This is a genomic window from Campylobacter concisus (genome assembly GCF_003048905.1).
Lineage (GTDB): Bacteria > Campylobacterota > Campylobacteria > Campylobacterales > Campylobacteraceae > Campylobacter_A > Campylobacter_A concisus_V.
In genome coordinates this window covers 460,051-517,721 of record NZ_PIRO01000001.1, presented here as the reverse complement: position 1 = coordinate 517,721, position 57,671 = coordinate 460,051, and the positions used below count along the sequence as shown (strand labels likewise).

Genomic DNA, 57,671 nt, shown 5'->3' with positions numbered 1-57,671 from the left:
TGCCAAGACGCTGTTTGCATACTTTTAAAAGATGCGATCAAGCCAAATTTATTTCAAACACTAGAGCACACACCTACACTCGTGCATGGCGGCCCATTTGCAAACATCGCACACGGCTGCAACTCGGTCATCGCAACAAAAACAGCTCTAAATTTAGCTGACTACGTCATCACTGAAGCTGGCTTTGGCTCAGAGCTTGGCGCGGAGAAATTTTTAGATATAAAATGCAGGGTTGCTGAGATTAAACCAAGCGCTGTGGTGCTTGTAAGCACGATCAGATCGCTAAAATATAACGGCGAAGCAAATAAAGACGAGATCACAAAACCAGATATGAATGCCCTTAAAAAAGGTATCGAAAATCTTGGCGGCCACATCGAAAATTTAAAAGTCAAATTTGGTCAAAACGTGGTTGTGGCGCTTAATAAATTTGGCTTTGACACCGATGAAGAGATAAATTTCGTAAAAGAGTATTGCCGTGAGCTTGGCGTAGAAGTGGCTGTTTGTGAGAATTTCTTAAAAGGTGGCAAAGGTGCGCTTGAGCTTGCCGAGCTAGTTTTAAAAGCGTGCGATAAGCCAAGCAAGATAAATTTCACATACGAGATGAGCGACGATACGAAAACTAAAATAGAAAAGGTCGCTAATGAAATTTATGGAGCTGGCGAGGTGGTCTTTGAAGAGGCCGCTCTTAAAAAGCTTGAAATGATAAAAGAGCTAAATTTGAGCCATTTACCAGTTTGTATCGCAAAAACTCAGTACTCGTTTAGCGACGATGCGAAGCTTTTGGGTAGAGCAAAGGGCTTTACATTTAGCGTAAAAGACCTTGACATTAGAACGGGAGCTGGCTTTATCGTTGCAGTCTGCGGTAAGATCATGTTAATGCCAGGACTTCCAAAAGTGCCAGCTGCGGTCAATATGAGGATAGACGCAGAGGGCAAGATCGACGGCTTATCGTAAATTTGGAGAAATATGAAATTTGTAAAAATACTCTTTTTAATAGTTTTAAGTGTTTTCTTCGTTGGATGTGGGGGAAGATATAAATATAATGTTGAGCCAACGCCGATACAAAAAGGCGTGGCTAAATATATTGTTAGTGATTTTAACCTAACATTGACGAGTCAACCAACTAGATACGAGCACAACACTAACTATAAAAATGAAAGCGAGCTTCGTGATGAGTTTGTGGAATTTATAAACAAACATCTAAAAGAGCAGGGTATTTTAGGGGACGAAAATAGCTTCAAGATAAAAATACAAATGGATTATGAAAGATGGTTTAACTGGGGTGGCAAGGCGTTAAACAAGCCACACTTTCGCTATAGCGTGAAAATTTATGATAACACTGATAGGCTTTTGGTCTCTTACGCTATACCAGTTTCTACAACGAAATATAGCTATTTTAAAGAGATCTCTGTTTTGGCAGAGATTGCTGCTTTTAGGTGGGACGCAGAGGATGAGCCGACCGATATCGACTTGATCTCAAAAACTCTTGTTGATGAGATAAAAGATATAGGAAAATAAATATAGTCTGCTAAGATGAACGACGAATTTTACATGGATCTTGCTTTAAGCGAGGCTTGGAAATTTCAAATATTAACCTATCCAAATCCAGCCGTTGGATGCCTTATCCTTGATGAAAATGGCAAAATTTTATCTTGCAAGGCTCATGAAAAGGCTGGATATTTGCACGCTGAGCTAACGGCGATACTCTTTGCACTTTGCAAAAAAAGTGAAAAATTTAAAGATGATTTTATAAAAGCATATAATGCTAAATTTGGCTCTAATATCAAAGAGGGCGAATTTGGCCTTTTAGAGCCAAAATTTACCTATGAATTTATACTAAAAAACCACTCAAATTTACTAAAAAATGCAAAAGCTTACGTCACACTTGAGCCTTGCTCGCATCATGGTAAAACGCCACCTTGCGCAAATTTGCTAAAAGAGCTTGGCTTTAGTGAGGTCATAATTGGCAGCTACGATGAAAATAAAATCGCAAGCGGTGGTGGTAATTTGCTTAAAAGCGCTGGTATAAAAGTTAAATTTGGCGTTTTAAAAGAGCGTTGTGATAAGCTACTTGAGCCATTTTTGGCCTATCAAAATGGTGGCTTTAGTTTTTTAAAAATCGCAATTAGTAAAAATGGCGTGGCAAGTGGCGGCATCATCACAAATGAGCTTAGCCGCACGCATGTCCATAAACTAAGAAGCGTCATAGATACGCTAGTGATCGGCGGCAACACAGTACGAGTTGATCGCCCAAAGCTTGATAGTAGGCTAGTAAGTGGCGGCAAAAATCCAGATGTCATAATCTACTCAAGAAGTGATAAATTTGATAAGACGATACCACTTTTTAGCGTTCCAGGTCGTAAAGTCAGCATTCAAAAAGAGCTTAGCTTAAAAGGACTTAGCATGTTTGAAGGCGCTGGTGAGTTTTTAAAACTTGCAAAAGATGGCAAGCTAGCAAACGTGAAATGGCTACTTATATATCAAAGTTCAAATTTCAAAAATGGTAAAAACTTGAGCCTTAATCTAAATTTAAAACCACTATTTAGTAGAAATTTTGGAGACGATAGCTACACCTGGTATGAAATTTTGGATTAAATATCTAAGCCAAAATAGTGCTTGACTAAAAAGCCAATACCAAATGAAATGACCGCAACACCAAAAGTTATTACACACATTTCAATCACTCTTGGCAAAAATTTAAGCTCTTTTGCCACGCTTATGTAAAAGTTGTAAGTGATAATGGCAACAAAGGCAAAGAAAAACATCGACAAGACAGCGTAAACACCACTTGAAAAGATGAAAAATGGAAGTATCAAAAACGCCGTTGTTATGATGTACGAACCACCTGTGTATAGCGAATAGGTAAGCGGTTTGATCTCGTCGCTTGGATTTTCTTTTGACTCGAGATAGGCTGACCCTGCCATGGAAAGTGCAGCTGCAATGCCCATGATAAGGCCCGTTGCACCAACTGATTTTGTATTTGAAAAAGCTAGAGCGATGCCACTTAGTGTGCCAGTTAACTCAACTAATGCGTCATTCATACCAAGAACAATGCCGCCGGCATTTACGAGCTTTGTGTCTTTTAGCATAGAGATTAAATTATTTTCATGATTTACTTCTTCATTATAAATATCTTTAGCTTCAGGATACTCATCAACGATATCAAGATAAAATTGCTCTGCGTCTTCTTCACGTGATTCCATAAATTTTAAAGTAAAAGATGTACCAAAAATTTTAACAAGTATCGTATAGAAGATGACTTTGAATAAATTTGCAGTTCTGCTCTCACCTGTTATCTTTTGGCAAAAAGCATAATGTCGTTTTTCTTCAGTGATTAATTTACGAAGTATTTTTTTATTTTCTTCATTTTTTTCACTAGCTTCAAGTAACGTATATATAGCGGTATCATCTGCTTCGTTTTGCAGCTGTTTTAAAGCACGTTTTTTATCTAGCATAAATTCCCCTTTTTAAATTTTGTAAGATTTTGGATTTTGAAGTATAAGATTAGATGGTGCGATCAGCGAGACTCGAACTCGCACACCTAGTGGCACTACCCCCTCAAGATAGCGTGTCTACCAATTCCACCATGATCGCAAAAAGAATAAAAGCCCCCAAAGAGGGGCTAAAATTAAGCTTTACGCTTAGCCAAGCATTGGGTTTGCGTAAAGAACGATAAGTGTAATAACAAGTGCGTAGATAACTTGTGCTTCGATCATCGCAAGAGCGATAAACATTGTAGTCATAAGTTTGCTACCAACGCCTGGGTTTCTAGCTGTTCCACTAATTGTTGCAGCAGCTGTGTTACCCATACCAATAGCGCCACCAAGAGCTGCAAGACCAAGGCCAATACCACCAGCTATAACTGAATATGATCTAATCATCTCACCGTCAGCGCCAAATGCGAACGCAGCAAGACCAAGAATTAAAAACACGATCTTTTTCATCGTTACTCCTTTAAAATTTTAAAGCTCTTTCGGATCTGTCCCCTACTTAAACTTTATGAACCGTAATATTACAAAAACAAAACTTTGTTTCAAATAAAAACACTAAAAATTTAAATTGCCCATAAAAAATTCTTGGCTTAGAAAAATAAAAGTTTTTTTATGTTATCTTTGAAAAAATTAATTTATTCTTAATCTCAGGCAATCAATGATAAATGAAAAATTTTCAAAAATAGGCTTTGTTCTTGCTATGGCAGGATCGGCTGTTGGACTTGGTAATGCATGGAAATTTCCAACAATGGTAGGAAACAATGGTGGCTCAGCGTTTATAATTTTATATTTACTTCTCACGTTTGCTATTGCTTTTGTAGCGTTTTTAGCGGAGCTTAGCATTGGTAAGCTTGGTGAGAGTGACGTTGTAAGCTCCATTTATAAACTTGCTCCAAAGCATAAAAAAATATGGTCTCTTTCAGGCTTTTTTATGATAGGAGCGATACTTATTGCTTCGTTTTATATGGTTGTCATTGGCTGGATATTAAAGTATATTTATCTTAGCTTTTCGCCACTTTTAAGCAATCAAGAAGAGGCAGTCCAGCAGTTTAATACACTTTTGGCAAATGATCTAACCAGTGCCGTGCTTTGCTTTAGTCTAGTCTTTTTAATGGTATTTTTTGCTGTTTCAAAAGGTGTGAAAAGTGGCATTGAAAAGCTAAATATCTGGATGATGCCGGGTCTTTTTATACTGCTTGTTTGTATACTTTTTTATGCAATTAGCATGGGTGATGGCTTTATTAAGGCGGCTAAATTTTTATTTGTACCAAATTTTAGCGCGATCACACCAGATGTGATTTTACAGGCTCTTGGACTTGCGTTTTTTTCGCTATCTATGGGCGTTGGCGTCATACCAACATATGCTGCAAATTTACCAGAGCGTACAAATTTAATAAAATCAACACTTTCTATCATTTTTATAAATATATTAATAGGCATTATGATGGGACTTGTGGTCTTTACATTTATATTTGCTTATGGAGCTGATAGTACGGCAAGTGGACCAGGGCTTATTTTTATCTCACTTGTTACGCTTTTTGCAAAGCTTGGGATAGTTGGCAATGTTATGGCTATCGCATTTTTTGTTTCACTTTTATTTGCTGGTGTTACAAGTGCTGTTTCGATGATAGAACCATTTGCTTATTATTTGGTTAGAAAATTTGAAATTTCACGCAAAATGGCTCTTGTTTATATTGGAATTTTTGTCTATATTTTAGGCCTTTTTTGTATTTTTTCATATTATGCGCAGACGGCTAATATCTTTAGTATATTTGGCAAGCCAGTCTTTGATGCGCTTGATTTTCTTACTTCAAATATAATGATGCCAATAGGTGCCATAATTTTTAGCTTTTTTGTAGGCTACAAGCTCAAAAAAGAGAGCCTATATCTACTCTTTGGCGAATTTATGGGAAAAGTATTTTTTGAAATTTGGTACTTTACTCTAAGATACATCGTGCCAATTGCAATTTGTGCCATCATGATCTATCAAATAGCAGGTAAATGATGGATAGATTTAGTAAAGTTGGTTTTGTTCTTTCTATCATTGGAGCGGCTATTGGCCTTGGTAATGCATGGAAATTTCCATATATGGTCGGTAGTAACGGCGGTTCAGCATTTATTCTTATATATCTATTTTTTGCTTTTGTCGTCGGCCTTAGTATATTTTTTGCTGAGATGGCAATGGGCAAAATTTCACGCCTTGATACGGTTGGGGCATTTAAGAATCTAGCTACAAAGGGGGCAAATTCTTGGAAATTTGCTGGTGTTGTGATGGTGACGGGTTTATTCATCGCATCTTTTTATACGCTCATTATCGGTTGGGTTTTAAAATACGTTATCTTAAGTCTTGGCGAGCTTCCAAAAGATATGGCAAGCTCAGAAGCACTTTTTGTAAATTTTACTTCAAAGGGCATAGAGGAGCAAATTTTATACTTTAGCATTGCTTTTTTTGCCTACTTTTTTATCTTGACAAAAGGTGTTAAAAGTGGCATAGAACGCATAAATGTCTATCTTATACCAGCTTTATTTATTCTGCTTTTACTGATGCTTGGCTACTCTTTTGGTATGAATGGTTTTGATGAGGCGGCTAAATTTTTACTAGTACCTGATTTTTCGAAGATAGATCAAGGCGCTATCTTAAATGCTCTTGGGTTAGCTTTTTTTACGATGTGTATTGGCATTGGCTGCATTTTAACTTACTCATCAAGCCTAGGCAATGATACAAATTTATTCACTTCATCACTTTATGTAGTCTTTGCAAATATAATTATTAGCGTAATTATAGGGCTTATAGTTTTTACATTCACCTATGAATTTGGCTCAGAGCCATCAAAGGGTGCAGGGTTAGCATTTATCTCGCTTCCAACGCTTTTTGCAAAGCTTGGTTTGCTTGGAAATTTCTTAGCTTTTGCATTTTTTACATCTTTATTTTTTGCTGGTATAACATCGGTTATTTCACTAGTTGAACCATTTATATTTTTCTTAAATAAAAGCTTGGGACTTAGTAGAAATAGATCAATTATTATTGTTGGTGCCGTAGTTTATCTTTTGGGAATTTTATGCGCATTAAGCGGTATTGGCGATTTTAAGGAGTCACTTACATTTTTTGGTAAGAGCTTTTTTGATTTGCTTGATTATATTAGCTCAAACATTATGCTACCACTTGGTGGCATTATATTTGCCCTTTTTGTTGGGTACTTTATGAAATTTGAGCTTTTAAAAGAGCTATTCTTGCCTTATATGGGTAAGGTTGTTTTTAAAATTTGGTATTTTTTAATAAGGTTTGTGGCACCAGTTTTAGTTTTTGTGGTGCTAGTAAGGGAGATTGCATAATGGCAAAAGAACAGTTTTCTAAAATAGGTTATGTTTTAGCAGTTGCAGGGTCAGCTGTTGGACTTGGCAATGCATGGAAATTTCCATATATGGTTGGTGAAAATGGTGGATCAGCATTTGTTATTTTATATCTTTTGATAACGTTTTTAGTTGGCATACCTATCTTTATGGCAGAGCTAAGTATTGGCAAACTTAGTGAGAGCGATAGTGTAAATGCCTTTAGAAAGTTGGCGAATAAAAATAAAAATTTATGGCAACTGGTTGGAATTTTAGCTATGGTAACCGCAGCTATAATCTCATCTTATTATATTGTGATCATCGGTTGGGTCTTTAAGTATTTCACCCTATCTTTTACCGGTCTTCCAAACGATATAGAAAGTTCAAAAGTAATATTTAACGAGCTTCTTACGCATGGTCTTGGCGAGCAGACGCTTTATTTTGTTATTGCATTTGTAGCTTGCTTTTTCATCCTTTCAAAAGGCGTGAAAAGTGGCATTGAAAAGCTAAATGTTTGGATGATGCCAAGCCTATTTATCATGGTTTTAATCATGCTTATCTTTTCTATGACGATGAATGGCTTTACAAAATCTGCTGAGTTTTTACTTGTTCCTGACTTTAGCAAAATTTCATTTAATTCGCTTTTGCTTGCCCTTGGACTTGCTTTTTGGACACTATCTCTTGGTATGGCAGCGATCATTACATATTCAGCTAGCTTAAGTGATGATACAAATTTAGCCACTTCTACGCTAAGTATCGTTTTTATAAACATCGTCTTAGCCATCATGATGGGTCTTGTTATCTTTACATTTATATTTGAATTTGGCGCAGAGCCGTCTCAAGGACCAGGACTTGTCTTTATCTCGCTTCCAACGCTCTTTGCTAAGCTTGGTGTGATAGGTCAAATTTTAGCTGTAGCATTTTTTGCTGCACTTATCTTTGCTGGCATTACTTCAGCTATCTCTATCGTAGAGCCGTTTGTATTTTTCTTGATCAGAGAGTATGGCATTAGCAGGATAAAAGCTCTTAGTATAGTTGGAGCTGGTGTTTTTGTTTTAGGATTTTTATGTCTTTTATCAAATATAGAAAATGTTGGCGACAAATTTATGCTCTTTGGTAAAAATTTCTTTGATTTTCTTGACTTTACCGCTTCAAATGTCCTGCTTCCAATTAGTGGCATTGGTGGAGCGATATTTGTTGGATATTTTATGAAAAGAGAGGCACTTTATGTGCTATTTAGTCCATATATGAGCGACTTTGTATTTAGTGCATGGTATTTTTTATTAAGATATGTGGCGCCAGTTTGCGTATTTATCATAATGATAAATAAATTGTTTTTTTAAGGGTTGTTTATGCAAAAAGTTGAGAAATTTTTTGATAAGGTCGGCGACATAGTCGGCTATATTTGCATGTTTATTATGGCTTTGATGATAATAGACGTCTTTTTTAACGTTGTGGCAAGATATTTTTTCTCTTATGGAAATGTCGCATTTCAGGAGCTTGAGTGGCATTTTTTTGCTGTAATATTTTTGCTTGGCATGAGCTATGCATTAAAAGAAGATGCGCACGTTAGAGTTGATATCTTTTATGCTAAATTTTCACCAAAAAATAAAGCTCTTGTAAATATGATAGGAACTGTTATTTTTGTAATTCCATTTGCACTTTTGGTTTCAAATTTATCGTTTGAATTTGTGAGTGATGCTTATACTTCAGCTGAAGCTAGTGCAGATCCAGGCGGTCTTACTCACAGATGGATCATAAAAGCACTTATTCCTTTTTCTTTTTATCTGCTTGTATTTTTTGCGATTGGCTTTTTTATAAGAAATTTTAATCTTTACAAAAAAGCTAAAAAGGGGGAATAATGGCTGGTTTGATAATGTTTATAGCCGCACTTTTGATGTTAGGTATTGGCTTTCCAGTAGCCTTTACCTTTGGTGCGGTTTCGATGATATTTGGCATGATTGGTAGTATTGTTGAGAGCATTGGAGACGGAGACGGACTACTTGGAAGCATCGAAGTTTTCAAAGATATGTTTAACTTCATGCCTTATAGAATTTTCTCTATCATGGAGAGTAGAATTTTTATAGCAGTTCCACTTTTTGTATTTATGGGTGTCGTGCTTCAAAAGTCAAAACTAGCCGAGAGGCTGCTTGAGAGCATGGGTATGCTTTTTGGAGAAATTCGCGGAGGTATTGCTATTAGTACTATCTTGGTTGGAGCACTTCTTGCAGCTTCAACCGGCGTTGTTGGTGCAAGTGTCGTTGCAATGGGCGTTATAAGCTTGCCTGTCATGCTAAAGTATAAATACGACCAAGCGCTAGGTTGTGGCACTATATGTGCCGCTGGTACGCTTGGACAGATCATTCCACCTTCTATCGTGCTGATTATTTTGGGTGATATATTTTCAGTGCCAGTTGGTGAGCTTTTTCATCAAGCCATCATCCCAGGATTCACGCTAGTAGCAGTTTATATCATTTATATTTTGATTGTTGCTTATTTGAAACCAGATACTGCACCGGTAGTAAAAGATGAGAGCGGTGTTAGTAAATTTAAGCAGATTATGAGAGCACTAATCGCTATCTTTCCACCGCTTTTACTTGTTATTTGTGTATTGGGCTCTATATTTGCAGGTATCGCTACACCAACTGAAAGTTCAGCTTTTGGCTGTGTTGGAGCCATTATTTTAGCTATTTTTTATAGGACATTTTCATTTTCTATGATAAAAGAGGCATTGGCAGAAAGCGTAAAAACTACAGCACTTGTCTTTGCCATACTTGTTGGTGCGACAGCCTTTTCTATGGTATTTAGTTATACTGGTGGAGATGAGATTGTTGAAAAATTTATGACAAATTTACCAGGCGAGAAGTGGGGCTTTATTATTTTTAGTATGGTTGTCATCTTTGTGCTTGGCTTTTTTATCGACTTTGTTGAAATTTCATATATCGTGCTTCCTATCTTGGTGCCAATAGCTGCAAAGCTTGGTATAAATCCAATTTATCTAGCAATCTTAGTTGCTATGAATTTACAAACTTCATTTTTGACGCCGCCATTTGGATTTAGCTTATTTTTCCTAAGATCAGTCGCACCAGCTGAGATAAAAACGACTGCTATTTATAAAGGTGTTGTGCCTTATATTTTTATTCAGCTTGCTGTACTTGTATTTTTCTGCGTCTTTCTAATGGAATTAAAGCCAATGCTTGATGCGAGCCACGGCGGATTATTAAACTTCTTACTCTCACTTTTTAAATGATATAAAAGTTTTTGGTTGTAAAATACCAAAAAACAAGCAAAATGGCTAATTTGAGTTTCTAACCAATTTAGCCATTTTCTATGAATTCTTTAAATAAATTTATAAAATTAATGAGGTGGGTGATGGCGAAGAAATTTATCGATGTTATGGATACGACTTTTAGAGATGGCTTTCAGTCAGTTTATGGCGCTAGGGTGCTTATGAACGACTTTTTGCCCGCGCTTGAAGCAGCCAAAGAGGCTGGTATAGAGCATTTTGAATTTGGTGGCGGAGCGAGATTTCAAAGCCTTTATTTTTACCTAAATGAAGACGCTTTTGCGATGATGGATAAATTTAGAAGCATCGTAGGACCAAAAGCAAATCTTCAAACCCTAAGCAGGGGCGTAAATACCGTCACACTTGATACTGGCAGCCGTGAGCTAATCGACCTTCACGCAAAGCTTTTCAAAAAACATGGAACCACCACCATCAGAAATTTTGACGCACTAAATGACGTTGAAAATTTAAAATATTCAGGCGAGAGGATCGCTCATCATGGCTTAAAACATGAAGTTGTTGTTACGATGATGGATCTGCCCAGTGGCTGTGTGGGAGCACATGATGTTAAATTTTATGAGAAAATTTTAAGAGAAATTTTAGATGCAAACATCCCTTATCACAGTGTTTGCTTTAAAGATGCAAGTGGCACAAGTAGCCCACAAAAGGTCTATGAAACCATAAAAATGGCTAGAAAATTATTGCCAGAAAAAACTCATATCAGACTTCATACACATGAAACAGCAGGCGTAAGTGTGGCTTGCTATCTTGCAGCGCTTGAAGCCGGCGTTGATGGAATAGATCTAGCCGCAAGCCCAGTAAGTGGTGGTACAAGTCAGCCAGATATCTTAACTATGCTTCACGCAGTAAAAGGCAAAAACTACGATCTTGGCGGACTTGACGTGGAGAAAATTTTAAAATATGAAAGCGTTTTGAATGATTGCTTAAAAGAGTATTTCTTGCCACCTGAGGCCGTACAAGTAAGCCCACTCATACCATTTTCACCGATGCCTGGTGGCGCGCTTACAGCAAATACCCAGATGATGAGAGATAACAACATCTTAGATAAATTTCCAGAGGTTATCCTTGCGATGCGTGAAGTGGTGCAAAAGGGTGGATACGGTACTTCAGTGACTCCTGTTAGCCAGTTTTACTTCCAACAAGCGTTTAATAATGTAATGTTTGGCAAGTGGAAAAAGATAGCTGAGGGATACGGTAAAATGGTGCTTGGCTACTTTGGCAAGACACCAGTTACGCCTGATAAAGAGATCATCAAGCTTGCAAGCGAGCAACTAGGCTTAAAACCAACTACAAAACACGCAGTTGATATAGCTGATAAAGATGAGAGTAAGTCGCTTGCTCACGTAAAAGAAATTCTAAAGCAAAACAATATAAAAACTACCGAAGAAAATATATTTATAGCAGCAGCTTGTAAAGAAAAGGGTATCGCATTCTTAAAAGGCGAAGCCAAAGTAAATGTTAGAAAGATCGACCCAAATGCTAAAGCAAACGAGGGCAGACAAACTCAAAGTGGCAGATATAGTGTCGTTGTAAATGGTAGCCGCTACAATGTCGAAGTAAGCGAAGGTTTTAACGATGGCATCCAAGTAAAATCAATCACCGGAGTTGAAGGCAAGAGCGTAAAAAATGCTAAAAGTGCAGCAGCAGGTGCAACTGAAAATGATATCGTTGCTAGCTTGCCGGGTGCTGTGCATAAAATTTTAGTAAGTCCTGGCGATCAAGTCAAAAAAGGGCAAGCTGTAGTCGTGCTTGAAGCAATGAAGATGGAGATAGAGGTCAAAGCCCCAAAAGATGGTGTGATAGGATCTATTGAAGTTAGCAAAGGTCAAAGCGTCGCGAACAATCAAGTGGTGGCTAAATTTAAATAAATTTGCCACTTTTAAAAAGATAGTGTTAAGCGAAATTTGATTAACATTTTGATGACTTTTAGGTCAGAAGTTATAAAGAAATGAAAATTTTAAAGGAAACAACATGATAAATAAATTAGACGAGCTAGGTCTAAAAGAGATCAAAAAGATAAATCACAATCTAAGCTACGACGAGCTTTTTGAGCTTGAAAAGACAAATAACGAGGGCAGGGTTTCAAGCAACGGCACGTTTATGGTAGATACGGGAATTTTTACTGGAAGAAGCCCAAAAGATAAGTACTTTGTCAAACAAGATCCAAGTCAGAAGTATATCGCTTGGGGCAAGATAAATCAGCCTATCACAAAAGAGCTTTTTGACAAGCTTCTTAAAAAAGCAAAAGAGCAGCTAAGCGGTAAAGAAATTTTTATCCAAGATGCATTTTGTGGGGCTAGCAAAAAGAGCCAAAAATCAGTCCGTTTTGTCACCGAAGTAGCGTGGCAAGCGCACTTTGTAAAAAATATGTTCATTCGTCCAAGTGAAGTGGAGCTAGCTAAATTTGAGCCTGATTTTGTAGTATATAACGCTTGTAAGACAAAAAATGAGGACTACAAGGCTGATGGGCTACACTCAGATGTCTTTGTTATCTTTAATGTCGAGGAAAATGTTGCAGTGATCGGTGGCACATGGTACGGCGGTGAGATGAAAAAGGGCATTTTTTCTATGATGAACTACTGGTTGCCACTTGAAGGAAAGCTAAGTATGCACTGCTCTGCAAACGTAGGCGAGAAGGGCGATACAGCGCTATTTTTTGGTCTATCTGGCACTGGTAAAACGACACTTTCAACTGATCCAAAACGCAAGTTAATAGGTGATGATGAGCACGGCTGGGACGATGATGGCGTGTTTAATTTTGAGGGCGGTTGCTACGCAAAATGTATCAACCTTGATCCAAGCAGCGAGCCAGAAATTTATGCAGCGATCAGACGTGATGCGTTACTTGAAAACGTTGTAGCTGACGAAAATGGCGTGGTTGATTACAAAGATGGCTCAAAGACTGAAAATACACGCGTGAGCTATCCGATCTATCACATCGACAACTATGAACCAAGCTCAAGTGCCGGCCATCCAAAAAATATCATCTTTTTAAGTGCTGATGCTTTTGGCGTGCTTCCCCCAGTTGCAAAGCTTACAAAAGAGCAGGCGATGTATTATTTCCTAAGTGGCTACACAGCAAAAGTTGCTGGCACAGAGCGCGGTATAACTGAACCTGTCGCTACTTTTAGTGCTTGCTTTGGTGAGCCATTTATGCCGCTTCACCCAACTGTCTATGCAAAACTACTTGGTGAGAAGATCGATAAGCACGGCGTTAATGTCTATCTTGTAAATACAGGCTGGAGCGGCGGTGCTTACGGCGTTGGCAAGCGTATGAGCATAAAAGCAACACGTGCTTGCATAAATGCGATCCTTGATGGCAGCATCACAAAATGCGAATTTGAAAATTTTGATAAATTTAACTTCGCTATCCCAAAAGAGCTTGATGGTGTCGAGACAAAACTGCTAAATCCTATAAACACATGGGCAAATCCAGCTCAGTATAACGCTTCACGCGATAAGCTAGCTAAAATGTTTGTTGAAAATTTCAAACGTTACGAAGATGTAAAAGAGGGCGTTGAGTACGCTAAAGCTGGTCCAAAAGCTTAATTTGTATAGCCTTGCAAAGCTTCTTGCAAGGCTAGTCTTTTTGGTTGATATTTTTGATATGACTAAATTTAAAGTATCTCTCTTCTAAATTCCAATCTCAAGTGTTACATTTGTAAATTTATTCTAGTAAGTAACAAAATATTAGATATTGCCAAATATATTAGTTACTAATAAAATTTTCCTATTATACTTAGCTTAGTTTTTCTTTTTGTATTTGAACCAGTTATCAAGTATCATTTATTACGATGCTGTTTTTAAAAATTTTTATAGGTTTGAGGAAGTAGATAGAGCGCATTAAATTTAGATAAAAAGAAAAAAATAAGGGCAAAGTTGCCCTTATAGTTATAAAGTTATATTATGAGTGAAAGTGAAATTCCTCTGGATGATCTAGTGCGTATCTAAATTTATCCATATCGACTTTTTTATCCCAGATAGATACGATCATGCAGCCAACAGCGTTACCGCAGAGATTACCAACAGCACGCATTTCTGACATAAATTTATCAACGCCAAGTAGCACGGCTACAGTGACGACTGGTATGCCAGTGCTTGGAAGTGCGCTTAGTGTTCCAGCAAGGACGACAAAGCCTGATCCTGTCACGCCAACAGCACCTTTGCTTGTGATCATTAGTACGATTAGTATACTTATTAGATGCTCAAAGCTTAGCGGGATGTTGAAAGCTTGAGCTAGGAAAATAACGCTTAAACTTAGATAGATGTTGGTGCAGTCAAGGTTAAATGAGTAGCCAGTTGGGATGATAAGTCCAACAGCGCCTCTATTTATACCAGCTGATTCTAGCTTTTGCATAAGCGGCGCAAGAGCTGTTTCGCTCGAGCTTGTTGCAAAGACTACCAATACCTCTTTTGAAATAAAACGCATAAATTTAAAGACATTGATTTTTGCAAAATAGCAAATAACGCCAAGCACTACAAAGATAAAAAAGCAGCTTGCAAGTGCCATAACAACCAAAAGCTCCATCATGCCAAGAAGCGTTCCGATACCAAATTTGCCGATTAGATAAGCCATAGCTGAAAATGCAGCCACTGGGCTAAAGAGCATAAGCCAGCTAAGAAGTTTTAAGACATAGTGCTGAATAAATTCAAGTGGCTTTAGGCAAGCTTGTTTTTTATCGTGAGCTAGCAGCGAAAGTACTATGGCAACGATAATAGCCATGAAAAGTACTTGAAGTGTGTTTGATTTTATAAATGGATCAAGTATATGCACGTAAGGGAAAATATCATCTACTGGCACAGCACCTCTTAAAAGATGAATTGTATGTGCTACAAACCCACTATTTGCGTCCATATTTGCAGCTTGAGATGTAAATTTAGCTACACTTGAGGCATCAAGCTGAGTGTAGTCAAGATTCATACCATGTCCTGGACGAAGTGTCTCACCAAAGATGATACCAACAGCAAGCGCAAGTGTGCTAACTATCTCAAAATAAATAAATGCCTTTAATCCAATAGACCCAAGATCTTTTAAACTCTCAAGCCCAACGATACCTGAAACGATCGTTAAAAAGATAATAGGGCCGATTAAAATTTTAAGTGCTTTTATAAAATAATCAATGCCTGGTTTGCTTGCTATACCAAGCTCAGGCGCGACCATGCCAACGACAACACCACCAACAATACCGATCACAACCCAAAAGGCAAGATTGGTAAATAATCTTACAGCAAGATTTCCTTGCTTTTTAGCATTATTCATAAATTTCCCCTTTATAGGCTTTCTCTGATCTTAGCAGAGATGATCTTATCGCCTTGTCTGATAGCATCAAGTACCTTTAGGCTCTCTTCATCAACGCATTTTCCAAAGACTGTATGCACGCCATCAAGATGAGGTTGTTTGCTATGACAGATGAAAAACTGCGATCCGCCAGTATCGCGTCCTGCGTGAGCCATGCTAAGGCTACCGCGCTCGTGTTTTACGTTTTGTTTATCGCATTCGCATTTTATTCTCCAGCCAGGACCGCCTGTGCCCGTGCCATTTGGGCAGCCACCTTGGATTACGAAATTTGGTATAACTCTGTGAAAATTTAGACCATTATAAAAGCCTGATTTTATCAAATGGATAAAATTTGCGACAGCTTGTGGAGCTTCTTCTGCAAAAAGTTCAAGTCTGATCTCGCCTTTGTCTGTCTCTAAAACTGCAAATTTATCTTTTTTAAGCTCGTCTAAATTTATATCATAAACTTTTAATTCATCAAAACGCATGTATATCCTTTTTATTCAATATTTGTATAAACTGCTTGAACGTCATCATCGTCTTCTAACTTATCAAGAAGTCTCTCAACCTCAAGCATTTGCTCTTCGCTTAGATTCACGGTTTGATTTGGTAAGTATTGAAGTGAAGCTTTTTTAACCACTAAATTTAGCTTTTCGATACCTTCATGAAGTGTGCCAAAATTTGCATAATCACCATAAACAAATAGCGTCTCATCGTCGGCCTCGATATCGCTTAGACCATAATCAATCAGCTCAAGCTCGATCTCTTCAATATCTGCGCTTGGTTTTTCAAGCTCAAAAACGCTCTTTCTTGTAAACATAAAGCTAAGGCTGCCACTTGGTAAAATTTCTCCACCATTTTTGCTAAATATCGCTTTAACATTGGCAACCGTTCTTGTTGGATTGTCGGTCGCACACTCAACGATGATCTGCACGCCGTGAGCTGCTTTGCCGTCATAAAAAATAGTCTTGATATCGGCGCTATCTTTGCCATTTGCTCTTTTTATAGCTGCGTCGATGTTGTCTTTTGGCATATTTTCAGCTTTTGCCGCTACGATAGCTGCACGAAGTTTAGGGTTCATATCTGGATCACAACCACCATCTTTTGCGGCTACTGTTATAGCTTTTGCAAGTTTTGGAAATACCTTGCTCATCTTATCCCATCTAGCTTCTTTTGCCGCTCTTCGGTACTCAAATGCTCGTCCCATAAATATCCTTAAATAAATTTTTTACGGATTATAACTAAAAAAATTTTATACTTTTTTAAAACATTTTTAGTTTGCATATTGCGGGTTATTAATTTGTAAATCGCAGATTGATATTTGGTAAAAATTTAAGCTAAAGGCATATAATCATGCCATGATAAAAAATGCTCAAAAACAAGATGCAAAAAGCTGCATAAAGCTACTAAATCTAGCAATGGAGGATATCGCCTACAAGCTAAGTGGCTACGACGATCCTATTAAAAGTGATGAAATTTTAGAAGTTTTTTTCAAAAGTGAGACAAATAGACTAAGCTATAAAAATGTCTTTGTTTATAAAAGCAACGAGAAAATTATCGCAGCGATGTGTGCTTACTTTGGTGGCGATGCGGAGCAGCTTGATAGAGAAATTTCACAGCATCTAAAGGCTCTTGGCAAAGACGCTAAAGTAGAAAAAGAGTGTTTTGATGATGAGTTTTATATAGATAGTATCGCTGTTGATGAAAATTTTAGAGGCCAAGGGCTTGCAAAAGAGCTCATAAGGCATTCATTTGTCAAGGCAAAAGAGCTAGGACATAAAAAAGTTTCATTAATAGTAGATACAAATAAGCCAAAAGTTCGTAAATTTTACGAGAGCCTTGGCTTTAAATTTAACACCAAAAAGATCATAAATTTACACGAATACGACCACATGATAAAGGAGATAATATGAAAACATTTGAGGTAAATAACGTGCATTGCCAAAACTGCGCAAATACTATAAAAAACGCACTTGAAGATGACTTTGGCGAGATAAAAGTCGATCTTAGCAAAGAGCCAAGACAAGTTAGTCTTGATATAAAAGATGGCGATGTAGAGAAATTTAAATCAGAAATGGCTGATCTGGGATTTGACGTTATAAAAGAGCTTTGATATGCCTTTAAAAGTCAAGCTAAATATAGCGGGAATGAGCTGCGTAAATTGCTCAAACGCTATCGAGAAAGTTTCCAAAAAGATAGATGGGGTGCTTGAAGCAAATGTAAATTTCGCAAACGCAAGCGGTGAGTTTGTCCTAAAAGACGCCAGCGTGCGTGAAGTTTTAGAGCAAAAGATAAAGAAGCTTGGCTACTTTGTGGCGACAAATATTGATGAATTTGAAGCCAAAAGAGACGAGCATATAACTGCGATCAGAAATAAATTTATATTTGCATTTCTAGCGAGCATGGTCATCATGGCGCTTGAGATGTTTGTAAGGCCTAGCGTGGTTGTAAATTTAGCCATTTTAGCGCTTGGCTTTTTGGTGCTAGCTTTTAGTGGTAAAGACTTCTTTGCTCACGCCATAGAGGCTGTTAAAAACAAAAACTACGATATGAACGTGCTTGTAGCTCTTGGAAGCGGCAGTGCATTTTTATACTCGCTTTTTGTTGTGATCTTTTCAGATTTCATCCCAGATGATCTAAAAAATGTCTATGTCTCAGGCGCAGCGATGATAATAGCCTTTGTTTTGCTAGGTAAGTATCTTGAAGAGCGCTCAAAGGCAAAGGCAGGCGACTACCTAAAGACGCTACTTAAAATTTCGCCAAAGACCGCCTTTTTGGTCATGCCAGATGGACATAGTAAAGAGGTAAATGTAAATGAGCTAAAAGTAGGCGACATCGTCATCGTAAAAAATGGCTACAATGTTCCATGTGATGGCGTGATAGTTCAAGGTGGCGCTGAGATAGATGCTTCTATGCTTACAGGAGAGAGCTTGCCAGTTTATAAAGAGGTGGGAGATGGCGTATTTGCCGGCACTCTAAACACAAATGGCTACATAAGCGTCAAGGTAACAAAGAGCTCTTACGAGAGCTTGCTATCTCAAATTTTAAACCTACTAAGCGACGCTAGCTCTAAAAAGATGCCTATCGGACGGCTGGCTGACAAGATAGCAAACATCTTTGTGCCAAGTGTCGTGGCGATCTCAGTTCTTACATTTTTAATATGGATAATTTTTAGTGGAAATTTCGCCTATGCGATCTCTAGCGCGATCTGCGTTCTTATCATCTCATGTCCATGCGCTCTTGGACTTGCTACGCCAATAGCAATAGTAAGCTCGCTTGCACGCGGTGCAAAAGCTGGAATTTTAGTAAAAAATCCAGAAGTTTTAGAGCTAATAAAAGATGCTAAATTTGTAGCATTTGATAAAACTGGCACGCTTAGTAAAGGGCAAATCAGCGTCAAAAGCTCAAATTTAAGCGAGCAAGATTTAGCTCTTATCGCTTCTGCTGAAAATTTAAGTGAGCATCTCATCTCAAAAGCTATCGTTAGATATGCAAAGCAAAAATGTATAGATTTACAAAAGCTAAATGGAAAATTTCAAAACGTTGTTGGGCAAGGCATCATCTATGAGGATGAGAATAATCAGATAATAATCGGAAACGAAAAGTTGCTTTTGGCAAATGAAGTGAGTTTAAATCCGGATGAAAGTAAAGCTATAAAAGAGGCTACAAACGATGGAAGCGGCGTCATACTTTGTGCTATAAATAAAAAATTTGTCGGTTTTTTAACGCTTAGTGATGAGCTAAAAGACGAGGCAAGCGATGTTATAAATGAGCTTACAAGTCTAAATTTACAAAGTGTGATCCTCTCAGGCGATGATGAAAAAGTGGTTGCAAATATCGCCGACAGGTTAAATTTAAGCAAATACTATGCAAATATGCTACCAGAGGATAAATTTAACAAGATAAAAGAGCTTTCAAGTCATGGTGGTGTCATCTTTGTAGGAGATGGCGTAAACGACTCACCATCACTTAAAGAAGCAAGTGTTGGTATCGCTATGAACTCGGGCTCAGATATCGCAAAGGGTGCTGGAGATATCGTACTTGTTAAAAATGATTTGCGTGGCGTGACCGGACTAGTTAGACTAGCAAATGCTACTATGGCAAACATAAAAGAAAATTTATTTTGGGCTTTTATGTATAACGCGATTTGTATTCCAGTGGCTGCTGGCGTGCTTTACCCGGTCTTTGGGCTACTTTTAAGCCCAGTTTATGGCTCAATGGCAATGTGTCTTAGCTCTGTTACTGTCGTTTTAAATGCACTTAGACTTAGATATCTACGACTTAAGGATTAAAATTTGAAACTTGGAGAACTTTATAGCGTTGTAGCGGCTGCGCTTGCTGCAAATTTTAGCGGCATTTTAGACGTTTCATCTTTTATGCGTATCAAAAAGACAAATGCGTGGATAACGCAGACAAATAGCGAAGCAAATAAAAAAGGTAACGAGCTTTATGCCAAATTTATCAAAGATGAAAGTAGTGCTGCTTTATGTGACGATTTTGTCATTTTAAAGTCAAAATTTGAGGCAAGTTACTATTTTTCGTCTGCAAAAGATGATCTAGCTCAATTTTATAAGGCTATAAATTTTCAGCCAAAGATGGGCGAGGTTGACAGCATCTCAAATCAGCTAATTTTAATAGCAAATATTTTAAAAAGCGAAGCATCTAATGAGTCTATGAAACTTCTTGCAGCTTTTAGTGTATCATTTTTCTTGCCTTATGCTAAACAGCTTTCAAGAGATATCCAAAAAGACGCAACTAGCAATTTTTATAAATCAATGGGATATTTTTTAGAGGATTTTTGCCTAGTTTTAGAAACTATTATTGGCAAGGCTTAGTTTTAAGCCTGTGCCATTTCTATCATTTGAGTTTTAATACTTAAAATGTTATTTTGAATGGCTGACTGCTCTAAATTTAAGTAATGAAGCATTTGCATAGAGTTACGATCTTTTAGGCTCTGGATGCTTGAAATTTGATGCGAAATATCTAGCTTTTGCTCTTGTAATTTTTCTAAGTCTTTTTGTAACTGTATGGCACTTGCTTTATTAATAATTATAGAGGAAATTTTAGCATCTTCTCTTTGTTCTACATGTACTTCATTGCTTCTAATAATATCTTTCTTGTCATAGCCGGAAGATACTAGCATGCTTGTTTTTGAGCTATTTGAAGAGATAGATGTATAGCCATCATGATAGAAAATATTTGAGTTCATATTCGCATCTATTTGCATATCATCCTTCCTCTTATAGATTATTTTTATTTTAAACTATATTCAATAGAAAATTAAAATAGTTTTTAAAAAGTTATATTTTGAATTATATTTCTATATCCTTAAAGATAAATTATATTTATAACTTTTTTGCAACTTTATAGTTAAAATACCCAGTTAAGTGCTATTTTGTTAAAATCACGCAAAACTAATTAAAGGCAAAGCTATGAAAGAAGAGAAAAACGCACACAAAAAGATGTGGGAGGGCAGATTTAGCGAGGCTAGTTCGAAGCTGCTTGAGGAATTCAATGCCTCTATAAATTTTGATAAAAATCTTTTTGAGGAAGATATCGCTGGAAGTAAGGCTCACGCAAAGATGCTTGGGGTTTGCGGAATTTTGAAAAAAGATGAGTCAGAGGCGATCATAAAGGGGCTTGATGAGGTTTTATCTGAGATAAGAGCAGGTAAATTCGAGTTTAAGCTAGAAGATGAAGATATACATATGGCAGTTGAGAAGCGCCTTAGCCAGATCATCGGCGCCGAGCTTGGAGGCAGACTGCACACAGCTAGAAGTAGAAACGACCAAGTTGCGCTTGATTTTAAATTTTACGTATTGAAGAAAAATTTAGAAATTTCATCTCTCATCAAAGAGCTCATCACTACGCTTACAAATTTGGCAAAAAACCACAAAGATACGCTAATGCCAGGCTACACACATCTTCAACACGCTCAGCCAGTAAGCCTTAGCTATCACTTGCTAGCATATGCATTTATGTTTAAAAGAGATTTCGAGCGTTTTGTTAGCTCATATGAGCGAAACAACCTAAGTCCGCTTGGTTCAGCAGCCCTTGCAGGCACTCCTCATAAGATAGATAGAACTATCGTTGCAAGTGAGCTTGGCTTCGCAGGTTGCACGCGAAATGCGATGGATAGCGTGAGCGACCGTGATTTTGCGCTTGAGATTTTATTTAACATTAGCATTTTTATGACGCACGCTTCTAGGCTTTGCGAGGAGCTCATACTTTGGAGCTCGCAAGAATTTGGCTTTATAAGCATTAGCGATGCTTATAGCACAGGAAGTTCCATTATGCCTCAAAAGAAAAATCCAGACGTTGCTGAACTCATCCGTGGCAAAACTGGGCGTGTAAATGGAAATTTAGTAGCACTGCTAACTACGATGAAGGGCCTGCCACTTGCTTATAATAAAGATATGCAAGAAGATAAAGAGGGCGTGTTTGACAGCGTCTCAACCATTTTAAGCTCGGCTACCATCCTAAACGAGATGATAAAAACGGCCAAATTTAATGAAAAAAATATGCTAAAAGCTACAAAAACTGGGCATCTAAGTGCGACTGATTTGGCAGACTATCTAGTGCGTGAAAAGAATATTCCATTTAGAACGGCGCATTTTATCACAGGCAAAGCCGTCGCAAAGGCTGAAAGCTTAGGACTTGATCTAAGTGAGCTAAACGAAGAGCAGCTAAAAAGTGTCGATGAAAATTTGGACGAAAATGCCATTAAATTTCTAGATCTGCACGCTTCCAAAGAGGCTCGCACTTCAAAAGGCGGCACGGCAAATAAAAGCGTTGATGAGCAGATAGAAATTTTAGACTACTGGCTTAAGAAAAAAGAGTTATAATTACGCAAAATCTACAAAATTTTAAAGGATGAAAAATGTTTTTTGATGGCAAGAATAAAGAGCTTTCTAGTAAAAATGAAGCTTTAGAGAGAGAAAATGAAGCTTTAAAGGCTGAAATTTTAGCACTTAAAGAGGAGCTAAAAAAAGTTAAAACTTGCGAGCCAAAAGAGCAAGCCAAGGATAAGCAAGAGGCTGTAAATTTATTGCTTTCAAGTTATCAAGATGGTATAAATTTCTTGCAATTAACAATGGAAGAAAACCTAAAAATGCTTGAAAGTATAAACGGACTAAATGAAAAGACTTTCAAAGAGACGGGCGAACTCAAGTCGCAAACGGCTGAAATTTTAAACTCGATCGAGCAAGTAAGCCAGATGAGCAATGACCTTTCAAATGACGCTTCTTCGCTTAATGGAAGCGTAAATTCGATTGCTGAGATTATAAATCTAATTAAAGACATCTCAGATCAGACAAATTTGCTAGCTCTAAATGCTGCGATCGAGGCGGCCCGTGCTGGTGAGCATGGACGAGGTTTTGCTGTCGTGGCAGATGAGGTTAGAAAGCTAGCTGAGCGCACTCAAAAAGCGACACTTGAAGTAGAAGTAAATATAAATGGACTTAAGCAAAGTGCGAATACGATGATCGAAATGAGTGAGAATTTCTCAAAAATTTCTGCAAATGCTATGAAAATTTTAGGTGGATTTGAAGGAAATATCTCAAGCGTAAACTCAAATACGCAAAATATCCTAAATCAGGCTCTAAATGTTACAAATGAAGTCTATGTAAGTAATGGAAAAATAGATCATATAAATATGAAGCTAAATGGATATAGAGGTGTGCTTTTAAATGAATTTAATAAAATTCAAGATGTTCATGAGTGTAGATTTGGCAAATGGTATGAAAAAGATGTGAAAAATACTCTTGTAAAAGATGCCAAAATTCTCTCAAGTATCGCAGCTCATCATGAAAATGTTCATCATGGACTAGAAAAAGCGATGGTTATTTTTGCTGATAAAGATAAAGGAAATCTACCTGGCGTTGAAATATTAAAAGATGTTGAAAACTCAAGTAAAGTAGGTTTTGAAGAGTTGCTTGAAGCTATTAAGTCTGCAAGAAAATAAAATTTTAGACTCAGGTTTTGAGTCTAAAATTTAGAAGTTATTAAAATGTGCTTTGTGGATCAGCTACGCCTTCGCTCCAGCCAAGCTTAGCTCCGCCAAGCAGGTGAAAATGTAGATGCATAACTTCTTGACCGCCGTTTTCACCGCAGTTTGTTATAAGGCGGTATCCGCTCTTATCAACGCCCATTAAGGTCGCTACTTCTTGGATAAATTTTGTCATCTCTCCCATTAAAACCGGATCCATCTCTTGGAAATTTTTATAGTGTTTTTTTGGGATGATTAGGATGTGGATTGGTGCTTTTGGATTTATATCGTTAAAAGCTAGAAATTTCTCGCTCTCAAGCACTTTGTTGCAAGGGATTTCACCAGCTACGATCTTTTCAAATATGGTCATTTTAGCTCCTTTGAAATTTTGCAAAATTATATCAAAGTGTGCTTAAATTTCGTGCTCTTTATCTTGATTTTAACTCTTTTTCTATAAAATCGACTCAAAAATTTATAAAGGCAAAAAATTGCAAGATTTCGTTAATAAAATCAAAAATGAAATTTCAACGCTTGATGATTTGGAAAAAGTCAGGGTAGAAATTTTTGGCAAAAAGGGCATCTTGGCGCAAGGCTTTGCAAAGCTAAAAGAGCTTGGCGAGGACGAGAAAAAGGAATTTGCAGCAAATTTAAATAAGCAAAGAGATGAGCTTGGCGCGCTAATAGAAGCTAAAAAGGCTGAGCTTAGCGAGCAAGAGATAGATAACAAGATGAAAAAAGAAGCCGCTGATATCACGCTATTTAATGAGCCTATTGCTAGCGGGGCACTTCATCCTGTGATGGCTACGATGGATAAGATAATTGAATACTTTTTAGCTCTAAATTTCTCGCTCGAGACTGGACCACTAATAGAAGATGATTTTCACAACTTTGAGGCGCTAAATTTACCAAAATACCACCCAGCAAGAGATATGCAAGATACATTTTACCTAGATGATTTTAGGCTTTTAAGGACGCATACGAGTCCAGTTCAGGTGCGAACTATGCTAAATCAAAAGCCGCCTATTCGCATGATAGCGCCAGGTACTGTCTTTAGACGTGATATGGATTTAACGCATACACCGATGTTTCACCAGGTCGAGGGCCTTGTGGTGGAGGATGCTGAGAAAGTTAGCTTTGCAAATTTAAAATCAATGCTTGAGGGCTTTTTAAAGCACATGTTTGGCGACGTTGAAGTACGTTTTCGCCCTAGTTTTTTTCCATTTACGGAGCCTAGCGCAGAGGTTGATATTAGTTGTATATTCTGCCATGGCAAGGGCTGCAGAGTGTGCAAGCAGACCACTTGGCTTGAGGTACTTGGATGTGGCGTCGTTGATCCAAATGTATTTAAGGCAGTTGGTTATAAAAATGTAAGTGGATACGCCTTTGGCCTTGGCGTTGAGAGATTTGCGATGTTGCTTCATAGAGTGCCTGATCTAAGGTCGCTTTTTGAGGGAGATTTAAGATTGTTGGAGCAGTTTAAATGATAATTTCAAAGCATTGGTTAAACGAGTGGATCGACCTTAGCGACGTTAGCGGCGAGACACTTTCAAAGACATTAAATTCTATCGGGCTAGAGGTTGATAGCTATAAAGAGATAAATTTACCAAAGAGTATTGTGGTTGGCTACATAAAAAGTAGAGAGAAACACCCAGATGCTGATAAACTAAGCATTTGTCAAGTGGATGTTGGTGGAGAGACGCTTCAGATCGTGTGTGGGGCTAAAAACGTTGAAGCTGGCCAGTTTGTGCCAGTTGCACTTATTGGCACGACTATGCCAAATGGTCTTGAGATAAAAAAAGCAAAGCTAAGAGGTATCGAGTCAAGTGGTATGATCTGCTCTTCAAGTGAGCTGGGACTTCCAAAGGTAAACGATGGAATTTTACCGCTTGATGAGAGCATCGGTAAACTAAAACTTGGTACAAGTCTTAGCGAATTTGAGGTATTTAAAGATACGATAATTGAAGTTGATGTCACAGCAAACAGAGGCGATTGCCAAAATTTACATGGCATCGCAAGAGAAATTTGTGCAGCGCTTGATCTAAATATGAAAGATAGTCACGAAGACGATGAGAGCGAAAATTTACTAGGTATTGGTAGAATAGCTTCTGTGCGAGCAGAGGATAAAGTAAATGGGTCATTTTTGTATAAGGCTTTTGAGCTAAAAGAGGGACTATACGAAAATCTAATAACTCGCATGCGTCTAGCATTAATAGAGTGTCAAAAGACAAATTTAGTAGAGAGACTACTTGAATATGCGACATTTTGCACGGGTGTTTTATTTAGGGCTTATGATCACGCTAAACTTGTAAGTGAAGGCGAAAAGGCTGTTTTTGATATAAAAAATGGCGAAAATGGCGAATGTGTCGTTTATTGCGGGGATAAAAATTTAGGCATTGCTGGAATTTGCCAAAGCGATGAGGCTAGGGTAGATGAGAAGTCAAAAGTGATCCTAGTAGAAGCTAGCTACGTAAAGCCAGACGTAGTTTCAAAGGCTATTTTTGAAAATAAAAATTTACCAAAGGGTGATCAAATTTATCGCTCAAGTCGTGGTGGCGAGCCAAATTTAGCTTATGGAGCGGATTATTTATTTAAAAGACTTGCTAATTTTAAAGATACTCTAAATCTCTTTGCTGGCTCACAGCAGTCGCTTTTAAACACCGAGCCTATCACGCTTAGCATCTCACTTGGCGAGCTTAAAAATATGATCGGTCAAGAGGTTGCAAGAAACGATGTCGTTAAAATTTTAAAGAAACTTGGCTTTGAGATCGCGGTAAATGTCGAGCAAGAAAGCTTTAACGTAAAAGTGCCGTTATTTCGCCATGATATCGTAAATTCTCATGATATCTGCGAGGAGATCGTAAGGATAATAGGCATCGACAATATCGCCTCAACGCCGCTAAATTTTGCAGAGAAAAATAGGCTAAATAAGACATATTTTAACTATAAAAACGCCCTAAATTTAAGGCGTAGAGCAGCTGATAATGGCTTTTTTGAAAGCGTACACTATGTCTTTGATAGTGAGGATGAGCTTAGTGAGCTAAATTTTAAACCATGCAAAGTCAAGATACTAAATCCTATAAATAATGAGCTAAACACGCTTAGACCGACACTTGTTAATCACCTTCTAAGCTCAAGCGAGAAAAATATCAAAAACTCGAAACGCTCAGTTAGACTATTTGAGCTTGGAGAAATTTTTGACGAAAATGCAAACCAGGGCTTAAATTTAGGCTTTGTTGTGTCTGGACTTCTGAAAGAGCCTACGCTGATAAATGGTGCAAAGGGCGAGGAGGCAAATTTCTATGCTTTTGCTTCGATGGTGCAAAATGTCATAGGCAAATTTGAACTAAAACCTTGCCAGGGCATCTCATATCTTAGTCCATACGAACAAGCACACATCTATCAAAATGGCGAAAATATCGGCTATATCGGTAGAGTTGACGCAAGAGTTGAGGCAAAGAGAGATCTGCCAAAAACTTATGTTTGCGAGATTGATTTTACTAAGTTTAAATTCGAACCGGTCTTAGCAGTGCCTTACTCAAAATTCCAAAGCACTACAAGAGATCTTAGCCTCATCGTGCCTGAAAATTTCGAGGCTGGACGAATTTATGAGTGCATAAGAGGGCTAAATCTAAAAGAGCTAAAAGAATTTTTACCAGTTGATATTTATAAAGATGCGAAACTAAATGGCGCGATCAGCCTTAGCCTTAAATTTACATTCCAAGATATGGAAAAAACACTTGAGGATGATGATATAAACGCACTTATGGATAAAATCTTAGGTGAGCTAAAAGAGAAACTAAATATTGGAATAAGATGAGAATTTATCCATTAGAAAAAAGTCTAAATTTAACTATTGACGACATCGCAGCGGATAAATCCATCTCGCATAGATGCGCGATTTTTTCGCTTTTGAGTGATAAACCATCTCGCATTAGAAACTACCTAAGAGCTGGCGATACGCTAAATACCTTAAAAATAGTCCAGCTTTTAGGCGCAAAAGTTGAGGACAATGGTTCTGAAATAACGATCATGCCGCCACAAAAGATAAAAGAGCCAAATGAAATTTTAGAGTGTGGTAACTCTGGTACGGCGATGAGGCTTTTTATGGGATTACTAGCCGTACAGGATGGCTTTTTTGTGCTAAGTGGTGATAGATATTTAAACTCACGTCCAATGGCTAGAATAGCAAAACCTCTAAACGATATGGGTGCAAAGATAGATGGTGCAAACAACGCAAACAATGCTCCGCTTTGCATAAGAGGGATGAAATTTGAAAGATTTAGTTTTGATAGCAAGATCGCCTCAGCCCAGGTAAAAAGTGCGCTTTTACTAGCGGCTCTTTACTCAGATGGCTGTAAATTTAGCGAGCCAGAGCTAAGCAGAGATCATACTGAGCGCATGTTTGCAGGCATGGGAGCTGATATAAAGCGTGACGGCTTAGAGATTACTCTGAAGCCTATGAAATCGCCACTTGCGCCACTTGATATAGATGTGCCAAATGATCCAAGTTCTGCATTTTTCTTTGCAGTCGCAGCACTTATAATTCCGGGCTCACACATTATTTTAAAAAATATTTTGCTAAATAAAACTCGCATCGAAGCTTACAGGATTTTAGAGAAAATGGGCGCTGAGATAAAATTTCACAAAACTTCAAGCAAGTACGAAGATATCGGTGATATCGAGGTTAGATATTCGCCAAATTTAAAAGGCGTAGAGGTTAGTGAAAATATCTCGTGGCTCATTGATGAAGCCCCGGCTTTAGCCATCGCATTTGCCTGCGCTAAAGGCCAAAGCAAGCTAATAAATGCAAAAGAGCTTCGCGTAAAAGAGAGTGATAGGATAGCCGTCACGATAAATGCGTTAAAGCAGTGCGGCGTTGATGCTAGCGAGCTTGAAGATGGCTTTATCATAAATGGCTCTGAGGCTAAATTTGCCAAGATAGATAGCCACGGAGATCATAGGATCGCGATGAGCTTTGCCGTACTTGGACTAAAATGTGGCATGCAGATAGAAAAGAGCGAATTTATCGCCACATCGTTTCCAAATTTTGCTGAAATTTTAAAGAAAATGGGAGCTAGAGTTGAAGATTGAGCTTGCTAGTAGCTATGGATTTTGCTTTGGTGTAAAAAGGGCGATAAAGATTGCTGAAAATGCAGGAGATGCTGCGACCATCGGGCCACTCATCCATAATAACGAAGAGATAAACAGGCTTGAGAAAAACTACAATGTAAAAACACTTGAGGGTATAGATGAGCTAAAAGATGAGAAAAAGGCGATCATCCGTACTCATGGCATCACTAAAAATGACCTTGCAGAGCTAAAAAAAACCGATATAAAAGTGATCGATGCAACTTGCCCATTTGTGACAAAGCCACAGCAAATTTGTGAAAAAATGAGCGAAGAGGGCTATGATGTGGTGATTTATGGCGATATGCATCACCCTGAAGTAAAGGGCGTGAAGTCATACGCCAAGGGTAATGTCTACGTCGTGCTTGAAGAGAGCGAGCTAGAGGGCATTAAATTTAAGCAAAAAGTCGCTCTTGTTAGTCAAACGACTAGAAAAGTCGAGAAATTTATGCAAATCGCAAACTACCTTATGCTTCACGTAAAAGAGGTACGCGTTTTTAACACCATCTGCAACGCGACATTTGAAAACCAAGAGGCTGCTAAAAATTTGGCAAAAAGAGCCGATGTGATGATAATAATTGGTGGAAAAAATAGCTCAAATACAAAACAACTCTATCTAATATCTAAAAATTTCTGCGAAGATAGCTACCTCATAGAAAGCGAAGAAGAGCTTGAAAAATCATGGTTTGATGGCAAAAATTTGTGTGGCATAAGTGCGGGTGCAAGTACGCCTGACTGGATCATACAAAAAGTCGTTGACAGAATCAAAAAAGTATAAAATTTATCCTAGCTAAAGCCACAATTAACTATAATAAGCCAATTTGCCTCTACTGGCATAATAAAATTTAAAGGATCAAGATGGCTGTGAACAAAAGTGTTCAATTAGGAAAAGCAAAAGACGAGGATATCGAAGATATCGATTTTGCTGCGATGTTAGAGGAGTCTTTTAAAAAGACTGAAGAAGATAGTGACGCAAAGATCGTCAGTATCAATGGCGATGAGGTTTTAATTGATGTTGGCAAGAAGTCAGAAGGCATTTTAAATGTTTCTGAGATCACTGATGCAAACGGCAACCTGACGCATAAAGTTGGCGATACGATCAAAGTTGTAATAACTGGATCAAGAAATGGAAGACCTATAGTGTCGCACAAAAAAGCACTTAGAAAAGAGAAAGTTAAAGCTTTCATCGAAGCTTACGATCCTGAAAATTCTGGCGAAATCGATGTAAAAGTAGTTGGAAAAAATAAAGGTGGCTTTATAACTCAAGATGTAAATGGTGTGGAATTTTTCTTACCAAAAACTCACAGTGGCTTTAAAAACGCTGAAGGCGTAATTGGTAAAACATATAAAGTAAGAGTTATAAAAATTGATAAAGAGGAAAATAGCATAGTTGTCTCTAGAAAGAAAATTTTAGATGACGACCGCAAAAAGCGTAAAGAAGCTCTATCAAGCATAGTAGAAAACGATAGCGTTATAGAGGGCACAGTTAAAAAAATCACAACTTATGGTATGTTTGTTGATGTTGGCGGTGTCGATGGGCTTGTGCATTATAGTGAGATAAGTTATAAAGGCCCAGTAAACCCTAGCTCGCTATATAAAGAAGGTGATAAGGTTTTAGTTAAAGTTATCAGCTATGACAACGAAAAGCGCCACTTGTCTTTATCTATCAAGGCAGCTACTCCAGATCCTTGGGAAGAGATCATAAATGATGGACTAGAAGTTGGTGACACTATCAAAGTTACAGTTAGCAATATCGAGCCTTACGGCGCATTTGTTGATCTTGGAAATGATATTGAAGGATTTTTGCATATATCTGAAATTTCATGGGACAAAAATATAAAAAATCCAAAAGATCACATCAATGAAGGTCAAGAGATTGATGTTGAGGTTATCGAGATAGATGCAAAAGGACACCGCTTAAGAGTGAGTCTTAAAAATTTACTTCCAAAGCCATTTGATGAGTTTAAGGCAAAACACAAAGAAGGTGACGTAGTAAAAGGCGTTGTGACAACTATCACAAATTTTGGTGCATTTGTTAGAGTAGGCTGCGTTGAAGGCTTACTACATAATGAAGACGCGTCTTGGGATAGAAACGATAAATGCAAAGATATGTTTAAAGCTGGTGACGAGCTTGAAGTAAAAATCATCAAAATCGATAGTGCTGAACAAAAAGTTTCACTTAGTCTAAAAGACCTAAAACAAAGTCCAGTTCAAGCATTTGCTGATAAATTTAATGTAGGCGATATCGCAAAAGGAACAATTCGCGACATCAAAGACTTTGGCGTATTTGTAGAGCTTGGCGATAACGTTGATGCGCTGATCCGCAAAGAAGATCTAGGTAGTGTAGATGTTAGTACACTTAAGATCGGTGATGAGATCGAAGCAGCTATCGCATTTATCGATGAGAAGAAAAATAGAATTCGCCTAAGCATACGCCGTTTAGCAAAACAAAAAGAGCGTGAAGTGTTAAATGAGATCAATGATAACGATGATAAAGTAACACTCGGCGATATTATAAAAGAACAATTACTTTAGTTTAAATGGGCAGACGCGTACTTTTATTAGTAGTTGTCCTGCTATTTGTAATATTGGGTTTGGTTGGAATTTCTCTTGTTAAATTTGCAAGTGTAAATTTCAGCCAGATACATGAAGAAAATATCACAAATGAGCAAAATTTAACCAAAAACACAACCAGTAATACCAACTGGATGAGTGAACTAGCAACTATTAAAAAAAGAGATTATGTGCTGCCTGTAAATGAAATTTTTATAGAATACAACCGACCCAAAATAGAAAAACCAAAGATTACTGCATATGAGCTTTTGATAGATAAAAATGATATCTATTCAATGTTTTGTTTGATGCAGACTTTAAGAAAAAGTGAGGTCGATTTTACTGTTGTAAAAGATGGTGCAAAAAGCCAGATATTTTTAAATACTCAAGACTCTAAGCTTCTACAAAATATCATTTTAGAACTAAGAGTTTATGATATCCACTCAAGTGTGAGAGAGGTAAAATTATGAAAACTATCATTGTTTGCGATGCGATACATCCAGTAGGTTTTGAACTTTTAAAAAAAGAGCAAGATATAAATGTAATAGACGCAGTTAATACTCCCAAAGATGAACTTTTAAAAATTTTAGGCGAGGCTGATGTTGCTATAACAAGAAGCTCAACTGAAGTAAACGAGGCCTTTTTAAACGCTGGTAAAAAACTAAAAGCTATTGTTAGAGCTGGTGTTGGTGTAGATAATGTCGATATAGAAGGATGCTCAAGGCGTGGCATAATAGCTATGAACGTTCCAACTGCAAACACTATTGCTGCAGTTGAGCTAACAATGGCGCATATGCTAGCTTCAGCTAGATCTCTTGAATACGCTCATAATGATCTAAAGCTAGATAGAATCTGGAAGCGTGAGAAGTGGTATGGGGTTGAGCTTTTTAAGAAAAAGCTTGGTGTGATCGGCTTTGGAAATATTGGCTCAAGGGTAGCTATTCGCGCAAAAGCTTTTGGCATGGAGATCATCGCTTATGATCCATATATTGACCCATCTAAAGTCATAGATATGGGTGGTACTTATACTAAAAATTTTGATGATATTTTAGCATGTGATTTTATCACGATCCATACGCCAAAGACTAAAGAGACAACCAATATGATCGGTGCCAAAGAGATCGCAAAAATGAAAGATGGCGTAAGACTTATAAACTGCGCTAGAGGCGGTCTTTATAACGAAGAAGCACTTTATGAAGGGCTAAAAAGTGGTAAGATAGCATTTGCTGGTATTGATGTTTTTACAAGAGAGCCAGCAACTGATCATCCACTTCTTGATCTAAACAATGTAAGCGTCACCCCACACCTTGGAGCAAATACGCTTGAATCGCAGCGAAATATCGCAGTTGAGGCAGTCGAACAAGCTATCTTGGCAGCTCGCGGTATAAGCTATCCAAATGCGTTAAATTTACCTATAAAAACAGAAGATCTACCGCCTTTTGTTGAGCCTTATATCGATCTTACAAGCAAGATGGCGTTTCTTGCTGCACAGATAAATAAAAGCGTTATCAAGGCTATCCGTATAGAAACTCACGGTCAGATTAGCGAATATGCAAATTCAATGCTAACATTTGCCATAGTTGGTGCATTAAAAGAGAGTCTTGGTGATGCGATAAATTACGTAAATGCTAAATTTTTATGCGATGAAAAAGGAATAGTGACCGAAACTAGCCTTGGTGGAGATAGCATTTTTAAAAATAAAATCACCGTTCGCTTAACTACTGAAAATGGCATTGTAACCGTTGGTGGAACGGTATTTGGTGAAAATCAGCAACGCATCGTAACGATAAATGGTTTTAAGACTGACTTTAAACCAAAAGGTAAGATGATCATCTTTAAAAATCATGACGTGCCAGGCGTTATCGCTCAGATTAGTAAAATTTTAGCTGATGAAAAGATCAATATCGCAGACTTCCGCCTTGGTAGAGATGATCACAATATGGCACTTGCTGTCATCTTGGTTGATGAACATATAAAAGCAGAAACGTTAGAGAGGCTAAACGCACTTGAAGCTTGCGTTTGGGCTCAATACGCAGTTATATAAAATTTTGAAAGGATAAAAAATGGCTTCATATTCAATGGGCGATCTAAAAAAAGGGCTAAAGATCGAGATCGATGGCGTTCCTTATAAAATCGTAGAATATCAACACGTTAAACCGGGCAAGGGTGCAGCTTTTGTTCGTGCAAAAATCAAATCTTTTATCGATGGAAAGGTGCTTGAAAAGACTTTTCACGCAGGCGATAAATGTGAGCAACCACATCTTGAAGAAAAAGAGATGCAGTATCTTTATGATGATGGTGAATATTGTCAGTTTATGGATACGGTTACTTATGAACAAGTTGCTATTAGCGATGAGGATGTGGGTGATGTTAAAAAATGGATGATTGATGGCATGATGGTTGAAATTTTATTTCACAATGGCAATGCGATCGGCGTTGAAGTACCACAAGTAGTTGAGCTAAAGATAGTTGAGACTCCACCAAATTTCAAGGGCGATACGCAAGGTGGTAAAAAGCCAGCTACTCTTGAGAGTGGTGCGGTAGTTCAGATACCATTTCACGTACTTGAGGGCGAAGTTATCCGTGTGGATACTGTTCGTGGCGAGTATATTGAGCGAGCAAATAAATAAAGCAGCTCAATCTTTCTTACTAAATTTACGTTTAGTAAATCTAATGCTTAGCTAAAGTCACTATTTAAAAAGTATTGGCTTTAGCAAAAACTTCATTTCATACATTGTAAATTTTCAAGTAGCACTAGCATAGAATGCACAAAATTTTTATACTCTATAAAAATCAAATATCAGCTCATAAAATCTTTAAAAAATCAAAAAATATATAAAAAAAATGAAAGTTCTTAGCGAAATAGGCTAATGTTTTAACTATAAAATTTTTATATTAGGATAGTAGAACCATAAGTCAAAAACAGGGGAAAAACGAGACGGTTTCCCGTCTCGGTAGCTAGCATTAAGCCGACTTTTCTTTAAGATATTTGTTTATAAGAGTTGTGATCTCTTCACCGTGAGGAAATCTCGCTTCATCATTTCCGATGCGATCTTTCTTAGAAAATATAACATCTCCATTAACCTCGACGATGAAATTTCCACCATCACCTATAACCTTTTCGACTCTTGCATCACTAAAGTTCGCTTTTATTTCATCTTCTACACGAGAAGCTACCGGACGATAGTTTCAAGAGTTGCAGTAAATAATTTTTACTTGCATGCTCTGTCCTTTCTTGTGAAATAAGCCAACATTATATAGAATTTTACTTAACAAATAAAACATATTACTTGAAAGGATAAATTTATGAAAAAAGTTGCTGTGATTTTAGCTGAAGGATTTGAGGAGATAGAAGCACTAACTTCTGTTGATGTTTTACGTAGAGCTGGAGCGATAGCTTCTATTGTTGGGCTAAATGACGTAAACATCAAAGGATGTCACAATATAAGTGTAAAAGCCGATGTGACACTTCGCGAGATGAAAGAGCTAGACTACGATGCGATCGTCCTTCCTGGTGGACTTCCAGGAGCTAGCAATCTAGCAAACGATACAAGACTCAAAGCAATTTTGCAAAATTTTGATAAAAGCAATAAGCTTATTTGTGCCATTTGTGCTGCTCCTATGGTACTTGAGAGTGCTGGTGTGCTAAAAGATCATTTTGTTTGTTATCCAGGATTTGAAGAAAATGTAAGAAGTGATAAAAGTGGTTATGATAACGGCAAGAGTGTATTGAGGGATCAAAATATTATTACAGCAAAAGGTCCTGCTTTTTCAATAGAATTTGCACTTTTTATAGTTAAAAATTTACTTGGCGATGAAGCGTATCTTAAAGTAAAGAATGATTTACTTTATAAATAGCTTATAAAGATAAAATAATTTTTTATTTAATTATTCTTTTTAAACTTAAGATTAGATTTTGTTTAGTGATAGTTATAAAAGTTCTATATATACGAGCTTGTAGCTTTTAAGAATATTTTTCAAAAAAATATAATAAATTTTTGATTTTTTACATCTTTTTGACGAAAATTAGCTATTATCACACTAACCGAATAAATCGGTAATTTTTTTAAGGAATACTCCTGTGAATATTTATGTAGGAAATTTGTCGTATAGAACGACAGAGGCAGAATTGAAGGAAGCCTTTGCACAATTTGGTGAAGTAAGGCGAGCAAAAATAGTAAAAGATAGAGAAACTGATCGCTCAAAAGGCTTTGGCTTTGTTGAAATGGACGATGCAAATGAGGGACAAAAAGCTATAGACGCACTAAATGAAAAAGAACTAGGCGGACGTACTTTAAGGGTAAATGAGGCCAGACCAAGGGATTAATGACTATTTGCCACCAAATGGTGGCATAGCATCCCGCATAGCTCCTACGCCTAGTGGATTTTTGCATGCTGGCAATGCTTATAACTTCATCCTAACTTATCTCTTGACACGTTCGGTAAGTGGCGTTTTGCACTTACGTATCGATGACTATGACCTTGGTAGATGCCGGCAAGAATTTGTTCAAAATATCTTTGATGTTTTAGAATTTTTGGAAATTGATTACGACAAAGGTCCAATTAATGTAAGTGACTTTGAGTGTAATTTTAGCTTTAAAACGAGGTCTCAAAGATATGAAAGCGCGCTAAAAAAGCTTAAAGAAATTTATATCTGCGAGTGTTCTAGAACTACAAAAAATGCCTACATAAACGGCATTTATACTAAAATTTGTAAAAATAAAAATTTAAAATTTATAAAAGATAAGACCGCCATTAGACTAAGCGTAGATGAGGGCGACCCTCTTGGTAAGCTTGTGGCAGAGCAAATGGGCGATTTTGTGATTTACAAAAAAGATTTTACTCCGGCTTACAACTTTGCAAGTGTGATAGATGATGAAGATATGGGCGTAAATTTGGTTGTTAGAGGCGAGGATCTAAAGGCTTGCACGCTAGCTCAAAGATACCTTGCAAAAAGGCTAAATCTTAACTTTTATAATGCTAGTTTTATTCATCATAAGCTACTTTTAAAAGATGGCAAAAAGCTCTCAAAAAGCTCAAAATCACCGCCAATTAATCTAAAAGATAGCCCGCAAATTTATTACAAAATATTAGCAAATGATCTTGGTTTAGATATAAAATCAGCAGACAAAATCCAAAATCTACTTTATGAGTTTAAGCTAAAAAATATTGCAAAATTTTGGCATTTGACTTGACTAAAAGAATTTATTTAAAACTCTTTTAGCCTATTGTTTGATGCTTAAATTTATAAATTTTTGAAAAATTATCTAAGCTTTGTCTCGAAAAATGCGTTAAAAAGCGAGTTTATGCCCTGCTTTGTAAATTTCTCCATTATCTTTTCGATCTGCGGTTTTTCTTGCCAGATGGGCTCATCTACGAGGCTCATTTTAGCTAGCTCGTTTTGAGCGTCTATGTAGCTACCAAGGCTGTCAATTAGCCCCATCTTTAGGGCATTGTGAGCTAAAAACACTCTTGCGTTTGCCCACTCGTCTTTTTTATTGATATCTAAATTTCTAGCCTTCGCCACGTCACTTACAAAGAGCATGTAAGCGTCATTTACGAGCCCTTGTAAGCTCTCACGCTCTTGCTTGCTCCAGCTCCTCATAAAGGTGCCAGCCTCTTTAAACTCGCCAGCCTTCACCACCTGCTCGCTCACGCCTAAATTTTTGGCTAAATTTTCGATGTTTGCCCCTTGTATGATGACGCCGATCGAGCCTATAAAAGCACCTGGGTTTGCGACGATAGTATCAGCATTTACGCCAGCGTAGTAGCTGCCGCTTGCCATGTTTCCAGCTGCGTATGCGAGTACTTTTTTGCTCTCTTTTAGTCGCTTGACCGCCATGGCTAGCTCCACGCTAGGACTTAGCTCGCCGCCTGGACTATCGATGTAGAGTAGCACGCCTTTGATGTTGCTATCAAGCCTTGCTTTTTCTAGCGCATCTAAAATTTCGCTTGTGTCCATTATCGTGCCGGTGATGTCTATGCGGGCTAAATTTGGCTCTTTCATCTTGTCATCTGGCGCGAATATAAAAAATAAGATGAGCAAAAATATAAGCGCCTTAAAGTAGTTATTGATAAATTTAAAAATTCCCAAAATCCCTCTAAAAATAAGCCTTAAAATTTGCAAATTTTGCCTCCGATATATAGTTTTTTTGCTTCGTTTGTGTGAAGTATGAGTTGTAAGATTAGCTCGCTATCATCGCACTCTAGGTCGTTATAGACGGCAAGATCGGTCGCTCGTCCTGCCTTTATTTCGCCGTTATTTGTCTTAAGCGCCTTTGCGCCCCCATGCGTTGCAGCGACAAAAAGCCTGGTGGCAAGCTCGTTTAGATCAAGGCTAGCATGGGTAAAAAGGGCGGCTCTTAGTTCATGCCAGAAATTTAGGCTGATATTTGAACTAAGTCCGTCTGTACCGATGTTTAGACTGACGTTATTTTTGAAAATTTCTTTTAAATTTAGCGCCTTTTTGCCAAGTAGCCTATTTGAAACGGCGCAGTGTGTCACGCTGTGATGAGGCTTAAATTTAGCAAAATCGCTCACATAAACGCAGTGCGTAAAGAGCGTATTTATCTCACGAAACATCGCAAAATAGCCCTCTTTATCATACATAGGCTTTGGATCTGGGCTAAATCTTAAAAGGTGTTTTTTAAAGCCACCGCTGCCACGTTCTAGCCACTGCTTTTCAGCCTTACTCTCTAAAAAGTGCGTGCTAACAAGAAGATCGTCTTTTTTGGCTATCTCAAGGGCGGCTTTGGCTAGCTTAGGGTGCACAGAGTAGGGCGAGTGCAGCGATATGGCTGGGGTGAAATTTTTACTTTTGTAGTCCTTTGTTTTTTCAAATTTGGCTAAGAAATTTTGCAAATTTTGCTGAACCATTTGCTCGCTTGAGCCTAAAATTTCACTAAAAAGTACGACTTTTAGAGGGCTAGCGGCTAAAATTTCAAGCTCCGAGCCAAAGCTAGATATCTCGCCAATGGTACAAACTCCGCTTTTTAACAGCGAATTTATAGCTTTATTCATCGCTTTTTTAGCATCCATTTTGGCTAGCTCGCCACCTTTATCGATGATAGAGCCAAGCCATTTTATAAAGTCGCCGTATTTTAGCGTGCTAACATTTGAGCTAAACTCTAAATGAACGTGCGAGTTTATAAAGGCTGGGGCGATCACGCTATCACCAAAGTCGCAAATTTTCGCCTCTTTAAATTTCTTTTGCGCCTCTTTTTCGCTTAAAATTTCTAAAATTTTATCATCATCAATAACGACACAAGAATTTCTTAAAATTTTTGGATTTTCTCCGCCAGTGATTATTTTTTTTGCTTTTAAAATTTCCACATTTGAGCCTTAAATTTTTGTTATTGTAGCGAAAATTTAGGAACGAAAATGTATAATTTGGGCTATTTAATCAAAAAGGAGTGACATGGATAAGAAGCTAAAAATAATGGTCATCCAAGGCCCAAATATCAACATGCTTGGCGCTAGAGAGCCAGGAATTTATGGCGTTATGAAGATGGAAGATATCCACTCTCAAATGAAGATCGTTGCCGATCAAAATGACGTTGAGATCGAGTTTTTTCAAAGCAACCTTGAGGGCGAGCTAGTCGATAAGATCCAAGAGTGCTTGGGCGATGCTGACGGCATCATCATAAACCCAGCCGCTTACACTCACACCTCTATCGCTATCCGTGACGCGCTAAGTGCGGTTGCGCTGCCAGTTATCGAGGTGCATATCAGCAACGTTTATAGAAGAGAAGAATTCCGTCACAAAAGCCTCATCGCACCAGTTGCGGCAGGCCAGATCGTGGGCTTTGGACCAGTTGGCTATCATTTGGCGATGATAGGCATGCTTCAAATTTTTGAGCAAATCAAAGCAGTAAGAGCAAATCAAAAAGCACAATGAATTTCATCTTAAAGGACGAAAATGCCGTATTTTACGAGTGCGGCTACAGCTGCGACAATGAATTTTTGCTATGTCTTGATGGCGTGAAATACTTTTTTACGGATGCGAGGTATTATTTTGAAGCAAAAAGCTGCGTAAATGCAGGCGTGGTCGTTCTTTTAGCGCAGAGAAATTTAATAAGCGAGGTTAGGGCATTTTTAAGAAAGACGAAGCCAAGCAGCCTCGTTTTTAACCCTGATGAGCTAAGCCTAAGCGAGTTTAACGCGCTTAGCAAGGGCTTTAAGATAAATTTCAAACCAAAGGCAAATTTTTCTAGGCTAAAGAGAATTTGTAAAAGCGAAGATGAGATAAAAATTTTAAAAAAAGCTAGCAAATTTGGAGCAAAATGCTTTGATGAATTTGCTAAATTTGTGCGTGAAAATGGCGAAGGGATGAGCGAAAAAGAGCTTCATTTTAACGCCTCGCTCATCTTTAGGCAAAAAAACGAGCTAGGTCTTAGCTTTGATCCGATCGTAGCGATAAACGAAAATGCCGCAAAAGCACATGCGCTGCCTGGGGATAAAATTTTAAAAAAGGGCGATTTGCTGCTACTTGACGCTGGGGTTAAATTTAAGCGTTACTGCTCTGATCGCACTAGAACTGCTTGCTTTGATGAAAATTTTAACTTCTCAAAGGAGCAGAAATTTAAAAATGCCAAAATGCAAGAAATTTATGAGATCGTAAAAGAGGCTCAGGCTGCTGCGATAAAGGTCGCAAGAGCTGGCGTTATGGCGTGCGAGATAGACCTTGCAGCAAGGAACGTGATAGCAAAGGCTGGATATGAAAAAGCCTTTTTTCACTCGACAGGGCACGGCGTAGGTGTCGATATACACGAGCTTCCAGTCATCTCAGCAAGGAGCGAAACACTCATAAAAGAGGGTATGGTCTTTAGCGTGGAGCCTGGAATTTATCTAGAAAATGAATTTGGTGTGCGCATCGAGGACGTGGTGGTCGCAAGAGAAAGTGGGTGCGAAATTTTATGAGACTAGCTGGAGCAAGAAAGATCGTAAAAAGCCGTTTTTGCCCCAGTTTTTTTCATAAAAGAGATGAGTTTAAGTATGAGGCGCTAGTTGGCATGGGTGGCAACATCGGCGATAGCGCAAAGAGGTTTGATAAATTTATAAGAGCGATTAGTGAAGATAGGCGTTTTCACGTGGTTGAAGTCTCGCCGATCCTTATAAATGCGGCGTTTGGCTACGAAGCGCAGGATGATTTTAGTAACGCTGTTATAAATTTACAAACATCTATGAACCCTAGAAATTTGCTAAAAATTTTAGGGCACTATGAGAGTAAATTTAAGCGCGTGAGGACGTTTAAAAATGCGCCACGCACGCTTGATCTGGATATTTTGTATTTTAGTAAAAAAGTCTATAAGACGCCGCGCCTTATCGTCCCGCACCCAGGAGCTGATAAGAGGCTTAGCGTGATCGTGCCACTAGGGCTTATGAGAGGTTAAAAGGATATAAATGGCTACAAAATTTCATACTTTTACAGGCGAGAGCACCATTGAGGCTTTGAAAAAGGCTCAAGAAACGTGCGGCGAAAAGGCCATATTAGTTACTACAAAACAAATTCAAGCCAAAACGATAAATAAAAAACCGCTTTATGAAATTTTAGTAAGTGTCGAAGAGGGCGACGTAAAGCAGCCAACAAAACCAAATACAAAAGCTATAAACTACGAAAATGCCTATTCTAAATTTAATAAAAACTATGAACCTACTAAGCCAAAATTTGAGATAAAAGAGGAGCCGGCTAAATTTGAGGCAAAGACAGCATCGCCCGAGCCTTACGATCCAAACGAGAGTGTGCTTTTAAATATCTCAGCTGCTGCAAAAGAGATAAGCACGATCGCAAATGTAAATATCGATGACGTCAAAGATAAAGAGTTGAGCATACCAAACGGCATGAATAAAAAAATAGACGATGTGGCAAAGCAAGTAAGCGCGCTAAGCGAGAAAATAGGGCTCATAACTGACATGATCTGGGACGAAAAAGCCCCAAATCGCAATAATCTCTCGATCCCGCCGGAGTTTGCTAGCATCTATAAGCTCGCAAAACAAAGTGGCATGAAAGATGAGCATTTAGAGGCTATCATGCAAACGACGCTTGAAAATTTGCCAGTTTCGATGAAGAGCAATCCAACCGCGGTAAAAAGATATTTCTACTCACTCTTACGCAATATGCTACCTTGTAGAAAAGAGCTAAGTGACAAAAAACAACGTATTATGATGCTAGTTGGCCCAACTGGAGTTGGTAAGACTACGACTCTTGCAAAGCTAGCTGCTCGTTTTGCATACGGCAATGAAAAACGCTATAAAACAGGTATCATCACGCTTGATACGTACCGTATCGGAGCGGTTGAGCAGTTATTTCAATACGCTAAAATGATGAAGCTGCCTATTCTCGATGTCATTGAGATAGATGACTTTCAAAATGCTATCAAACAGCTTAATTATTGTGATGTGATACTTATTGATACGACTGGAAATTCGCAGTATGACAAAGAAAAGCTTGAAAGGCTTGATAAATTTTTAAAGCATAGCGGCGCAAGGATCGATGTAAATTTGGTCCTTTCGGCTGGCTCAAAGGTTGAAGATCTAATAGAAATTTATAATGGATTTTCATTTTTAGAGATCGACACACTTATAATCACAAAATTTGATGAGACAAAAATTTTTGGCAACGTCTTTTCGCTGATATATGAGACAAACACGCCGGTTAGCTACTTTAGCGTGGGCCAAGAGGTGCCTGATGATCTTGTGGAGGCAAAGAGCGAATTTTTAGTAGAGTGCGTGTTTGATGGCTTTACAAAGCAAAAGGCTAGCGATGAATAATCAAGCTCAAAAATTACAAAATTTAGTCCAGTCTCAAAGCAAGAGTAAAAATACACATTTTATTGCGATAACTAGCGGCAAAGGCGGTGTTGGTAAGAGTACGATAAGTGCAAATTTAGCAAATGTTTTATCAAAAAATGGCTACAAAGTAGGGCTATTTGACGCTGATATCGGCCTTGCAAACCTTGACGTCATCTTAAATGTAAAAATGGGTAAAAATTTACTTCACGTGCTAAAAGGCGAGTGCAGCCTAAAAGATATCTTGATACCTATAAATAAAAATTTGATACTCATTCCTGGCGAAAGCGGCGATGAAATTTTAAAATTTAACAATCAATTTTTATTTGAGAGGTTTTTAGACGAGGCGAGCGAGCTTGATGAGCTTGATTTTTTGATCATTGACACCGGAGCTGGCATAGGTGGTAGCACGCAGCTATTTTTAGAAGCAGCTGATGAGGTCGTGGTGGTAACTGTGCCTGATCCTGCAGCGATAACTGACGCATACGCTGTCATAAAGATCGTTTCAAGGTTTAAAAATAGTGAGCTTTTGCTTTTAAATATGGTAAAAAATGAAGCAGAAGCGACTAGAATTTATGAAAATATAAAGCGAGTGGCAAATGCAAATATCGGACCTAGCTTAAATTTAGAGCTTATAGGATTTGTGGCTTCTGATAAGAATGTTTCAAGAAGCATAAAACAAAGAACGCTTTTTACAGACGATGCTGCTTATGCTGAGCCTAGTACTCAGATAAAACAGATAGCTTCGAATTTGCTTTATAGGTTGGAACGAAAAGTGCTTAACGATGAGCAAAGCAGGAGCTTTGGGGGCTTCTTTAAGCGTTTGATAGAACAATTTTAATGGAGATTGAGCTTTGCGTGCAGAAAATTTTATAGCATTTTTTACGGTTTGTGGTTTTTTTGTAGGTATAGTTTTTACCTTGCTAAAGGTGAGTGAGCCTATCGAAATGCTTGTTTATACACTAGTTATTACTTTGTTTTTTTATCTTATAATTCACATTGTTATCATGAACTACATCGATGTAAAAAGGGCTTTAACTAAAATTTTTGATAAACAAAAACACGAAGAGATCGCAGACTATCTCATCTCTGAGCTAAATACTAGAGAAAAGCGTATGGAAAATATTATGGTAAAAATGACTGCTGAAAATTTTGATTCTGGTAAACGAAATGCACGAGTTAAAGCAAAAGCAGCTTAACGCTTATAAAAATACGATAAAAAAGGAACAAGACGAGATCGTCTTAAAATATATGCCAGCACTGCGTGCAATGGCGTTTAGGCTTAAAGAGAGGTTACCATCAAGCATAGATACAAATGACCTAATAAGCATTGGTGTTGAAGAGATGATAAAACTTAGCAGGAAGTATGACAAGGAGCAAAATGACTCTTTTTGGGGTTATGGCAAAAAGAGAATTTATGGCTCTATGCTTGATTATCTAAGGACGCTTGATGTTGTTAGCAGAAGCGATAGAAAGCTAGTAAAGAGCATAAATAGCGAGATAGATAACTATTTTAATGAATTTGAAGAAGAGCCAAGCGATGAGTATTTGGCCGAAAAGCTTAATGAAGACATCGAAAAAATAAGAGAGGCAAGAGGCGTTAGCGGTATTATCACTATTTTGCCAATAGACGAGCAAATGGAGCTAATTGGTCAAAATGATGTCGAGAAAAGCATTGAGAGAGAGGATCTCATTTTAAAAATAGAAGAAGCTTTAAAAGATTTTGACGAAAGAGATCAGATGTTGGTTCAGCTTTATTATTATGAAGAGCTAAATTTAAAAGAGATAAGCCAGATCATGAATATCAGCGAGAGTAGAATTTCACAAATTCATAAACGTTTGCTTGATCGTATCAGGCGTAGCTTGGGGGTTTAATGGCTGATATTTTAAGTCAAGAAGAGATAGACGCGCTACTTGAAGTTGTTGATGAAGACGGCGATACGAGTAATATCGAGGTTGAAGAGAGATCGCAAGGCGAACAAAAACAGATTATTATTTATGATTTTAAGCGTCCAAACCGCGTTAGTAAAGAGCAACTCCGTGCGATAAAAGGCATCCATGATAAGCTTGCTAGAAATTTAGCTAGTCAAATTTCTAGTGTTATGAGAAGTATCGTCGAGATCAGACTTCACAGTGTTGATCAGATGACTTATGGCGAATTTTTGATGAGCTTGCCAAGTCCAACGAGCTTTAACGTCTTTTCTATAAAACCGCTTGATGGAAACTGTGTTTTGGAGATAAATCCAAGCATTGCCTTTCCGATGATAGATCGTTTGCTTGGCGGAACTGGTGAAAATTTTGAGGCAAATAGAGAACTAACCGACATTGAAGTAAATTTGCTTGATGCGGTGCTTAGAATGATCATGCAGCGTCTTAAAGAGAGCTGGTCGATGATAACTGATATGTACCCAAATGTGGAAGCCAAGGAGAGCAGTCCAAATGTCGTACAGATCGTCTCTCAAAATGAGATCGTCATCATGGTCGTTATGGAGATCATAGTTGGCGGATCAAGCGGTATGATAAATTTATGCTATCCAGTCATCTACCTTGAACCGATACTCTCACGTCTTGCAAACAGAGATATTATGCTTGGTGAAACGAGTGCAAAAAAAAGTAGAAACAAAGAGCTAAAAACACTTATCGGACGAGCAGAAATTTTATATGAAGCCATACTTGGCAAATCGATCATCAGCGTAAATGAGTTTTTAAATTTAAAAGAAGGCGATATTTTAAGGCTTGATAGAGGAGCTGATGATAAGGCGATCGTTTGTATCGATAAAAAAGAAGTTTTCTTGGCTGAAGTTGGGCTTCATAGATTTAGAAAATCTATAAGGATTGAGCAGCTAATACGCTCCGATAAAGATGAGATCAAAAATATCCTAGAAAAATACGAAGAAGAGAGAAAAGCAAAGTTAATGGCGTATGAAGCTAATGAGCGCAAAATGGAAGAAGAAGAGGACGATGAAGATGATGAATGATTTTTTTAATATATTTTCTAATGAATTAAAAGCTACTATCGAAGGACTTACGGGCAGAGCTCCAGAGGTTGGCGAAAGAAATGAATTTGACGCACCAACACAAAATGGCATAAAACCGCCGGTAGTGATGGCCAATATCTCTTTAAGTGGCGATATCAATGCTAAAACAGAGATAGTATGTACTCCGGTTTTAATAAGTGCCATTAGCGAATGGATGATGGGCGAAGAGGAAATTTCAAAGAATGAAAATTTAGGCAGTGATGAGCTTGACGCCGCAAAAGAGATATTTTCAAACCTTTTTAGCGCCTTTAGTACATCTTTAGGTGCTCAAAAGGGCATGCCAAAGATAAATTTTGAAGTAATAAATGTAAATTTTTTAGATGAAAATTCTTCTCTTGATTTTAGTGTTTATGAAAAGCTATTTTTATTTAATGTCAAAATTGAAGACTTAAGCGAGCATATCGGTTTTGCTTGCGATCATTCGTTGATGAAATTTTTTGAGCCAACAAAGACCGAAGCACCAGCTGCACCAGCGAGCACTCCTCATGTAGCTAAGGGCGATTTTAGCGCTGAAGAGATGAGAAATATCGGGCTTATAATGGATGTTAGGCTGCCTATTCGTGTTCGTATTGGCTCAAAAAGAATGCTTTTAAAAGATGTGCTTACCATGGATATTGGCTCAGTTATTGAGCTAAATCAATTAGCAAACGATCCGCTTGAAATTTTGATCGGTGATAAGGTAATAGCTCTTGGTGAAGTTGTAATAATAGACGGAAACTTTGGCATCCAGATCACTCAGATAGGCTCAAAACGCGAGAGGCTTCAACAGTTAAAATAATGAATGAATTAGTTAGCGATCTTTTAAATTTTCCAAACGTCTTAAAATATAAAAATAAAAATGTTACCTTCTTTGGCTCGGCTAGATTCGATGAAGAAAATTTCTACTGCAAAAAGGCTTATGAACTAGCTTATAAGCTAAACGAGCTGGGATATGCCATCTTAACTGGTGGCGGAGACGGCATAATGAGAGCTGCGAACAAGGGCGCATTTGATAGTGCAAAATCGCCAAGCATAGCCTTAAATGTGAGACTTCCGTTTGAACAAAATACAAACCCTTACGTCACAGCAAAATATCTCTTTTCAAATTTAAGCCCAAGAAAATTTGCACTTACCGATCGTTCAGTCGCATTTGTCGTCTTTCCGGGTGGCTTTGGCACTCTTGATGAACTTTTTGAAATTTTAGTACTTGCACAAGTTGGTAGTAAAAAAGTAAAAATTTTTCTTTTTGGGAGTGAGTTTTGGCAAGGGCTTGATGAATTTATAAAAAATACGCTAGTTAGCCAAAAAACAATAAAAAAAGAAGATATAAATTTATACAAAATCACCGATGATTTAGAGCTTATCGCAAACGAAATTTTGACTATTTAAAAATAAGATATAAAATATCCGCTTTTAAATTTCAAAGAGGTAAAAAATATGAAAATAATGGTCGCAATGAGCGGTGGTGTAGATAGCACTATGACGGCTAAATTTCTGCAAGAAGCTGGTCATGAAGTGCAAGGCTGCTATATGATGCTACATCAAAAGCCAGGATATCACGAAGAAAATATCAGAAAAGTGAAAAAAGTAGGCGAGTATCTTGGCATAAAGGTGCATATTTTGGATCTGCAGGATAAATTTAATGAGTTTGTCTATGATCCTTTTGTGAAGCTCTATAAAGAAGGCAAGACGCCAAATCCTTGTGCTTTGTGCAATAAATTTATAAAGCTTGGTGCGTTGCTTGATTTTGCAAAGGCAAATGGCTGTGAGAAGCTTGCTACTGGGCATTATGTGCAAGTTATTGATGGATTTATCACATGCGCAAAAGATCCTAGCAAGGATCAAAGCTACTTTTTAGCCCAAGTGCCAAAAGAGATATTAAAAGATGTTATTTTCCCGCTTGGGGATAAATTTAAAAAAGATATAAAAGAGCTTGCAAGAAGTGTAAAAGTGCTTGAAGAATTTGCTACGCAGGCAGAAAGTAGTGAAATTTGCTTTGTGGAAGATACCTATATCGAAGTTTTAAATAAGCATTACAATACAAATTTACCAGGAAACGTAGTTGATAAAGACGGTAAAATAATCGGCCGCCACCAAGGCTATATGCACTATACTATCGGTAAGCGCCGTGGTTTTGAAGTTTTTGGCGCCCATGAGCCACACTTTGTTATAAAGATAAATGCCGATAAAAACGAGATCGTTGTAGGAACAAAAGATGACCTGGCTCAAAAAGTAGTCGAGCTTGAAAACGTAAATTTGTTTATAGATAAAGATAAATTTGAATGCGAAACCAAGATAAGATATAGAAGCCCTAAACTTGATGCTTTTGTTGAGGTTGATAAAGAGGATAAAACAGCGAAACTAACGCTAAGTCAAAATGCACTTGGTGTGGCACAAGGCCAGCTTTGTGTTATGTATGATGGCGATAAGGTTATTGCAAGTGGATTTATAAAAGGCTAGTTTTAGCCTTTTATAAAAATTTATTGGGCTCTGCGTAATTTTTTATAAATTAAGCTAAAATTTATTGACAAAACATATCTTTTCGTCTATAATACGAGCTCTTTTCAAGTGTTCCGGATTAGCTCAGCGGTAGAGTAGGTGACTGTTAATCACTTGGTCGCTGGTTCGAACCCAGCATCCGGAGCCATTTATATTCAAAAATCCTTTTAAAACCCCGATTTTTACAATGTTTCAAGAGCTTTAAGTTTTCTTAGTTTTATAAAATTTGTTCCCTATTTGTTCCCGAAATTTTTTAATATTCCAATTTCTCGCCATGTTTTCTAAGTCAATCTAAGATGCTTTATTTTTGTTTTTAAAAACAAGAAAACATTTTTTATCCTAAATTACTCTAAAATACCCTAAGGAATCATAGGGTATTAAAAATTTTTCAAAAACTATCCAAAAACTACTCAAAATAGCAAGAGTAAATGAAAAGTACATATAATTAGTTATATAAGAATAAGCATAAGGAGAAAATGGGATGCTTAATGAACTATATAACGATGTAGAGTACAAAACGCTTCTTGAGCACATATCTAGCCAATATAAAGGAAAGGTAGTTCTAGACAGAAAGCAAACCGCAGGGGTTCTTGGCATCGGCGTATCTACTCTTGATCTTCGTATATCGCAGGGCAGAGATATTCCGCGTTATATAAAGATGGGAGATGCAAAGAATTCTCGCATAGCGTTTGCGATAACGGACATTGCGACTTATATTTTTCAAAAAAGGGTTAAAACATGCTCTTAATTTCTATAGTAGATAATAAAGAAAAGGACTAAAAATGAGTGATGCTCTTCAAATAGGCGGACACAGCCTAGTTCTTTGTGTAAGAAGCGAATTCTTGACGCTCAAAAAGGCTATTATAAGGTATGAGCACAATGTTAGAGAGGTTAAGCACGCCTCTAAGATCGGATATCTTAGAGGCAACAGCCGTAATAATAGATACATAGTGCTTAGCGAATATAACGATAACGGCAATATGCGATAGATGCCTAATAGCGATAGGGAATTTAGCGATAGAAAGTATATAAAAGCACTCTTGAAAAAATACCACGAAAAAATGAAGGTCGACTACGAAGCCCAAACTAAAATCTATAAAAACGGCAAGGTGGTAAAGAATCGTTGGCGAGAAAATATGGTCGGGTTTTCCGAAATAGTCATAAGTTTCGGCACCGATCGGAATAAAGAATCCAAAGAAGGGCTAAATAAAACCGAAGTAAATTTTATCAACGCTCAGGTCTCGCTCGACAGAGTTAGAAGATTTGCAAACGATTATTGCGCTAAATACAAAGTAAAATGTCTATTAATTAGCGAACACAATGATGAAAAGACTAAACACTATCAACTTATATTTACAAACTACCAATTTGAAAACCATAAAAACCTTAGGTTTAACGGCAAAGGCGAGACGTTAAAATTTGGCAGAAGTATGCAAGAAATGGGCGGAGCGGCATTTGAGGGCATAGCAATGCGTGGCGAAATCGGCACTAAGGCAAGACATAAGAATTTAAAACAAATGCACAAAGATGAAAAAGAGTTTAATAATGAGCAAGAGTTTAAAAACAAAATTAGACAATCGATAGTCGATAGAGCAAGGAGGTATATAAAAAAGAAAGAGTCTATGTTTGGCAAAGATTATTTTAGACTGGAAATCGGAGACGATAAGGCTTTTATAACAAGTCTTACGAATTTGGTTTTAGATCAAATGAAGGACAATATAAACATAGTTACTGATAGCGAATTAAAACAAACGGTCGAGGAACTAACCAATCAGCTTTTAAACAAAGGTGAAGTAATAGCAAAAAATAATCAACTAGAACAATCTAACGAAGAGTTAATCCAAGAAAACGAAAAATTAAAAGAAGCAAACGCAAATCTAAATAATCAAGATGAAATTATAAAAGATAGAAATTTGCAAATAAGCAACCTCTCGGCCGAGCTAATCCAAAAAGAAGATGAAAACAATAAATTAAAAAGCCGATTAGAAAATATTGAAGCTGATATAGCGCAAATAGATAAACTAAAACAAAAAGCCGACCAAAGCGATGCCCTACAAAGCAAGCTCGAAGAAGCTAATACAGATCTAGAAAGCAAAGAAAAAACAAATCAGTCTTTGAAACAAAGAAACGAAGAGCTGGAGGCGTCGTTAAGTAACGAGAATGCCTTAAAGGAAGACAATGAAAGCAAGCTACTACAAATCGTTAAACTACAAACTTCTATAAATGGCAAAGTTCAAAGAATATCTGAGCTAGAAGAAGAAGTAAAAGTTAAAGACGAAACGATAGAAAATTTACAGGATAAGTTATCTCTATTAGAAAACTTTAAAATGAAGGTTATTGGTTTTATCTCAAAAATAAGCAATCTAATACCGAATTTTAGCAGGTTGTTGGATGACGAACCAAATGAGGTAAAAAATGAGATAAAAGGCAAGATGTATAGTAGGGATGGGATGGAGATATAAGCAAGTTATCGGCAGCGAGAAATCTTTAATAGATTATTATAAAGTAGTACCGGTAGGACAAATTTTATCAAAATGACCAATATGTGATTTTGCTTTCAAAATACGATTTTAAAGACAAATTTAGCCAAAAGAGCAATATGCTAAATTTGCATATTACTTAAATAATTCTTAAAAAAATATACTAATTTTAAAACTAAATTTACATTTGCAGTTGTATAATAATCTCATAATTTTCAGTAATACCAGAAAGGATCAAAAATGGAAGAGATCGTAAAGACCACCTGTCCATATTGCGGTACGGGCTGCGGCATCGATCTTATCGTGCGAAACGGTAGAATCGTAGACGCCAAACCTAGCAAAGACCACCACGTAAACGACGGCGAGCTTTGCTTAAAAGGAATGTTCGGATGGGAGTTCGTAAACTCTCCTAAACGCTTAAGCAGACCGATGATGAGAAAGCTAAACGGCGTCTACGACAAGCACGGCGAGCTTGAAGAAGTGAGTTTTGAGGAGGTTTATGATTTCCTTGCGGATAAATTTAAATCCACCGTTGAAAAATACGGCCCAAGCTCGATCATGGGCTTTAGCTCTGCGCGCTCAAATAACGAAGACAACTACGTCTTCCAGAAATTTTTCCGCGCCCAGGGTAGCAACAACGTCGATCACTGCGCCCGTCTTTGACACGCTCCTACAGTGGCAGGTCTTGCCAGCACGCTAGGAAACGGAACGATGACTAATGATTTGGTAGAATTTGCGACCGATACGGACGTATTTTTACTGATCGGCACAAACACGAGCGAGTGCCACCCGATCATCGCTATGCAGATGCAGCGCGGCCTTCAACGCGGTGCCAAGATGATCGTCGTAGATCCAAAGCGCACCGATATGGCTAAAAAAGCCGATATTTTCTTGCAAATCCCGATCGGAGCGAATATCAAAACGCTAAATACGATGATGCACGTAATAATCGCCGAAAATTTGCAAGATAGCGAATTTATCGAGAAGTACTCCGAGGGATTTGAATATCTAAAAGAAGCGGTTAAGGACTTTACGCCTGAGCGTTTCGAGCGCGAAACCGGTATAAAAAAAGAGCTCATCATAGAAGCAGCTAGGATGTATGCTAAAGCAGGCGCGGCGGCGATTTGCTACACGATGGGTATCACGCAGTTTAGCGACGGCACGTCAAACGTCTTTTCGCTATCAAATTTAGCCGTTTTAACTGGAAATTTAGGCAAAAAGGGCGCGGGCGTAAATCCTCTGCGCGGTCAAAACAACGTCCAGGGCGCATGCGACATGGGCGCGCTACCTAACGTCATCCCGGCAGGCGCGGTAAACAGCCCTTACGCGCAGGAGCAAGCACGCAAAGTATGGCACTTTGAGCTAAATCCGGTTCCTGGCTTTAAGCTAACTCAAGCGCCCGATAAAATGGATAGCGGCGAGCTAAAAGTACTCTACGTCTACGGCGAAAACCCCGTAATGAGCGATCCTTGGACCGAGCACTTCGTCCACGCCGTACATCACCTAGACTGCTTTATCGTGCAGGATCTTTTCTTTACCGAGAGCGCGCATAAGGCCGACGTGGTGCTACCTGCCGCGGGCTGGGGCGAAAAGGACGGAACCTTTATCAACACCTCTCGCCGCGTCCAACGCACTCGCAAAGCTAGCGAGCCCGTTAACGGCGTGGAGCCTGATTGGAAGGTCGTTTGCAACATCGCAAACCGCATGGGGCTAGAGGGGTTTGATTTTGCGAGCCCTGAGCAAATTTGGAACGAGCTAAGGGAGCTTATGCCTAAATTTTTCGGCGGTATCAGCTACTATAGGCTAGGCAAACTAGGCGGTATCAGCTGGCCGTGCCCCGACGAGGAGCATCCGGGTACGCCGGTGCTTTACGCAGATCACAAGTCCATGCTGCCTGGCGGTAAATTCCGCTTTGCGCCGGTGCTTTACTTAGACGATAAAAACGAACGCGCAAAGGCCGAGGCCGAATTTAGAGCCAAGATGAATATCCCGGAGGGCTACCCAGTCGGTAGCGGCGCGCTTAGCGAGGTGCCTGATGAGGTATATCCGTGCCTATTTACGACCGGACGCAAGGTCTATCACTACCACACCGGCACGATGACTAGAGAGTGTCCGGCCCTTGAATACGGCGCGGGCATCGAGGGCGCGCTCATCGAGGTAAGCCCCGATATCGCTCGCGAGAGGGAGCTAGAGGAGGGCTGCTACGCGCTCGTACAAAACAAACGCGGCCAGATCGCGGCCAAACTACGCGTAAATCCGGATCTAAAAGAAGGCACGATATTTACGACCTTCCACTACAGCGAGGCCGACGGTAACGAGCTAGCAAACGCCGGCGATCCCGATCCGCTCTCAGGCATCACGCCGCTAAAGATGACGATAGCAAACATCAGGCGTCTAAGCGAAGAGGAATTTATCAAATTTAGAGAGCAAAACGAGATGTCGATGCACTCGGCAAATCCGTATTTGTCGCCTGTTAGAGCGTAAATTTAGGGCGGGAGACCGCCCTTTCTACTTAAATTTATCCATTTTTATTTTAAATTTACCTGCATTCAAATTTGACGAACTATCTATGTAAAATTTAGTGAAGCTAAAGAAGTGTGAGTCAAATTTGACGCAGCCAAACCGTGTCAAATTTGATGAGATTACTCGCCCCCGCAATCTCGGCAAGAGCGAGCTAAATTTTAAGATTTTATTTTAAGCCTATCGCCAGCATAGTAGGCGAGCTTCCAAGTCAGAGTTTGCTTTAGGTCTTTAAAGCCGTAGCCGCGTGCCTTGACCCTATCGCCGTAGATCTTCTCTATCATTGCAGATTCGCCTACTAGCAGCGCCTTTGTCGAGCACATCGCCGCACAAACCGGCACTTTGCCTTCGGAAATTCTATCCTGGCCGTACTCTTCGCGCTCGGCTTCGCTATTTGTCGGTAGCGGACCGCCTGCACACATCGTGCACTTATCCATCGAGCCTTTGGCGCCGAACACTCCATCGCGCGGGAACTGAGGCGCGCCGAACGGACACGCGTATAGGCAGTATCCGCAGCCGATGCAGATATCTTTGTCGTGTAGCACGATACCATCGCTTCTGATATAAAAGCAATCAACCGGGCAAACCAGCGAGCACGGAGCGTCCTCGCAGTGCATGCAGGCTATCGAGGTTGATATTTCCTTACCGGGCATGCCTTCGTTTAGCGTGATGACGCGGCGGCGGCGGATGCCAAGAGGCAGCTCGTGAGCCTCGTCGCAAGCCACCGCGCAGCCGTTACAGTCGATACATCTATCGTCGTCGCAGTAAAATTTAAGTCTATTGTTATCGTTAAATTCGCTCATTTTACGCCTTTTCTATGCGGCATAGACCGCTTTTGGTTTCAGGAATCTGAGTGTTTATATCATATCCGTAGTTAGTGACGGTATTTGCGCTCTCGCCTACCGCATAAGGCTTGGTGCCTTCCGGGAAATTACCCGTCATATCAACGCCTTGCATATAACCCGCATAATGAAACGGCATAAAGATGGTGTCGGGTTTAACGGACGGTACCACTCTGGCGCGCACCTTAACCTTAGTACCTTCAGGCGAATGAACCCAGATGAAATCCCAGTTTTTAATGCCGTGTTTAGCCGCAAGTTCAGGGTGGATATCCGCAAACATCTCAGGCGTCAAGCGGCTTAGATACATACTAGCTCTCGTCTCCATGCCCGCGCCGCTAAAATTTACGAGGCGAGCCGTCGTGAGGATAATAGGAAATTCTTTTGAGTAGTCCTTTGCTAGCTGGACGGATTTAAATTTTGTATCGACGCGGTTTTGAAGTTTCTTATCCTCAAAGCTCGGATACTTCTGCGCTAGATCGAATCTAGGCGTATGCAGCGGCTCTCTGTGAAGAGGAATTTGATCCGCAAAAGTCCAAACGATCGTCCTAGCTCGCGCGTTGCCGTACGGAGCGATGTTTTTCTCCATGCATTTTTTAGCGATGATATTACTATCGTCATGTATCCAGCTGCCGCCTATTTTAGCCTTTTCATCTTCGGTTAGCGTGATGCCTAGCACCTTTTCGATGTTATCTTTTTTGATCTCCGGATATCCGCCCTTGACAAACGAATCTACGGGCGCGCTACCGTCTGCGGCTAATTGGCTAACTCCGTTATGCTCTAAGCCGAAGCGGTTTCTAAAACCCATACCGCCTTGCCTAACGGACTTGTTTATATCGTAAAGTATCGGGCTGCCCGGATGATCCTCCGTCCAGCACGGCCACGGCAGACCGTAGTATTCGCCTTCGACTACGGTGCCCGGTTTTCCTAGACTTGTTTTTTCGTCAAATTTATCCCAGTTTTCTTGGTGCCTTTTGAGCCTTTCCGGAGTCCAACCCGTCATGCCGATAGTTTTTATTATATTTGCGATCTCGCGCGTAGCGACCTCAGGCCACTCGATCTTGCCTTCGGCGTCTCTGATCGTGCGCGTTAGCTCGTCATAGTAGCCTAGCCTTTTGGCAAGCTCAAACAAAATTTCGTGATCCGGCATACTCTCAAAGAGAGGCTCTACAACCTGGCTTCTCCATTGGCCGCTACGGTTTGTCGCTACGACCGTACCGCTAGTTTCAAACTGCGTCGCCGCAGGCAGTATGTAGACGTCGTCTTTTTTGTCAGTTATCACGCCGGCATCGTTTACGAAAGGATCTACCAGCACTAAAAGCTCAAGCGCATCTAGGCCTTCTTTTACTTTTACTTGTTGCGCGGTTGATGTGATACCGTTGCCGATTACCACTAAGGCTTTTATACTGTCGCTGGCATTATCTACGGCTTCGTTGCCGTTTTTACCGTCAAGCACGCCCGCCCACCATTTTGATAGCGTAAATCCGGGTTTAAACATCATTTCAGGCTTAACGAAATTCTTTTGGAGCCATTCAAAATCGACCTTCCACATCTTAGCGAAGTATTTCCAGTTGGCTTCGTTTTTTGGATAGTACCCGGGTAGCTCGGTCGGCAAATTCGCCATATCCGTCGCGCCTTGAACGTTGTCGTGACCGCGCAGAATATTACAGCCTCCGCCCGATACGCCCATATTTCCTAGCACTAGTTGCAGGATCGGAGCGATACGAGTGTTTGAGCTGCCTATGGTGTGCTGAGTTAGACCCATCGCCCAAACGACCGATCCCGGGCGATTTTTGGCATAAACTTCGGTTATCTCAAGAAGCGTCTCTTTTTTGATCCCGCAAACATCGGCCACGACTTCAGGCGTCCATTTGGCAGCCTCTTCGCGGATCAGATCCATACCGTAGACGCGGTCGTTTATAAATTCCTTATCTTCCCAGCCGTTTTGAAAGATGATATTCATCATGCCGTACATAAAAGGTATATCCGTGCCGGTGCGAATTTGAGCAAAATAATCAGCCTTTGCAGCAGTTCTCGTGTATCTTGGATCGACCACGATTAGCTTTGCGCCGTTATTTTCCTTCGCTTTTAGAAAATGTCTAAAGCCGACCGGGTGATTTACCGCCGGATTTGCGCCCACTATAAAGATAGACTTCGCGTTTTGGATATCTCCAAGATGATTGGTCATAGCTCCGTAACCCCAAGTATTCGCCACACCGGCGACTGTAGAGCTGTGTCAAAGACGTGCTTGGTGATCTAGATTGTTAGTCCCGAACATCGCTACGAATTTGCTTATATAATAGCTTTGTTCGTTGCAATCTTTTGCAGAGCCTAGAAACATCACTTGTTCAGGGTTTTTCTCGCGATACGCTTTTAATTTGGCGCCGATCTCGTCAAGCGCGTCTTTGTAGCTGATGCGTTTCCATTTGCCGCCTACTTTTTTCATCGGGTATTTCACGCGGCAGTGAGAGCGCACCATATCGATGACGTCGCTGCCCTTACAGCAGTGGCCGCCCGCGCTTACCGGGTGATCTTGGGCTACTTCTTGGCGTACCCAAACGCCGTTTTCTACCTCGGCGCGCACTCCGCATCCAACGGAGCAAACCGTACAAACGGTTTTTACGATTTTAGAGTTTGGAAACGGATTTGCCATTTCTTCTTTTGTGGCGCTTCTAGTTACGCCGCTAGCAGCCAGCCCGCTCATGCCGCTCGCTACGCCTGCTAGCGCGGCCATTTTTAAAAACGATCTTCGCCCGACTGCGTTTGAGTGGGGCATAAGACGTAAATTTGCCTCAGACATATTCATCCTTTCTTAAATTTTATTTATTTCGCTTGTTCGTAGTATAGATCCCAGTTTTTGCTTCTTTTATAAAGCACTTCGGTCTTTTTGCTTTTACCGTATTTTAGGTTTGACGCCGCTGCCGTCGCTACTCCGGCCGTAGCCGCTACCGCGCCGACTAGCCCCGCCTTTTTTAAAAATTCTCGCCTATTTTTTTGCATTTTCTTCCTCCATAGCTTTTATCTTTCTCACTCGGTTTTTTTGCCTTCTTATGGCCTCAGATCTTGAAACTCCGTCCAAAGTCTTTTTGTTTTTGCCTTGATTTATAGGACGCGGCGCGCTTAAAACTACGCGCTCAAACTCTATAAATCCTTGCAAAAGCACTGCGACGTCTTTGTAAACTTCGCTGCTTTCGTGGTTAAAAAGATCATTTATAAATTCGTCGATGTTTGGGTTTATGATCTCTTTAAAAAGCTGCTCCTCAAGCTCGCCGTATAACTCCAGCTCGCTCTCTCGCGCGATAAATTCGCTCATTAGCGCAAACACGAAACCCACGTTGTCTTCGTTTTCTTTAAATTTAGCCTCGTCGCGCCTAAGGTCGGTGCGGGCTAAAATTTTACGCACTTTCGCGCAGGCATGCCCGACCTCGTAGCCCTCGTCGTAGTAGGACAGCGAGTTTCTAAGCGGACTTGGCAGAGCGTGGAAAATTTCATCGAATTCATCCGCTAAATTTTGCGAATTTTTCTCGTCGAATTTTGCCTGTATGCGCATTATCGCGGCGGCCGATTCCTCGTTTAGAGCGTGCGCCGAGGCAAGGCCTAGCATCGCGTTTACGCCGCTAAATCTATCGGCTTCTTGGCTAAAAACGAAAAAACGCGAAAATAGCGAGTAGTAAAGCCCACGTCCCGCCGCAAATTCGCCCTTGCTAGTCATCGCCTTCCTTTATCATTTTTGTCTATTTTTTGAGATTTTTCTCGATTGTGAAACTATACTACTTTTTGGCTTATTTCTTATACTTAAAAAAAAATAAATCAAAAAAATTAATATATGCTTAAATATGCCTTAGTTGCATATTACTTACGGCGAATTTTAGGAGATAAAATAAATATGAAATTTCAGCATATATATTGCATTTACGCTTCATTTTGATATTTACTTTTAACTAGGCTCTTTTAACGGGCGTTAAACGAGTCTAAATTTAAAATTTGAAGCGAAATTTGCAAAATTTCAGGGCTCACTCAAGCCCCAAAAACGCTTCCTCGTCAAATTTAAAATAAATATTTTCGCCGACTCTAAAATTTTGCGAATTCGCCGCCAGCGTTTTAATCAAAAAGTCGCCGACTTTGATTTTCACCAAAAGATCTTTGCCAAGATAGAGCGAAACCGAGTGCAAGATGCCCTCAAGATAGCCTTCTATCGGCGTTTTGCTTAGCGTTATTTTACTTGGATTTACGGCGATCTTTACGGCGTTACGTAAATTTTGCGGTAAATTTACGCTCGCGTTTTTGTCAAATTTTAAAACCCCGTCCCGCGCGTCGAATATATTTTTGTACTCGAATTCGCACACACGCCCCTTGTGCAAAAAGACGTTTTCTTCGGCAATGGCGGTTAGCCATTTGTCGTCGTGGCTAGCGATCACAAAGCCGCAGCCGTATCTTTGCCGCATGTAAAGCACC

Annotated in this window: 58 protein-coding genes, 2 tRNA genes and 1 pseudogene (2 of these 61 only partly in view); 44 read left to right on the top strand and 17 right to left on the bottom strand. The window is 38.9% G+C overall.

Annotated features, from left to right (window positions below):
* The 3 genes in view from CVS95_RS02610 to ribD are tightly spaced (at most 15 nt apart) and all read left to right on the top strand, a layout consistent with a single transcriptional unit that may run on beyond the window.
* On the top strand, positions 1–954 hold the 3' portion of the coding sequence (locus tag CVS95_RS02610) for a formate--tetrahydrofolate ligase (protein ID WP_107695466.1). 696 nt of this gene lie to the left of the window's left edge; the window shows 954 of its 1,650 coding nt (coding positions 697–1,650); its start codon lies off the left edge, out of view; its stop codon occupies positions 952–954.
* A gap of 12 nt (positions 955–966) precedes the next feature.
* Entirely contained in the window at positions 967–1,518 is a 552-nt protein-coding gene (locus CVS95_RS02605; RefSeq protein WP_107695465.1) for a hypothetical protein, read from the top strand.
* Positions 1,519–1,533: 15 nt separating this feature from the next.
* Complete coding sequence (ribD, locus tag CVS95_RS02600; protein ID WP_107695464.1) at positions 1,534–2,595, top strand: bifunctional diaminohydroxyphosphoribosylaminopyrimidine deaminase/5-amino-6-(5-phosphoribosylamino)uracil reductase RibD; 1,062 nt, start codon at positions 1,534–1,536, stop codon at positions 2,593–2,595.
* Here ribD and CVS95_RS02595 read toward each other — a convergent pair.
* The 3 genes from CVS95_RS02595 to CVS95_RS02585 all read right to left on the bottom strand — a co-directional run bounded on the left by CVS95_RS02595 (position 2,592) and on the right by CVS95_RS02585 (position 3,944).
* Positions 2,592–3,455, bottom strand: a complete 864-nt coding sequence (locus tag CVS95_RS02595) for a VIT1/CCC1 transporter family protein (RefSeq protein WP_107695463.1) — start codon at positions 3,453–3,455, stop codon at positions 2,592–2,594. The genes ribD and CVS95_RS02595 overlap by 4 nt on opposite strands.
* 54 nt (positions 3,456–3,509) lie before the next feature.
* Positions 3,510–3,594, bottom strand: a tRNA-Leu gene (locus CVS95_RS02590).
* Between the two features lie 47 nt (positions 3,595–3,641).
* Positions 3,642–3,944 carry a F0F1 ATP synthase subunit C gene (locus tag CVS95_RS02585; protein ID WP_004317263.1) on the bottom strand — a complete coding sequence of 101 codons (303 nt, stop codon included), beginning with the start codon at positions 3,942–3,944 and terminating at the stop codon, positions 3,642–3,644.
* 205 nt (positions 3,945–4,149) lie between these two features.
* Here CVS95_RS02585 and CVS95_RS02580 point away from each other — a divergent pair, with 205 nt between their 5' ends.
* The 7 genes from CVS95_RS02580 (at position 4,150) to pckA (ending at position 13,677) form a co-directional block, all read left to right on the top strand.
* A complete protein-coding gene (locus CVS95_RS02580) occupies positions 4,150–5,496 on the top strand; it encodes a sodium-dependent transporter (protein WP_107695462.1) in 1,347 nt (448 codons plus the stop codon).
* Positions 5,493–6,824: a sodium-dependent transporter gene (locus CVS95_RS02575; protein ID WP_107695461.1), complete on the top strand. Its 1,332-nt coding sequence runs from the start codon at positions 5,493–5,495 to the stop codon at positions 6,822–6,824. Before CVS95_RS02580 ends, CVS95_RS02575 begins: the two co-directional genes overlap by 4 nt.
* Positions 6,824–8,164: a sodium-dependent transporter gene (locus CVS95_RS02570; protein ID WP_021090462.1), complete on the top strand. Its 1,341-nt coding sequence runs from the start codon at positions 6,824–6,826 to the stop codon at positions 8,162–8,164. The genes CVS95_RS02575 and CVS95_RS02570 overlap by 1 nt, the downstream gene beginning before the upstream one ends.
* 9 nt (positions 8,165–8,173) lie before the next feature.
* Positions 8,174–8,683 carry a TRAP transporter small permease subunit gene (locus CVS95_RS02565; protein WP_021090735.1) on the top strand — a complete coding sequence of 170 codons (510 nt, stop codon included), beginning with the start codon at positions 8,174–8,176 and terminating at the stop codon, positions 8,681–8,683.
* A complete protein-coding gene (locus CVS95_RS02560) occupies positions 8,683–10,071 on the top strand; it encodes a TRAP transporter large permease (RefSeq protein WP_107695460.1) in 1,389 nt (462 codons plus the stop codon). The genes CVS95_RS02565 and CVS95_RS02560 overlap by 1 nt, the downstream gene beginning before the upstream one ends.
* Positions 10,072–10,193: 122 nt before the next feature.
* Positions 10,194–11,996, top strand: coding sequence for a biotin/lipoyl-containing protein (locus CVS95_RS02555; RefSeq protein ID WP_107695459.1), 1,803 nt, complete (start codon positions 10,194–10,196; stop codon positions 11,994–11,996).
* A gap of 106 nt (positions 11,997–12,102) precedes the next feature.
* The gene (pckA, locus tag CVS95_RS02550; protein WP_199906340.1) at positions 12,103–13,677 is read left to right on the top strand and encodes a phosphoenolpyruvate carboxykinase (ATP); all 1,575 of its coding nucleotides are present in this window, start codon (positions 12,103–12,105) and stop codon (positions 13,675–13,677) included.
* Positions 13,678–14,032: 355 nt separating this feature from the next.
* Here the strand turns inward: pckA and CVS95_RS02545 are convergent, their stop codons facing one another.
* Genes CVS95_RS02545 through CVS95_RS02535 form a run of 3 tightly spaced genes read right to left on the bottom strand, consistent with a single transcriptional unit; the run spans position 14,033 to position 16,613 of the window.
* A complete protein-coding gene (locus tag CVS95_RS02545; protein ID WP_107695457.1) occupies positions 14,033–15,388 on the bottom strand; it encodes a cation:dicarboxylate symporter family transporter in 1,356 nt (451 codons plus the stop codon).
* An 11-nt stretch (positions 15,389–15,399) separates the two neighbouring features.
* Positions 15,400–15,894: a peptidylprolyl isomerase gene (locus tag CVS95_RS02540; protein ID WP_103588959.1), complete on the bottom strand. Its 495-nt coding sequence runs from the start codon at positions 15,892–15,894 to the stop codon at positions 15,400–15,402.
* A gap of 11 nt (positions 15,895–15,905) precedes the next feature.
* Complete coding sequence (locus tag CVS95_RS02535) at positions 15,906–16,613, bottom strand: YebC/PmpR family DNA-binding transcriptional regulator (protein WP_107695456.1); 708 nt, start codon at positions 16,611–16,613, stop codon at positions 15,906–15,908.
* A gap of 151 nt (positions 16,614–16,764) precedes the next feature.
* Between CVS95_RS02535 and CVS95_RS02530 the strand changes: the two genes are divergently transcribed.
* The 4 genes from CVS95_RS02530 to CVS95_RS02515 are packed head-to-tail and all read left to right on the top strand — an operon-like array spanning position 16,765 to position 20,241.
* Positions 16,765–17,319, top strand: coding sequence for a GNAT family N-acetyltransferase (locus CVS95_RS02530; RefSeq protein WP_107695455.1), 555 nt, complete (start codon positions 16,765–16,767; stop codon positions 17,317–17,319).
* A complete protein-coding gene (locus CVS95_RS02525) occupies positions 17,316–17,519 on the top strand; it encodes a heavy-metal-associated domain-containing protein (RefSeq protein ID WP_004317198.1) in 204 nt (67 codons plus the stop codon). The genes CVS95_RS02530 and CVS95_RS02525 overlap by 4 nt, the downstream gene beginning before the upstream one ends.
* A gap of 1 nt (position 17,520) precedes the next feature.
* Positions 17,521–19,698 (top strand): heavy metal translocating P-type ATPase, encoded by a 2,178-nt coding sequence (locus tag CVS95_RS02520; RefSeq protein ID WP_107695454.1) that lies wholly within the window; start codon positions 17,521–17,523, stop codon positions 19,696–19,698.
* A 3-nt stretch (positions 19,699–19,701) separates the two neighbouring features.
* Positions 19,702–20,241 carry an oxidoreductase gene (locus tag CVS95_RS02515; protein WP_107695453.1) on the top strand — a complete coding sequence of 180 codons (540 nt, stop codon included), beginning with the start codon at positions 19,702–19,704 and terminating at the stop codon, positions 20,239–20,241.
* Between the two features lie 2 nt (positions 20,242–20,243).
* On the opposite strand, the gene CVS95_RS02510 is transcribed toward CVS95_RS02515, so the two are convergent.
* Entirely contained in the window at positions 20,244–20,633 is a 390-nt protein-coding gene (locus tag CVS95_RS02510; RefSeq protein WP_107695452.1) for a hypothetical protein, read from the bottom strand.
* Between the two features lie 205 nt (positions 20,634–20,838).
* On the opposite strand from CVS95_RS02510, the gene argH reads away from it, so the two are divergent.
* The 3 genes and pseudogenes from argH to CVS95_RS09965 all read left to right on the top strand — a co-directional run bounded on the left by argH (position 20,839) and on the right by CVS95_RS09965 (position 23,369).
* On the top strand, positions 20,839–22,251 hold the full coding sequence (argH, locus tag CVS95_RS02505) for an argininosuccinate lyase (protein WP_107695451.1): 1,413 nt from the start codon (positions 20,839–20,841) through the stop codon (positions 22,249–22,251).
* A 446-nt stretch (positions 22,252–22,697) separates the two neighbouring features.
* A pseudogene (locus CVS95_RS09970) lies at positions 22,698–22,991 on the top strand (methyl-accepting chemotaxis protein); the annotation flags it as partial.
* 69 nt (positions 22,992–23,060) lie between these two features.
* The gene (locus CVS95_RS09965; protein ID WP_374048490.1) at positions 23,061–23,369 is read left to right on the top strand and encodes a CZB domain-containing protein; all 309 of its coding nucleotides are present in this window, start codon (positions 23,061–23,063) and stop codon (positions 23,367–23,369) included.
* Positions 23,370–23,409: 40 nt separating this feature from the next.
* Here the strand turns inward: CVS95_RS09965 and CVS95_RS02495 are convergent, their stop codons facing one another.
* Positions 23,410–23,763: a histidine triad nucleotide-binding protein gene (locus CVS95_RS02495; protein WP_021091047.1), complete on the bottom strand. Its 354-nt coding sequence runs from the start codon at positions 23,761–23,763 to the stop codon at positions 23,410–23,412.
* A gap of 118 nt (positions 23,764–23,881) precedes the next feature.
* Between CVS95_RS02495 and pheS the strand changes: the two genes are divergently transcribed.
* The 8 genes from pheS to efp all read left to right on the top strand — a co-directional run bounded on the left by pheS (position 23,882) and on the right by efp (position 33,703).
* Positions 23,882–24,877, top strand: coding sequence for a phenylalanine--tRNA ligase subunit alpha (gene pheS / locus CVS95_RS02490; RefSeq protein ID WP_107695449.1), 996 nt, complete (start codon positions 23,882–23,884; stop codon positions 24,875–24,877).
* Complete coding sequence (gene pheT, locus CVS95_RS02485; protein ID WP_107695448.1) at positions 24,874–27,210, top strand: phenylalanine--tRNA ligase subunit beta; 2,337 nt, start codon at positions 24,874–24,876, stop codon at positions 27,208–27,210. The genes pheS and pheT overlap by 4 nt, the downstream gene beginning before the upstream one ends.
* Positions 27,207–28,484 carry a 3-phosphoshikimate 1-carboxyvinyltransferase gene (aroA, locus tag CVS95_RS02480; protein WP_107695447.1) on the top strand — a complete coding sequence of 426 codons (1,278 nt, stop codon included), beginning with the start codon at positions 27,207–27,209 and terminating at the stop codon, positions 28,482–28,484. Before pheT ends, aroA begins: the two co-directional genes overlap by 4 nt.
* Complete coding sequence (locus tag CVS95_RS02475) at positions 28,474–29,298, top strand: 4-hydroxy-3-methylbut-2-enyl diphosphate reductase (RefSeq protein WP_021090890.1); 825 nt, start codon at positions 28,474–28,476, stop codon at positions 29,296–29,298. Before aroA ends, CVS95_RS02475 begins: the two co-directional genes overlap by 11 nt.
* 80 nt (positions 29,299–29,378) lie before the next feature.
* Entirely contained in the window at positions 29,379–31,055 is a 1,677-nt protein-coding gene (locus CVS95_RS02470) for a 30S ribosomal protein S1 (protein ID WP_103592999.1), read from the top strand.
* Positions 31,056–31,060: 5 nt separating this feature from the next.
* Positions 31,061–31,543, top strand: a complete 483-nt coding sequence (locus CVS95_RS02465; protein WP_103593000.1) for a hypothetical protein — start codon at positions 31,061–31,063, stop codon at positions 31,541–31,543.
* The gene (gene serA / locus CVS95_RS02460; RefSeq protein WP_234400028.1) at positions 31,537–33,117 is read left to right on the top strand and encodes a phosphoglycerate dehydrogenase; all 1,581 of its coding nucleotides are present in this window, start codon (positions 31,537–31,539) and stop codon (positions 33,115–33,117) included. Before CVS95_RS02465 ends, serA begins: the two co-directional genes overlap by 7 nt.
* Positions 33,118–33,136: 19 nt before the next feature.
* Complete coding sequence (efp, locus tag CVS95_RS02455) at positions 33,137–33,703, top strand: elongation factor P (RefSeq protein WP_021090997.1); 567 nt, start codon at positions 33,137–33,139, stop codon at positions 33,701–33,703.
* 334 nt (positions 33,704–34,037) lie between these two features.
* On the opposite strand, the gene CVS95_RS09845 is transcribed toward efp, so the two are convergent.
* Positions 34,038–34,295, bottom strand: coding sequence for a SelT/SelW/SelH family (seleno)protein (locus CVS95_RS09845; RefSeq protein ID WP_257638046.1), 258 nt, complete (start codon positions 34,293–34,295; stop codon positions 34,038–34,040).
* A gap of 84 nt (positions 34,296–34,379) precedes the next feature.
* Here CVS95_RS09845 and CVS95_RS02445 point away from each other — a divergent pair, with 84 nt between their 5' ends.
* The 3 genes from CVS95_RS02445 to CVS95_RS02435 all read left to right on the top strand — a co-directional run bounded on the left by CVS95_RS02445 (position 34,380) and on the right by CVS95_RS02435 (position 36,268).
* The gene (locus CVS95_RS02445; protein WP_107695445.1) at positions 34,380–34,931 is read left to right on the top strand and encodes a DJ-1 family glyoxalase III; all 552 of its coding nucleotides are present in this window, start codon (positions 34,380–34,382) and stop codon (positions 34,929–34,931) included.
* Between the two features lie 223 nt (positions 34,932–35,154).
* Positions 35,155–35,400 carry an RNA recognition motif domain-containing protein gene (locus tag CVS95_RS02440; RefSeq protein ID WP_009294719.1) on the top strand — a complete coding sequence of 82 codons (246 nt, stop codon included), beginning with the start codon at positions 35,155–35,157 and terminating at the stop codon, positions 35,398–35,400.
* A complete protein-coding gene (locus tag CVS95_RS02435; protein ID WP_107695444.1) occupies positions 35,378–36,268 on the top strand; it encodes a glutamate--tRNA ligase family protein in 891 nt (296 codons plus the stop codon). The genes CVS95_RS02440 and CVS95_RS02435 overlap by 23 nt, the downstream gene beginning before the upstream one ends.
* 68 nt (positions 36,269–36,336) lie before the next feature.
* Here the strand turns inward: CVS95_RS02435 and sppA are convergent, their stop codons facing one another.
* Together sppA and CVS95_RS02425 are read right to left on the bottom strand one after the other, a co-directional pair.
* Positions 36,337–37,200, bottom strand: a complete 864-nt coding sequence (gene sppA / locus CVS95_RS02430) for a signal peptide peptidase SppA (protein ID WP_107695443.1) — start codon at positions 37,198–37,200, stop codon at positions 36,337–36,339.
* Complete coding sequence (locus CVS95_RS02425; RefSeq protein ID WP_107695442.1) at positions 37,188–38,405, bottom strand: metal-dependent hydrolase; 1,218 nt, start codon at positions 38,403–38,405, stop codon at positions 37,188–37,190. The genes sppA and CVS95_RS02425 overlap by 13 nt, the downstream gene beginning before the upstream one ends.
* A gap of 85 nt (positions 38,406–38,490) precedes the next feature.
* Here CVS95_RS02425 and aroQ point away from each other — a divergent pair, with 85 nt between their 5' ends.
* The 16 genes from aroQ (at position 38,491) to CVS95_RS02345 (ending at position 52,341) form a co-directional block, all read left to right on the top strand.
* Positions 38,491–38,970, top strand: coding sequence for a type II 3-dehydroquinate dehydratase (gene aroQ, locus CVS95_RS02420; protein WP_004317604.1), 480 nt, complete (start codon positions 38,491–38,493; stop codon positions 38,968–38,970).
* A complete protein-coding gene (locus tag CVS95_RS02415; RefSeq protein ID WP_107695441.1) occupies positions 38,967–39,992 on the top strand; it encodes a M24 family metallopeptidase in 1,026 nt (341 codons plus the stop codon). Before aroQ ends, CVS95_RS02415 begins: the two co-directional genes overlap by 4 nt.
* Entirely contained in the window at positions 39,989–40,465 is a 477-nt protein-coding gene (gene folK / locus CVS95_RS02410; RefSeq protein ID WP_107695440.1) for a 2-amino-4-hydroxy-6-hydroxymethyldihydropteridine diphosphokinase, read from the top strand. Before CVS95_RS02415 ends, folK begins: the two co-directional genes overlap by 4 nt.
* A 10-nt stretch (positions 40,466–40,475) precedes the next feature.
* Positions 40,476–41,843 (top strand): flagellar biosynthesis protein FlhF, encoded by a 1,368-nt coding sequence (gene flhF, locus CVS95_RS02405; RefSeq protein ID WP_107695439.1) that lies wholly within the window; start codon positions 40,476–40,478, stop codon positions 41,841–41,843.
* Positions 41,836–42,702 (top strand): P-loop NTPase, encoded by an 867-nt coding sequence (locus CVS95_RS02400; protein ID WP_107695438.1) that lies wholly within the window; start codon positions 41,836–41,838, stop codon positions 42,700–42,702. The genes flhF and CVS95_RS02400 overlap by 8 nt, the downstream gene beginning before the upstream one ends.
* 13 nt (positions 42,703–42,715) lie before the next feature.
* Positions 42,716–43,060, top strand: a complete 345-nt coding sequence (locus tag CVS95_RS02395; protein WP_021090750.1) for a hypothetical protein — start codon at positions 42,716–42,718, stop codon at positions 43,058–43,060.
* On the top strand, positions 43,032–43,736 hold the full coding sequence (locus tag CVS95_RS02390) for an RNA polymerase sigma factor FliA (RefSeq protein WP_021090868.1): 705 nt from the start codon (positions 43,032–43,034) through the stop codon (positions 43,734–43,736). Before CVS95_RS02395 ends, CVS95_RS02390 begins: the two co-directional genes overlap by 29 nt.
* Positions 43,736–44,839: a flagellar motor switch protein FliM gene (fliM, locus tag CVS95_RS02385; RefSeq protein ID WP_054196277.1), complete on the top strand. Its 1,104-nt coding sequence runs from the start codon at positions 43,736–43,738 to the stop codon at positions 44,837–44,839. Before CVS95_RS02390 ends, fliM begins: the two co-directional genes overlap by 1 nt.
* Positions 44,829–45,677, top strand: a complete 849-nt coding sequence (gene fliY / locus CVS95_RS02380; protein WP_072594737.1) for a flagellar motor switch protein FliY — start codon at positions 44,829–44,831, stop codon at positions 45,675–45,677. The genes fliM and fliY overlap by 11 nt, the downstream gene beginning before the upstream one ends.
* Positions 45,677–46,267 carry a TIGR00730 family Rossman fold protein gene (locus tag CVS95_RS02375; RefSeq protein WP_103582473.1) on the top strand — a complete coding sequence of 197 codons (591 nt, stop codon included), beginning with the start codon at positions 45,677–45,679 and terminating at the stop codon, positions 46,265–46,267. The genes fliY and CVS95_RS02375 overlap by 1 nt, the downstream gene beginning before the upstream one ends.
* A 48-nt stretch (positions 46,268–46,315) precedes the next feature.
* On the top strand, positions 46,316–47,338 hold the full coding sequence (gene mnmA, locus CVS95_RS02370; RefSeq protein WP_107695437.1) for a tRNA 2-thiouridine(34) synthase MnmA: 1,023 nt from the start codon (positions 46,316–46,318) through the stop codon (positions 47,336–47,338).
* A gap of 112 nt (positions 47,339–47,450) precedes the next feature.
* Positions 47,451–47,525, top strand: a tRNA-Asn gene (locus CVS95_RS02365).
* A 333-nt stretch (positions 47,526–47,858) separates the two neighbouring features.
* Positions 47,859–48,125 carry a helix-turn-helix transcriptional regulator gene (locus tag CVS95_RS02360; RefSeq protein WP_084040956.1) on the top strand — a complete coding sequence of 89 codons (267 nt, stop codon included), beginning with the start codon at positions 47,859–47,861 and terminating at the stop codon, positions 48,123–48,125.
* Between the two features lie 34 nt (positions 48,126–48,159).
* The gene (locus CVS95_RS09720) at positions 48,160–48,366 is read left to right on the top strand and encodes a hypothetical protein (protein WP_234399992.1); all 207 of its coding nucleotides are present in this window, start codon (positions 48,160–48,162) and stop codon (positions 48,364–48,366) included.
* The gene (locus CVS95_RS02355; protein ID WP_234399991.1) at positions 48,367–49,839 is read left to right on the top strand and encodes a hypothetical protein; all 1,473 of its coding nucleotides are present in this window, start codon (positions 48,367–48,369) and stop codon (positions 49,837–49,839) included.
* A gap of 258 nt (positions 49,840–50,097) precedes the next feature.
* A complete protein-coding gene (locus tag CVS95_RS02345; protein WP_234399990.1) occupies positions 50,098–52,341 on the top strand; it encodes a molybdopterin oxidoreductase family protein in 2,244 nt (747 codons plus the stop codon).
* 24 nt (positions 52,342–52,365) lie between these two features.
* Here the strand turns inward: CVS95_RS02345 and CVS95_RS09545 are convergent, their stop codons facing one another.
* The 6 genes from CVS95_RS09545 to tupC all read right to left on the bottom strand — a co-directional run.
* Complete coding sequence (locus CVS95_RS09545; RefSeq protein WP_159071254.1) at positions 52,366–52,515, bottom strand: hypothetical protein; 150 nt, start codon at positions 52,513–52,515, stop codon at positions 52,366–52,368.
* 23 nt (positions 52,516–52,538) lie between these two features.
* A complete protein-coding gene (gene fdh3B, locus CVS95_RS02340; protein WP_107695436.1) occupies positions 52,539–53,180 on the bottom strand; it encodes a formate dehydrogenase FDH3 subunit beta in 642 nt (213 codons plus the stop codon).
* Position 53,181: 1 nt separating this feature from the next.
* Complete coding sequence (locus CVS95_RS02335) at positions 53,182–55,992, bottom strand: formate dehydrogenase subunit alpha (RefSeq protein WP_234400027.1); 2,811 nt, start codon at positions 55,990–55,992, stop codon at positions 53,182–53,184.
* A 47-nt stretch (positions 55,993–56,039) separates the two neighbouring features.
* Positions 56,040–56,216: a twin-arginine translocation signal domain-containing protein gene (locus CVS95_RS02325; protein WP_009496297.1), complete on the bottom strand. Its 177-nt coding sequence runs from the start codon at positions 56,214–56,216 to the stop codon at positions 56,040–56,042.
* The gene (locus CVS95_RS02320) at positions 56,203–56,928 is read right to left on the bottom strand and encodes a molecular chaperone (RefSeq protein WP_107695433.1); all 726 of its coding nucleotides are present in this window, start codon (positions 56,926–56,928) and stop codon (positions 56,203–56,205) included. Before CVS95_RS02320 ends, CVS95_RS02325 begins: the two co-directional genes overlap by 14 nt.
* Before the next feature lie 301 nt (positions 56,929–57,229).
* Positions 57,230–57,671, bottom strand: the end of a protein-coding gene (tupC, locus tag CVS95_RS02315; RefSeq protein WP_107695432.1) for a tungstate ABC transporter ATP-binding protein TupC. It continues 512 nt past the right edge of the window; the window shows 442 of its 954 coding nt (coding positions 513–954); the start codon falls outside the window, past its right edge; it ends in the stop codon at positions 57,230–57,232.

Bases quoted from the DNA above. Each gene is read 5' to 3' on its own strand.
- CVS95_RS02605 (WP_107695465.1), top strand. From the start codon at position 967: ATGAAATTTGTAAAAATACTCTTTTTAATAGTTTTAAGTGTTTTCTTC.
- ribD (WP_107695464.1), top strand. From the start codon at position 1,534: ATGAACGACGAATTTTACATGGATCTTGCTTTAAGCGAGGCTTGGAAA.
- CVS95_RS02595 (WP_107695463.1), bottom strand. From the start codon at position 3,455: ATGCTAGATAAAAAACGTGCTTTAAAACAGCTGCAAAACGAAGCAGAT.
- CVS95_RS02585 (WP_004317263.1), bottom strand. From the start codon at position 3,944: ATGAAAAAGATCGTGTTTTTAATTCTTGGTCTTGCTGCGTTCGCATTT.
- CVS95_RS02580 (WP_107695462.1), top strand. From the start codon at position 4,150: ATGATAAATGAAAAATTTTCAAAAATAGGCTTTGTTCTTGCTATGGCA.
- CVS95_RS02575 (WP_107695461.1), top strand. From the start codon at position 5,493: ATGATGGATAGATTTAGTAAAGTTGGTTTTGTTCTTTCTATCATTGGA.
- CVS95_RS02570 (WP_021090462.1), top strand. From the start codon at position 6,824: ATGGCAAAAGAACAGTTTTCTAAAATAGGTTATGTTTTAGCAGTTGCA.
- CVS95_RS02565 (WP_021090735.1), top strand. From the start codon at position 8,174: ATGCAAAAAGTTGAGAAATTTTTTGATAAGGTCGGCGACATAGTCGGC.
- CVS95_RS02560 (WP_107695460.1), top strand. From the start codon at position 8,683: ATGGCTGGTTTGATAATGTTTATAGCCGCACTTTTGATGTTAGGTATT.
- CVS95_RS02555 (WP_107695459.1), top strand. From the start codon at position 10,194: ATGGCGAAGAAATTTATCGATGTTATGGATACGACTTTTAGAGATGGC.
- CVS95_RS02545 (WP_107695457.1), bottom strand. From the start codon at position 15,388: ATGAATAATGCTAAAAAGCAAGGAAATCTTGCTGTAAGATTATTTACC.
- CVS95_RS02540 (WP_103588959.1), bottom strand. From the start codon at position 15,894: ATGCGTTTTGATGAATTAAAAGTTTATGATATAAATTTAGACGAGCTT.
- CVS95_RS02535 (WP_107695456.1), bottom strand. From the start codon at position 16,613: ATGGGACGAGCATTTGAGTACCGAAGAGCGGCAAAAGAAGCTAGATGG.
- CVS95_RS02530 (WP_107695455.1), top strand. From the start codon at position 16,765: ATGATAAAAAATGCTCAAAAACAAGATGCAAAAAGCTGCATAAAGCTA.
- CVS95_RS02525 (WP_004317198.1), top strand. From the start codon at position 17,316: ATGAAAACATTTGAGGTAAATAACGTGCATTGCCAAAACTGCGCAAAT.
- CVS95_RS02520 (WP_107695454.1), top strand. From the start codon at position 17,521: ATGCCTTTAAAAGTCAAGCTAAATATAGCGGGAATGAGCTGCGTAAAT.
- CVS95_RS02510 (WP_107695452.1), bottom strand. From the start codon at position 20,633: ATGCAAATAGATGCGAATATGAACTCAAATATTTTCTATCATGATGGC.
- argH (WP_107695451.1), top strand. From the start codon at position 20,839: ATGAAAGAAGAGAAAAACGCACACAAAAAGATGTGGGAGGGCAGATTT.
- CVS95_RS09965 (WP_374048490.1), top strand. From the start codon at position 23,061: ATGAAGCTAAATGGATATAGAGGTGTGCTTTTAAATGAATTTAATAAA.
- CVS95_RS02495 (WP_021091047.1), bottom strand. From the start codon at position 23,763: ATGACCATATTTGAAAAGATCGTAGCTGGTGAAATCCCTTGCAACAAA.
- pheT (WP_107695448.1), top strand. From the start codon at position 24,874: ATGATAATTTCAAAGCATTGGTTAAACGAGTGGATCGACCTTAGCGAC.
- aroA (WP_107695447.1), top strand. From the start codon at position 27,207: ATGAGAATTTATCCATTAGAAAAAAGTCTAAATTTAACTATTGACGAC.
- CVS95_RS02470 (WP_103592999.1), top strand. From the start codon at position 29,379: ATGGCTGTGAACAAAAGTGTTCAATTAGGAAAAGCAAAAGACGAGGAT.
- CVS95_RS02465 (WP_103593000.1), top strand. From the start codon at position 31,061: ATGGGCAGACGCGTACTTTTATTAGTAGTTGTCCTGCTATTTGTAATA.
- efp (WP_021090997.1), top strand. From the start codon at position 33,137: ATGGCTTCATATTCAATGGGCGATCTAAAAAAAGGGCTAAAGATCGAG.
- CVS95_RS02445 (WP_107695445.1), top strand. From the start codon at position 34,380: ATGAAAAAAGTTGCTGTGATTTTAGCTGAAGGATTTGAGGAGATAGAA.
- CVS95_RS02435 (WP_107695444.1), top strand. From the start codon at position 35,378: ATGAGGCCAGACCAAGGGATTAATGACTATTTGCCACCAAATGGTGGC.
- aroQ (WP_004317604.1), top strand. From the start codon at position 38,491: ATGGATAAGAAGCTAAAAATAATGGTCATCCAAGGCCCAAATATCAAC.
- CVS95_RS02415 (WP_107695441.1), top strand. From the start codon at position 38,967: ATGAATTTCATCTTAAAGGACGAAAATGCCGTATTTTACGAGTGCGGC.
- folK (WP_107695440.1), top strand. From the start codon at position 39,989: ATGAGACTAGCTGGAGCAAGAAAGATCGTAAAAAGCCGTTTTTGCCCC.
- flhF (WP_107695439.1), top strand. From the start codon at position 40,476: ATGGCTACAAAATTTCATACTTTTACAGGCGAGAGCACCATTGAGGCT.
- CVS95_RS02400 (WP_107695438.1), top strand. From the start codon at position 41,836: ATGAATAATCAAGCTCAAAAATTACAAAATTTAGTCCAGTCTCAAAGC.
- CVS95_RS02390 (WP_021090868.1), top strand. From the start codon at position 43,032: ATGCACGAGTTAAAGCAAAAGCAGCTTAACGCTTATAAAAATACGATA.
- fliM (WP_054196277.1), top strand. From the start codon at position 43,736: ATGGCTGATATTTTAAGTCAAGAAGAGATAGACGCGCTACTTGAAGTT.
- fliY (WP_072594737.1), top strand. From the start codon at position 44,829: ATGATGAATGATTTTTTTAATATATTTTCTAATGAATTAAAAGCTACT.
- CVS95_RS02375 (WP_103582473.1), top strand. From the start codon at position 45,677: ATGAATGAATTAGTTAGCGATCTTTTAAATTTTCCAAACGTCTTAAAA.
- mnmA (WP_107695437.1), top strand. From the start codon at position 46,316: ATGAAAATAATGGTCGCAATGAGCGGTGGTGTAGATAGCACTATGACG.
- CVS95_RS02360 (WP_084040956.1), top strand. From the start codon at position 47,859: ATGCTTAATGAACTATATAACGATGTAGAGTACAAAACGCTTCTTGAG.
- CVS95_RS09720 (WP_234399992.1), top strand. From the start codon at position 48,160: ATGAGTGATGCTCTTCAAATAGGCGGACACAGCCTAGTTCTTTGTGTA.
- CVS95_RS02355 (WP_234399991.1), top strand. From the start codon at position 48,367: ATGCCTAATAGCGATAGGGAATTTAGCGATAGAAAGTATATAAAAGCA.
- fdh3B (WP_107695436.1), bottom strand. From the start codon at position 53,180: ATGAGCGAATTTAACGATAACAATAGACTTAAATTTTACTGCGACGAC.
- CVS95_RS02325 (WP_009496297.1), bottom strand. From the start codon at position 56,216: ATGCAAAAAAATAGGCGAGAATTTTTAAAAAAGGCGGGGCTAGTCGGC.
- CVS95_RS02320 (WP_107695433.1), bottom strand. From the start codon at position 56,928: ATGACTAGCAAGGGCGAATTTGCGGCGGGACGTGGGCTTTACTACTCG.